We start from the raw sequence: 57,671 nt of genomic DNA on the forward strand, positions 1-57,671 counted from the left end.
ATGCTGTCCCAGGTGGACGCCGCCGCTGTAACGGACGAAGTGTCATTGATCGCGGTACCCGCGAAGATTCCAAAAGCCTCGCCGGAATTCTGGGAGAATCCCAGAAACGCGCCCAGTGTAGGAAATAAGATTGCCGCAAGTACGTTGAAGAAGAAGATAACCGAAATCGCCTGGGCCACTTCCTCATCGTCCGCGTCAATGACAGGCGCCGTAGCCGCAATCGCGGAACCGCCGCATATAGAAGATCCAACTCCCACCAAGGTAGATATTTTACCCGGAATATGCATCACTCTGTGAAGCACATAGGCAATTACCAGGGAAGTGGTAATTGTAGATATAATAATCGGCAGGGACTGCCTGCCCGTCTTAAAGATTACCTCCAGATTCAGCCCGAATCCCAGCAGGACTACGGCGTACTGGAGTATCTTCTTAGAAGTATACTTGATGCCGCTCTCCAATGCGGACTTGTCCTTAATCATCAACGTAATTACCATGCCCGCGATAATCGCGATCACCGGGCCGCCGATAATCGGGAACTTCTTGCCCAGCAGCCAGGAGGGCACAGCAATGCACAGGCATGCCAGCATGCCCTTCCAGTTTTTCTTAATAAAATCCATGTTTATCCTCCACTCTATCTATATTCTCGTTTAAATTCCTAGAAAATAATACCATGCGAATATAATCATGTAAAATTATTATTATTTATTTATTCATAAGAATATGTTATGGTATATAACATAAAGGATTCTACCATTCTATTGAAAGGAGACGTCATGCTAGACAACCGTACCATTACATTTTTAACTGTATGCAAGGAAATGAATTATACCCGGGCTGCCGAGAAGCTTAATATTTCCCAGCCTGCCGTATCCCAGCACATCCAGTATATGGAGGACTATTATGGCGTCAGGCTTTTTCGCTTCATCGGCAAGAAACTGATCCTGACGGATGCAGGAAGACTGCTTCAGCGTTCCCTTACAGCCTTCCACAATAACGAGATCTACCTGAAGGAGCAGCTGTCCTTCATCAACGATAAGAAACAGACGCTGCGGTTCGGCGCTACGCTGACGGTGGGCGATTTTATGATCGCAAGGCCTCTGTCAGACTTTCTCTCCAAACATAAGGGCGCTGATATCTCCGTCACTGTGGCAAACACTAAGGAGCTGCTGCAGAAGTTAGATTCCGGGGAAATCGACTTTGCCATCCTGGAGGGGGATTACCCCAAGACCCTTTATAACCATCAGCCTTATATTATCGATAACTTTATTCCCATTTGCGGAAAAAAATATCCGTTTGCCGCACCGCCTGCCCGGCTGTCCGATCTGATTGGCGAGCGCCTGATCTTGCGCGAATCCGGCTCCGGCACCAGGATGATCCTGGAGCACATGCTGATTGAAAATGGCATTAGCCTGGAGGATTTCTCCAATGTAATTACCATCGGGAATATGAACGCTATCAAGGATATGGTCATTGCCGGCTGCGGCATTACCTTCCTTTATGAAACCGCTGTGCTAAAGGAACTGCGATCAGGAATAATAAAGAAGCTGGACTTGGCTGACTGCCGCATCCAGCATGAGATTTCAATCGTCTGGAAAAGGGACAATCTGTTCGAAGACTCGTTCAAAGAACTTTTTGAAGATTTATTCCAAATTTGTTAACAAATAGTTCTCATTTTCATCACGGTTTTATCACATTTTCCTTCTATACTAATAATTGTTCAGAAGAACAACACTTAAAAATCTTTTTCATAACTTTTTCCTCAGGACTGCACTCCTCCCAAATTGCAGTCCTTTTTAATTGGCAAATACGCCAGGAGCGATGTCTCCTTCCAGCGTTACCTCTTCCGGAGGGATTCTTGCCATAATCCGGAGCCCATATACTCCTATTTATTCTTATAATCAATAAACTCTTGTACATTATCAGCCGTAACAGGGGAGTGAGGCACGCGCACATATTGCCCTTTAAGTTCTGGCACTTCTTGCTTAGGATCTTTTCCTTCGGCACAGGCGCATGCAATTCCCAGGATGCTTTCCGCCTGCCCTCTGGCATCATTCATAACCGTCCCCTCCATCTCTCCTTTGATAATCTTTTCCAGTCCATCCTCCGTCCCGTCTATGCCTACTACGATAGGGCCGTTTCCGCCGGACATCCCATTCTCTACCAGCGCTTCTATGGCTCCCATCGCCATCTCGTCGTTATTGCTTAAGACCACTTCTATCTGGCTTCCATACTGGCCAATCCATTCCTGCATCAATTCATACGCGGGAGACCGCATCCAGTTACCGGTTCCGCTGGCAAGCTTCTCCGTGACGATCCCTTCCTTCAAGATCGTTTTCACAGAATACTCTGTGCGGATCAGGGAATCTTGATGAACCTGCTCGCCTTCCAGCATTACATACTGGAGTTTTCCATCTCCGTTCTTGTCTATCCGGGACTCCTGGCTCTTCCAGGCATCTGCCACGATCTGCCCCTCTAACTCTCCTGCTTCCCTGGCATCCGTCCCCACATAATAGGTCTGATTCCAGATTGCCATATCCTCCTCCACCGGCTCGCGGTTAAAGAAGATAATGGGAATGCCTGCTTCCTTCGCCTTATCCACGATCACTGCCGCTACCGTACGGTCTACCATGTTCACGCAGATCGCGTCATACCCTTTTCTGATAAAGTCGTCCACCTGGTCATTCTGGCTGCTCTGGCTGTTCTTTGCGTCCGCAATATTCACAACCACCTTTTTCCCCAGTTTCTCTTCCTTATCCTTGATTGCATTCTCCAGAGAAGCGCAGAGGGATGAGATGAATGCATCATCCCCTCGGTATATGGCCACTCCGATCTTTATTCCCGTCTTCTCTTCCTTCTTTTCAGTTCCTGCACATCCGGCCATCATAGCCGCCAGACACAGCGCCAGACAGATTCTGGCTATCCTGGATTTCATCTTTTTCATAACATTCCCTCTTTACTGAACAAATGGAAACAACAGCCTCTGGTTCTCTGTGGTGTAGATGCTTTTTCCGTCAATAACGGAAAAGTCTATTTCCCTTTCTCTGCCTACATCCGGCAGATCTATGCCAAGCGCCTTTACCGTGCTTAAATAGCCGGCGCTATATTCACTGGAGACTCCGATCGCGCTGATCTTTCCCTCTTCAAGATAAGAGATAATCTGGTTGGACTTTCCAATCCCATAGACCCTCGTATCACCTAAGGCAAGTCCTTCCTTCTTGATCTTTCCGCACAGTTCCAGTTGAATGGTGCCAAACGTAATGATGGCCGATACGTCCGTCCTTTTCAAGATCTCTGGTACGGTTCCCGCCCATTTCTGCTCAGCCGCTGTCATCGAATATTCTTCTACTATGGCATTCTGATCCTTAAGATAGTCCTTCACTCCCTGACAGGCTTCCTCTATATCCGCATAATTCATATCCGACTTAAGCAGCAGTATCTTCCCGCCGCTTCCCACATCTTTCTGCACCTTGCGGGCAAGTTCCTCTCCCATCTTATGGTAGTCTACATGGACTCTTTCGATATCCTTTGCCGCCTCATCCCGTATCCAGGAATTGATCTGGACTACCGGAACCTTTTTTCCGACCTTCTTAAGTTCCTGCGCTACTTTTTTATCATCCAGCGGCTCGATCAGTATGGCCTCCGCTCCATTCTCCACTTCCTTCTCAATCAGCCTCTTCTGTTCTTTTGCTGTTATGGCTGGATCAAAGGCAGTTGCCGTGATCTCGCACTTATAGTCTTTGGCCGCCTGATCAATCCCCTGCTTGGCCGCCTGCTGAGTTTCATCCACCGAATTGCTTCGATAGAGATAGGATATCTGTCGGATATGCTCTTCCTCCTGCCTGGGCAGCCCGTCCCACCCAAAGATGAACCAGGCGAAGAGTATCGCCCCTGCTGCTATCAGAAGCGCATATTTACGGTTCTTACTCACGCCGGCCACCTCCATCCTGCTCCATCTCCCCGACGGTTCGCGCCGGAATATAGATTCTTATCCTTGTTCCTTCATCCGGCTCGCTCTCCACTTCCATGCCATAATTCTGGCCAAAGTAAAGCCGTATCCGTTCCTGCACGTTGTGGAAGCCTATGCCTGAACCTTTCCCTCTGCCGGATTTCCAAGTTCGTCCACCTGCTCCTGCGTCATTCCCGGTCCATTGTCTTCTATCTCGATATACAGGGTTGCCTCATTTACATAAGCGTGGATAAATATCCTGCCGTCCCCATCCATATATTCCATTCCGTGGTAGATGGAATTTTCCACGAGGGGCTGCACGATCAGCTTGATCGTGGCGCACAGCGCCGCCTCCGGCTCCATCCGGATCTCGTAATCGAATTTGTTTTTATATCGCACCTTCTGAATGATCAGATAATTCTCAGCATGCTGCAGTTCCTGGGCCACGGTTATGATATTCTTGCCTTTGCTCAGGCTGATCCTGAATAGCCTGGCAAGCGCGGTTACCATGTCGATCGCGTCCTCGTACCGCTCGTTTTCAATCATCCATATGATAGAATCCAGCGTATTATAAAGGAAATGCGGATTTATCTGGGACTGAAGGGCAGACATCTCGCTTTTTCGCTTGTCCTCCTGTTCCTTCACTATATCGTCCATCAGTTTCTTCATATTGTCAGCCATGGACTGAAGCGTCTCTCCCAGATGCCGGATCTCATAAGTGCCTCCTATTTTCACCGTCGCGTTCAGGTTGCTTTTTTCCAGCTTCCTCACCGACCGTTCCAACTGCTTGATGGGATCGGCCACCCTGGAAGAGATAAACATATTTACAAAAATCAATATGATAATTCCTATGATTGCCACGATCCAGATAAACTGGCTGTTCTGCATATAAGTCGTCGTAATATCCGAAGTCGGGGATACGCCGATGATTTTCCATCCCGTATATCCCACCGTCTTAACCGTGATCTGCCGTTCTTTTCCTTCAAACCTTTCCACATGGCTGCCTTCCGAATACCTGGCTGCCTTCTTGTTATTCTCCTTAATGATTCCTCCGTATATCAACTGCTGGCGCGGGTGGTAAATCAGTTCCCCATTGCGGTCGATAATATACACGTAACCGGATTCTCCCAAGTCCACGTTCTTGCAGATCTGCTCAATCCCGGTAAAATTCATGTTAACCAGCATCACGCCGTGCACGATCTCTCCATCTTTGGTCATCTCTACAGAACGGCTTAAGGATACGACCCAGTGATAGATATTGTCAGAATTAACGAAAAGATTCTCTACATGAGGCGCTGAAAAATGTACATTCTCAATCTGCTCGTTGGCCTTTGTGAACCAATCTTCAGATACCGGGTCGGCATTCGGCTTTGTCCGGCTTAACGGCTGGGCGGCGATCAAGTCCCCGTCATCGCTGAAAATCGCCACGCTCACCAGGGAGGACACGTTGGCATCATACAGCAGCTTCATCTGGTCGCTGACACTCTCCATGCTGTCCTTTCCAAAGTCCGTATTCTTGATGATACTGTAATACATGGTATTGGAAATGCTCATCATGTTGTGAAGATAGGTGTCCAGATTAAGGTTCATCTGATCCAGGACATTCTTGTTATTGATGATCGCCAATCGTTCCGTTGATTTTACGAACCTCTGGGAAAAGCCTGCCGCCACCCCGATCATGACGGCGACCGAGGCCAACGTAAAAGATAGGGACAGTATGAACTGCAGGCTCCTTTTCCGGTATATATTTTTTACTTTTTCCAGTAAACCGATTACTTTATCCGCCATAGTATTCCTCTGCTATTGTTGATCCCTAAGTCCCTTGCGGTACCTTGAGGGGGATACTCCTACCTGCTTCTTGAATGCATAGCTGAAATAATTCGGCTCCGAATATCCCACCTTTGCCGCAATCATGTATGTTTTCTCGTCCGTCTCGTCCAGGAGGCGCATCGCCTCCTTCATCCGTACATCCGTAAGATAGGAAATGAAATTGATTCCGGCCTCTTTCTTGAAGATCGTCGAGAAATAAGCCGGGCTGATGTGCAGGCTTTCGCACAGCGTCTCCACCGAGAATTCCGCATCCGCGTAATTCTCATCCACGTACTGCCTGGCTTTTTCGACCAGCATTTTTCCGGAAGCCATTCTTTCCTTCTGGATAAGGGTTCCAATCTGCCGGCAGGCCTGGATGAACCAGTCCTTGATCTCTTCCAGGGAATGGAGGCCCAGTACTGCCTCGATATAGTCCGACGCGCCTTTAAATACAACATTCGTATCCAGCTGGTAGACGTTGACTAGTTTCATCAGTACCGTAAAGATCTCCAAAATATACATCTGATACTGGCAGAACGGCAGGCGCGCCTGCTCCAGGCGCTCAAAGAACCGGCTGATCTGCTTCTGTGCCTTTTCCATGTTATTGCTCTTTACGGCATTCATCAAAAGCCTCTCATCCTGCTCTTCCAATTGCAGCCTGGCGGTAGTGTCTTCCGGCTCCATATCCTTAATGTATGCAGCAAGCCTCCCCTCTTTTCTGAGCAGGGTGCTGTATTCCAGCGCATTCTGCGCTTCTTCAAAAGAATATTTTAATTCTTCAAATCGGCCGTAGATTCCTCCGATTCCGGCAGTGACGTCTGCGTCCGTAATCCGGCACGCTGCCTTGCAGGCTTCATTTACCTCCTGGCACAGCAGGGATATCTGGGATTCCCATTCCAAAGCCACGATCAGCACTACATAGTTAAGATATAGGAAACTATACATCTCATGGTACTTTCCTATGATATCTTCTGCCGTTCTTTTTATAGCAATCGGGCTCAGTTCCTCTTCACCCGCAAAGACGTTTTTCCTGACAAAGGAAAGCGAATTCTCATTGGCAGACAGGACTGCTACCGTCTTATGCCTGGCGGAAAGGGACAGCCCATACTGGTTCATCTTAACCTCAATCTGCCTTGGGGTCATGCGCCCTTCGATCATGCTTATGAAAAACTGCTCCCGCAAAATGGGAAAACTCTCTTCATAACTCCTCCTTAAAATTGCGATATCCCTTTTTCTTGCCAGTTCTTCATCCATCTTCTTTTTCAGTTTGATCAGCGACTCTTCCAGCTGTCTGGCAGAGATTGGCTTTAGTATATATTCTTCCACCCCCAGATTGATCGCTTTCTGTGCATATTCAAAATCATCAAAGCCGGAAAACACGATAATCTTTACTGCCGGAAGTCTCTCAATCACCTTTTCGATGAATTCCAGGCCATCCATAAAGGGCATGCGGATATCCGTCATGATGACATCCGGCTGGACCTGGTCAGCCTTTTCAAGAGCCTCCACGCCATTTTCCGCTGCCGCCGCGACATCATAGCCTAACTGGTGCCAGTCCAGTTTCTGGATCATTCCGTCCCGAATTTCCAGTTCATCGTCAACTAATAGTATTTTATAATATTCCATCCCATCCTCCTGACGGTCTTTAAATTCAGATACTCCAAAAACTGCCATAATAAACATAAGCTTATTATAGCAGTTTTTATAAAGCGACTCAACAACGCTTATTTCTTTCTGTATTTCGACATATCAATCGCAACCGCGATAGCAATGATGATACCTTTGATCACCTGCTGCCACATCGGGCTGACCGCGATGAACTGAAGGCCGTACTGGATAACGGTAAAGATCAGCACGCCGCTTACGATACCGCTTACTTTGCCGACGCCTCCATTCAGGGATACGCCGCCTACAACGCAGGCTGCGATGGCATCCAGTTCATAGCCGTTGCCATAGTTATTGGTGGCCCCGGCAGTCCTTGCCGCTTCCAGAACACCGGCAACGCCGTACAGTACGGAAGCCAGAATGAAGATTCCCATAATCGTCTTGAACACGTTGACTCCGGATACGACTGCAGCTTCCCGGTTTCCGCCGATGGCATACACGTTCTTTCCAAATACCGTCTTATTCAGGATGAACCATACCAGAAGGACAAAGCAGATGGCGATAGGCACCAGCACGGATATCCCAGGGAAATCTCCGATTGCCAGCAGCTTCTTCTGTCCCAGCAGCACGAAGTCCGGACGTACGCCGCCGATTGGCTGGGACTTGTTCGGCTCCATATCAAAGTACAGGGAGTTGGCGCCATAGACCATTACCTGTACAGCCAGAGTGGCGATGAATGGGTGCATATCGTACTTTGCTACCAGGAAGCCGTTCAGAATTCCGAACAGGCCGCAGGCAATCACCGCGATTATGATAGGAACGATCAATACCATATGCGGCAGGTTCGGGAAGAACCGGTTGGCATAGTCCGCCGTCTGCAGCATGGATGTAGATACAACCGCCGCCAGGCCGACCATACGTCCTGCTGACAAGTCCGTACCTGCGATCAGAAGCGTAAAACTGATGCCCAGCGCCACGATCATCTTGGTGGATGACTGGGTAAGGATGTCCAAAAGGACCGCCAGCTGCATGAATCTGGGCTGGATGATCATGATGACGATGATCATTACCAGCAGCGCGATCATGATCGCGTTATTCGTCAGGAACTTCTTACCGGTTCCTACGGAAAGTTCCACATCCATGCCTTTATACTGCCTGGCAAAACGCTGCCTCAGGCCGTAGAACAAGGCCGCTGCCCCTGCCATTATGACATAGAGGCCAAGATCATAGAATACGCCGGGATCCAGAAAATAGTACAGGATGAATCCCAGGACCACCGCTGCCGCGCCAATGATTATAAATGTTGCGCCATATTTGTTACGGGCAACTACTTTTCCTTTCTTTTGCATATATGTAATACCTCTCTTTCCTCTAAGTCCTACTGCATGAATTTTGTCGCATAATTCATGACTTGTACGGAATCCGCCTCTCCCGAATCAAGGAACCCGGTTACCCGCCCCTCGCACATTACCATAATCCGGTCTGACATTCCTAATAGTTCCGGCATTTCAGAAGAAATCATGATGATGGATTTCCCTTGTTCCACCAGTTTATGCATAATCATATAGATCTCATATTTCGCGCCAACGTCGATTCCTCTCGTCGGCTCATCCAGGATCAGTATATCCGGATCCGTCAGAAGCCACCTGGCAAGCAGTACCTTCTGCTGGTTTCCGCCAGACAGGTTTTCCATATTCTCATCCATATTTGGCGTCTTCGTACGCAATTCCGCATTGGATTCCTCCGCCGCCTTCAGCCGATCGCCGTCCCGCAGGACGCCCCCATGGGCATACGCCTTCTGGTTTACGATTACCGTATTGTCAAGTACAGACAGAATTCCAAAGATCCCTGTTGCCCTCCGCTCTTCTGTAAGAAGCGCGATGTTCTCCCGGATAGCGTCCCTGGGAGATTTGATCTTCATCGGCTTCCCATCCTTTTCTATAGTGCCTTCCACGATCTCCCTTAGTCCGAATATGGCTTCCACAAGTTCCGTCCTCTGGGCGCCTACCAATCCGCCGATTCCAAGAATTTCTCCTCTTTTGAGTTCGAAACTGACACCCTGGAAGGACTTGGGCAGAGGCGAGCATAATCCTTGAACCTTTAAGACCACATCATCGGATGGCTGGTATTCTTTCGGCGGGAAACGGTTCGTCATATCCCGTCCCACCATCCGGTTGATGATCAGATCCGTCGTAAGTTCCGAGGCATCCCATGTTCCTACATACTGCCCATCCCTCATGATCGTCACTTCATCTGCAATCTTTAATATTTCTTCCATTTTATGGGAAATGTAAATAATCGCGCATCCCTTATCCTGAAGCTTGCGGATGATTTTGAACAGATGCTGCGTTTCATTCTCTGTCAGGGATGAGGTCGGCTCATCCATGATAATAATTTTTGAATTATAGCTAACCGCCTTTGCTATCTCTACAAGCTGTAGATTAGAGGCAGATAATGTTCCTGCTAATACCTCCGGATTAATATCCAGATCTACTTCTTCAAACAATTCTCTGGTCTTTTCAATCATTGCCTTCTTATTGACCGCGATCCCCTTCATCGGGAATCTGCCAAGCCATATATTTTCCATTACCGGCCTGAACCGGATCGGGTGAAGTTCCTGATGAATCATAGAGACGCCCAGGTCCAGCGCCTGTTTTGACGTCATGATCTTTTCCGGCTTTCCGTCCAGGATAATCTCGCCGCCATCCTCATGATAGATTCCGAACAGGCACTTCATCAGCGTTGATTTGCCGGCGCCATTTTCGCCCATCAGCGCATGGACGCTTCCCGGCCTTACTTTCAGGCTGACATTGTCGAGAGCCTTAACGCCTGGAAAAACTTTTGTGATATTGTTCATTTCCAGTATATATTCTCCCATGCCCTCACTCCTCCTTTTAAGCCAAGGGATGGAATCCTCCACCCCCTGGTTATGAATCTGCTGCATTTTCTTTATTTCATATAATCCTGGTAATTATCTTCTGTAACCTTTACATAGTCGATCCAGATATATTTTCCGTCCGTGATCGGATAGCCGACATTCTCTTCGTTGATTTCTTTTCCATTTACTGCCGCAACGGCCACATTAACGGTTGCCTTGCCCTGGTTGTCCGCGTCATTGAGTACGGTTCCAAGCAGGGAGCCTTCTTTCATTGCTTCCAGCGCCGGAGCTGTCGCGTCTACGCCTACTACCGGGATATACTTGGCCAGGTCGCTGCTGTCTTTATTGTACCCTTCTGCTTTCAATGCCTCGATCGCGCCAAGCGCCATATCGTCATTATTGCAGAGAACCGCTTCAATCTTGTCAAGGCTCTGTCCGGTGATGAACGCTTTCATCAGGTCTGTAGCCTTTGCCTTGTCCCACATTGCCGTGTCTGCTGCCAGTTTCTCTGTCTTGAATCCTGCCTCTTCGATTGCTTTTACAGAATATTCCGTACGCAGGGTTGCATCCTGATGTCCCGGCTCTCCCTGAAGCATTACATACTGGATGGTTCCATCCCCATTCTTATCTGCTTCCGGATGTGCTTTAAAGAAGTCGGCGATAATCTCACCGGAAAGAGTCCCTGACTGTTCTGCCTTCGCGCCTACATACCAAACCTTGTCATAACTCTGCATATCTGCTTCTTCTGGCTCGCGGTTCAAAAATACGATTGGAAGATCCTTTGCCTTTGCCTTCTCAATGATCGGGCCTGCCGCCGTACGGTCAACCGGGTTGATCGCCAGCGCGTTCACGCCCTTGGTGATGAAGGTATCCACCTGCTCATTCTGTGTTGCCTGCTTGTTCTGGGAATCCACCAGTTCCAGATCTACCTTGGATTCTTTGGCCTGATCCGTCATGGCTGTACGCACGCCTGTCATGAAAGTATCGTCAAACTTGTAGATTGCAGACCCGATAAGCGCGTCTGATTTTGCGTCCTTCTTATCTCCTCCGTCTGATGATCCGCTGTCGCTCTTCCTGCATCCTGTGGCCATTCCCGCGACCATCATTACCGCAAGCCCTGCTGCCAGTAGCCTAGTTACTTTTTCTTTTTTCATTACGTATCCTCCTCCAAATGATATTGTTTTTGCGAATCTCTTCACATTTACTATGATCCCAGTATAAAAAAATGGAAGTGGAAAATATATACAATATTTTTTTGTGTTATATCGATTTTTTATATGATATGTACACCTTTTACAATCTTCTGTACATATTTTTGGATATTATGCACACCTTATTTCAATTTTGAGCATCCCGGACGCTACATTCATATACGAAAAGGGAGCCGTCGGGTTAAAGGCTATAGGCATCATCTATAAAAACATTATAAATAACGATTGGTTTTTGATGTTATCAGCTGATATACTTGATGAGTAATAGTTTAAGTAGGTGATATAAATTCCATTCAAGATCACATCATTATTTAAAATTGGTTTATCACCGTAGAGAAATTCTTCAGATAAAAAAGGAGGACACGTATGAAAAAAAGATTTTTGAGCATTCTTTTGGCTTCTATTTTGGCAGTAGGCGCATTAACCGGTTGTGGAAATAGCAACGAGAAGAATGACGCCAAAAAGCAGGAAACTGAAAACTCATCAGGAAAGGGCACATTTACGATTGCAATGGGGTATAAACCGAATTCGCTTCAACCGAGCGCGCAAAGCAGCGATGATCTGGTCAGTGCAATCCGGCCTATTTATGAACCTTTATTTGCTGAAACAAAAGAGGGACTTGAGTATTATCTGGCAGATAGTTTAGATATTTCTGATGATGGGTTGACTTATACAATTCATATCAACGATGATGCGAATTGGAGTGATGGAAAACCAATTACCGTTCAGGATATCATGTTCACAATTGATTATGGTGTATTAACATATGGAGGGCCGACCTCATTTACACAAATCAATGGTAAAGAAGTAAAATTTACTAAGAAAGATGATAAAACTTTAGATATTGTCTTGCCGGAAGTTTATGACAACTATGTAAGAACGCTTGCACAGTTTTATCCAATGCCTTCGCACGCATTTGATAATGATCCATCTAAAATAGATAATAGTGACTATTTCAAGAAAACAGATATGGCAACTTCAGGTGCATATACAGTTAGTGAGATCAATGAAGATAGTTTTGTGTTTAAAGCAAGAGATGATTACTATAGAGGAACACCGACTGTCAAAACCGTGATCATGAAGACTATCGGAAGCGGAAGTACAAAACAGATTGAATTTGAAAATGGACAGATTGATTATATGCGAGTGACATCAGCAGAGGATTTGAAAAAATATAAAGAGGCAAGTGATAAATATAACTTGTACAGTGTTTCTGAAGCGCGTCTTAATTATATTCAGCTAAATCCAAATGGTTCGGTTATGTCCACATTATCCGATGATGCAAGAAAAGCAATTTTCATGGCATTGAATAAAGAAGAAATTGTTGATTTCGCATGGGGGTCGGATGAACTTGCCGTCCCGGCAAACAGTTTGCTGACGCCGGATCAATCTCTTTATAATAAAGATTGCAAAGGGTATGATTATAATTTGGAAGAAGCGAAGAAACTGGCTGAATCATCTGGTCTTAAAGGCAAAACATTGACTTATATCTATAATGCCGACAGAGCAAATATGGAAGCAGTGGCAACAGTTGTCCAGCAACAGTTGGCTGCAATCGGAGTAAATGTAGAAATTGAAGGCTGTGATACATCAACGTTTTTCCCGCGGTTCTTTACGAAAGCAGACAGTGAACTGGCACCAACATGGGATATCGGCTCGAATGGCTGGGATTCGCAGAGAGGAACAAACTGTGGTCAGTCGATCAGTTATTTCACAAATCGTCTTGCGGACTGCGGATTTAGTGATGAAGTATCTGGTCTTGCACAGCAGGCATTAGGTACTGTGGATGCAGATGAAAAACAGGAACTTTGGAATGAAATTCAGGATAAAGCATTGGAAGAGTGTTGGGAATATCCATTAACCTATACGAACTATGTTATGGTTTCTCAGAAAAATGTGTCCGGATTAAGTGATTCTACAGTTATCCCGGAATTTATTGATTACTTATCTATTCAGGTAGATTAGCAATTGCATGAATCCTGATAGAGATTTATAATAAGGTGAAAGAATGTGGTGTACTCAGCAATGAGAACCACATTCTTTCTAATTTTCATTTTTATGGAGAAAATTAGTATGTGGAAATTTTGTATGAAAAAGACATTGCGAGTTGTGGTAGTTATGTTTTTGATATCATTTCTTTCCTTTGCAGTTATTTATTTTGCCCCGGGAGATATATCATCTATGTATATTACGCCGGAAATGAGTAAAGAGCAGAAAGCAAATATTATGGCGGAACTCGGGTTGGATAAAAGTATGATTGAACAGTATATGTCTTGGGCAGAACGAGCGATACATGGTGATTTGGGGATGTCGTTATCTAATAAATCATCTGTTTGGCCCCAGATTCAGCAACGTCTTCCTGCAACCATATTATTGATGGGTTGTTCTATGATTTTGTCACTGTTACTTGCAATACCGCTTGGGCTATGGGCAGGTTTAAAAAAGAATACCTGGATTGATAATTTATTCAGTTCCCTCACCTATATGGGAATTTCTATTCCATCTTTCTGGTTTGGAATGCTGTTAATAATATTATTTTCTTCGGTATTAAAACTGCTTCCTTCATCGGGGATGCATACTGTAGGCAATGTATCGGCTTTTGATACATTCAAACATTTGATATTGCCTTGTATTACGCTGAGTATCGGACACCTGGCTATCTATATCCGTTATATTAGGGCAAACGCAATCGGACAGCTTAGTGAGGAATACGTATTGACAGCTGAAGCAAAAGGAGATTCTCAGATGAAAATTCTTTTTAAACATGTGTTGAAAAATACACTTCTTCCAATTATTACTCTAATGGGTATGAATCTGTCCTCACTAGTGTGTGGTTCCTTTATTGTGGAGAGTGTGTTTGGCTGGCCTGGAGTAGGAACACTTGCTATGACTGCAATTAACTCACGGGACTATCCAATTATAATGGCCTATGTTATGTTATCGGGATTTTTACTGGTGTTAGGTAATTTCCTTGCAGATTTATTATATGCATTTGTAGATCCCAGAATTAAACGGGGAGGTGTTGAAAGTGGAAGATAAAAGGGAAATAACAGAAGAGTTATTCGAAAACTATAAAGTCAATACTTCTGTTCAATGTACGGTCAAATATCAGAGCGTATGGCAAAATATTGTTAAAGAACTGCGTTCTAATAAAGTAGCAATGGTCAGTTTAGTATTGTTGCTGTTACTTCTTATTGTTGTATTATTGGCGCCGCTAAGTCCGTATGATCCTTATAAGCTTGGTGTATCACAAAAGCTTCAGGGAATTTCAACAAAGCATTGGTTTGGAACAGATGAATATGGCAGGGACTATTTTACTCGAACATTGTATGGTGGAAGAGTATCGCTTACCGTTGGATTCCTGTCCATGATTATGACTGTTGTTATAGGTACATCCATAGGTGTTTTATCAGGTTATGTTGGTGGAAAGATCGATGCATTTCTTATGAGTTTTACTGATATTTTTCTGGCTCTTCCTAGTATGCTATTAATGGTAATACTTAACACTTTTCTTAAACCTGGACTTGCCACACTTATTGTAGTATTAAGCTTGTTTTCATGGGCATCAGTGGCAAGGATAACAAGAGCAGAAACAATGTCGTTGAAGGAAAGAGATTTTGTAGTTGCTTCAAGAAATCTGGGTGCATCTAACATATATGTAATTATTTACCATATTATTCCCAATATTGTCGGTCCGGTTATTGTAGCTGCTAGTCTCAGTGTAGCAAGTGCAATTCTTACGGAATCGTCTCTGAGTTTTTTAGGGTTAGGCGTGCAGATCCCTCGTGCTTCATGGGGCAGTATGCTGCAAGGAGCCCAGGCACATATTCTGGATTATCCTTTATTAGCTGTATTTCCGGGAGTCATGATTCTGATCACAGTGCTCAGTTTTAATCTTCTTGGAGATATCTTGAGAAATGCATTAGAACCTAAGATAGTAAATTAGATAAGGGCGGGAAAGGAAATGAATAGGTTATTAGAGGTAAGGCATGTTGCTGTTGCTTATCAGACATATAATGGAACAGTACAGTCAGTAAGAGATATTTCTTTTGCAATGGAAAAAGGACAGACCATAGCACTGGTAGGGGAATCCGGGTGCGGAAAATCTGTTACGGCTAAAAGTATTATGGGACTGGTTAAAAAACCTGGAAGAATATTAGAAGGAAGCGAAATATTATTTAATGGAATCGACGTTTTGAAGTTTTCTCCAGAGGAATGGAAGAAGTTTCGAGGAAAAGAATGTTCTATGATTTTCCAGGACGCTTTGGTGTCGCTGAATCCTACAATGAAAATAGGGAAACAGATTATTGAAAGTTTAGATAATCATATGACGGCAGAAACAAAAGAAGACAAGAAAAAAATGGCAGTAGAGATGTTGAAGCAAACAGGAATTCCTGATGCGGAGAGCTGTTTGAAAAAGTACCCGCATGAATTGTCCGGGGGAATGCGTCAGAGAGTTATGATCGCAATGGCACTAATAACGCGGCCGAAGCTATTGATTGCGGATGAACCGACAACATCACTTGATGTGACAATACAGGCACAAATTCTAAAGCAGATGAAGGAACTGCAGAATCAGATGAATATGGCAATATTGTTAATTACGCATGATTTAGGTATTGTGGCTGATGTTACAGATAAAATCATCGTAATGTATGCCGGAAAAATTGTAGAAGAGGGGCTCTGCCGGGAAATCTTTTATAATCCCATACACCCTTATACCAAAGCACTTCTGGAATCTGTACCAAGATTAGACAGAGAAGGAAAACAGACGCTGAGAACCATTGAAGGAAGCATTCCGGATATGACACAACCGCCCAAAGGCTGCGCATTTTGTGATCGATGTAGTTATACTATGAAAGTCTGTGCTGAATATATGCCCGATGAAAAGCAGGTATCAGATTCGCACAAGGCATCATGCTGGTTAATGGATGAGCGTGCAGGAAGGAGGGGTAAGACTAATGGAGAATCGTAGAAAAGTGCTTGAAGTAAAAAATTTGAAAAAGTATTATCCTGCAGGCAATAAATTACAGTTGAAAGCAGTTGATGATGTTTCGTTTGATATATATGAGGGCGAAACTCTGGGTATCGTGGGCGAGTCGGGGTGCGGCAAAACAACATGTGGAAAAACGTGTTTGGGTATGGTAGATAAAAGCGGTGGAGAAGTGTTATTTCACGGGAAAGATGTGCATTCTATGAGTTCAAAAGAGCATTTTGAGTTTACAAAAAAGGTGCAGATGATTTTTCAGGATCCTTATTCATCTTTAGATCCCCACCAGAAGGTATATGATATCATTGCTGAAGGTATCCGGATCCATAGAATTGCGAAAAACAAAAATGTTGAACAGAAAATGGTGGCTGACCTTTTGGAGATGGTAGGACTAAATGCGGAACATGCTTCCCGGAATGTGCATGAATTTTCCGGCGGACAAAGACAAAGAATCGGAATAGCAAGAGCATTGTCGGTAAATCCGGAATTTATCTTTTGTGACGAACCGATTTCGGCTTTGGATGTATCTATTCAGGCACAGATCGTTAATCTTCTGATGAAGTTACAACAGATGCGAGGACTTACGATGCTTTTCATAGCACATGATCTTTCTATAGTGAAACATATTTCTGATCGGATTGGTGTAATGTATCTGGGAAAAATGGTAGAGATTACCGGATCCGATAATCTATATTCTAATCCGAGACATCCATATACACAGGCGCTTTTATCAGCCGTTCCAATAGCGGATCCTGATGTGTCTGCTGAGAGAGATAGAATCATGTTAACCGGGGATGTGCCAAGTCCGGTGAATCCACCGGAAGGTTGCAGGTTTGCAGGAAGATGTAATAAATGTAAAGATGTTTGTAAAAAAGTGGAGCCAAAGATGCTGGAAGTAGCACCGGGGAGTTTTGTGGCTTGTCATTTATATAATTGAGAAAGAAGGAAAGTGATATGAAATACGATTTTACGACTATTATTAATCGACAGGGAAAGGATGCAATGGCAGTGGATGCACCAGGTAAATTTCCGAGTTTTCCTCTTCCGGAGGACGGCTTTGATTTTATTCCTATGTGGGTCGCGGATATGAACTTCGCGACAGCTCCTACAGTACAGTCTTCTATTGCTGAAAGACTGACACATCCACTGTATGGTTATTTTATTACAAGAGACGAGTATTACCAGTCAATCATTAACTGGCACGAAACAAGGCATCAGGTGACTGGACTTAGAAAGGAATGCATAGGATATGAAAATGGCGTTCTGGGCGGCCTGCTCTCTGCTCTCAATGCATTTGCCAGTCCTGGGGATAGCGTTCTTGTGCATAGCCCAACTTACATCGGGTTTACAGGAAGTATTGGCGGTGCCGGTTATAAGATTGTCCACAGTGAACTGAAAAGGGATGAAGAAGGAATCTGGAGAATGGATTATAAAGATATGGATGAAAAAATTAAGAAGCATAAGATTCATGTAGCCGTCTTCTGTAATCCGCATAACCCAACTGGAAGAGTCTGGACGCTTGAAGAACTGGAAAAAGCGATGAAGGTGTATCAGGATAATGATTGTGTTGTTATATCTGATGAAATCTGGTCTGATATCATATTGAATGGAAATCATCATATTCCACTTCAATCTATCAGCGAAGATGCAAGGAAACGAACCATTGCGCTTTATGCACCTAGCAAGACATTTAATCTGGCCGGTTTGATTGGAAGTTATCATATAATTTTCGATTCGTATCTGCGCGATCGTGTTAGAGCCTGCAGCAGTAAATCTCATTATAATTCTATGAACGTGTTGTCTATGTATGCGTTAATGGGAGCATACAAGCCAGAAGGAATGGAGTGGGTTGATGAGTTGTGTGAAGTATTATCAAATAATGTCAATTATGCATATAATTTTATTAACACACATTTTGAAGGGATATCACTTTCTAAGCCACAGGGGACATATATGTTATTCCTTGATTGTACCGACTGGTGTGAAAAAACCGGGAAAACGGTTGACAAGCTATTGAAGGCAGGATACCGTGTGGGTGTTGGCTGGCAGGATGGCAGACCGTTTCATGGGAAAAATGCAATTCGAATGAACCTTGCACTTCCTTTTTCGAAAGTTCAGGAAGCGTTTGACAGATTGGAGCGATACGTTTTTAATAGTGTAATTGAATAGTTATTACTTTTGCGTTCCTTATTGAACTGATTGTAATAATTTACTCCAAGATCCTTGAAAACTACGTAAGCGCCAAATATACCTGCGGATTAGAAAATCCGCAGGTATATTTGGCGCTTACTTTACAATCATGTGTCTGAAACTTTCTAATTGTCTCAGTAATACAATACTATTTATATCTTCTTGGCAAAATATTGAATCAATTCATCCTGTGTCACAATATCTTCTCGTATTCCAAGCTGTTTTGCCAGGCTGCTGATATATGGTTTTTTCAGCATACTTTCTTCCAATAAGCTTTCGTCCTGAAAGATCTCTTTTACCTGCCCTTCCTTCAAAAGATTTTTATGAGCCATTACAAAAACCTTTTCAAAATTATTCACGACAAATTCCATGTCATGCGTGATCGTAACAATCGTCGCTCCTTTTTTACTCAGTTCTTCCAGAATCTCCTCCAAACGCCGGATACCATATAAATCCTGCCCGGCTGTCGGTTCATCCAAAACAAGTATTTTCTCGTCCATAGCGAGTACAGATGCTATTGTAACAAACTTTCTGATTGACAACGGAAGATTATACGGATTTTCTTCCATATGCTCTGACAAACCACAAAGTCTTGCCGCCCATTCTGCCTTTTCCTTTATCTTCACCGCATCAAATCCCAAGACCTCTGGCCCAAACTCAATTTCTGCCCTCACTGTATTATGGAAAATCTGTTCATCTGGATTTTGGAATACATATCCTGTTATCCTGGAAAGCTGCGCTGTCGTATATTCTTTTGTATCCTTTCCATCTATGATGACAGCACCTTCTGTGGGCTTCAAAAGTCCATTCATCATTTTAACCGTCGTCGTCTTTCCGGCTCCATTCTGTCCTACAATCGCAATCCTGGCTCCTAAAGGAATGTCAAATCCTACATGTTCAACGGCAGAAAATCCGTTTGGATATTGAAAACTTACATTTTTAAATTCTATGATCCCCATTGAGACTCTCCTTTTCTGCCTAATTTTCTAAGTCGCTCTGCCATTTCATCTGCAGTAACGATCTTTTCTTTTATAGGAATCCCTTGCCTGCGCATGTTTTCTGCTAAAAGAACCGTCTGCGGAAGCATAATCCCGTGCCCCTGTAATTCTATCTCTGATAAAATCTCGTGTTTTTCTCCCGCGCGGATCAATCTTCCATCGCTTAATATCAATATTTCATCACTGTATTTGGCAACCAATTCCATCTTATGTTCTACCAATATGATCGTCTTTCCCATTTCCTTCATCTTGCTGATGATGTCAAAAACCCTTTCTGTTTCTCTTGGATCCAGCTGGGAAGTCGGTTCATCAATCACAAAAACATCCGGTTCCAAAACCAGTACTGATGCCAGGGCAACTCTTTGCTGTTGCCCTCCAGACAGTTCGAATGGATTCTTTTCCTTTAAATAAGTAATATTAGTCAACTCCATGACATCATCTACACGTTGACGGATCTCGGCTGCCGGAACCCCGAAATTTTCCAGTCCATAAGCAATCTCTCCATAGACAGTATCTCTTGCGCCTGTAATCTGGTTAAACGGATTCTGAAAAACATATCCAATTTTGGAAGCCAATTCTCCCATTTCATATTCATTCAGATTTTTACCGTCAAAAACAACTTCTCCTTCCATCTCTCCTTGGTAGAAGTTTGGTATAAATCCTCTTAAAATATTGCAAAGAGTCGTCTTTCCGCTTCCATTTGCTCCAAGGATCGCATAAAACTTCCCTTTTTCCAACACCGCGCTGATATCCTGAACACTGGGTTCTTGCGCTAAAGGATAGGTGTATGTCACGTTTTTCAGTTCTATATAACCCATAACATGATCCTCCCTGCTATCGCCGCGATAAATAATATGGTAATAAGCACAATTGCTGTTGTATCTGCCGGCGTCTTTTCAATATCTTCCAAATGCGTAGGCTTGATTTTAGAGGAAAACCCTCTGGCTTCCAAGGTCAGCGCCCGTTCCTCTGTCCCTGCTATCGAACTCAATACTAATGGAATAATCGTAGGGATGAACACCTTCGCACGGACAATGATATTTCCTTCTGTTTCCACACCTCTTGCCTTCTGAGCGTTCATGATCGTCTGGGATTTTTTCTTTAAAACCGGAACCATCTGTAAAGTCGACAGCACTACATAAGATGCTTTGGGGCTCATTCCCTGCTTTTCTAATGCCATCACAAAATCTTTTTCTTTTGTAACTGCGAAAAACCAGATCAGGCTGCCGCCTACACACATCAGTGTAAATCCAAGTTTTAAAGCGAATAGCAATCCTTCCCATTTAGCATCAAATATCCAAAAAGAGAACATTACTCTTCCACTTGGATAAAATAATGTCTGTATGATAAGAAGGATAATAAACAGCACCCCTACGGAATTCCGTACTCGCCGTATAAAAACCAGCCACACGCCGCTAACTCCCGCCAAGATATTGATCAGCACAAAACAAATGACTTTGCTGAGGATTCCAGGCATTGCGACAGAAATAATGACCAGAACAACCGACAGATAAAACTTTGTCAGAGGATATAAAGAAACCATTTTATTCTTTTGATTCATGCGTATTCTCCTCGCTATTTTGCTCCTGATTTTTTAATAAATTTCTCCCCGAACCTGTATTTTACCAATGAACGTTCTGGAATTGCTTTTATGATAAGGTATGCCACAAAAACAGAGATTAATTTTCCCACACTTTCTGTAATTATGTATACGGAAAATACAGACTGTAAAATCTCTCTTCCAGTAGCCATCAAGCCCGCTGCTAGCATGGAAGCTCCTCCGCCGGTTGCTCCTCCGAAGAAAAATACGGTTATCGGTGTTGCTGTAATTGTTCCAACCAGTGCTAGTATAATGCCTGAAATAATCAATTTCCAGATCTTTGTCATCATGTTATATTTAGAGAGCAGCCCGGAAGCAACTCCAATAAAGAGTGCACAGAACGCATACGGAATCCAGGTCGGATCAAATATACCATTGATAAGGTTCGTCAAAACTCCTGTCACGGCTGCCGGAATCGGACCTGCCAAGGCTCCTACTAAAATAACGCCTATCATGTCCAGATCTACCGGCAATTTTAATATGGAAGTCATCTGACCGCCAACAATATTAATTGCAATTGCTACAGGTATCAATAAGATCACCATTAACGAAAACTTTTCATTTGCCTTATTCATCTCTTTTTCCTCCTCAAATCAGCGTATTTCTGTGATATCTTCTCCAAAAACAGTTTTAAAAAATAAACGATAAAATTCTTCTACATCCACCTCATAAGCATACAGAGCATTGCAGTCCCCATTGTTCCAATGTCCGTTAATATCTACAATCGACTGCCCTTTTGCAATCCCTTTTGTCACCACATCTATATATGCCGGTTTCAGTTTCAAGATGGAAGGCTCTATGAAATATGCCACTGTCAGCACATCATGCATCGGAGAAACTGCCTTCCTTCGGGATCTCCAGTTATCATCAAGTCCTTCTTTTGTAATGTTATATACAAAAGTAGAAAGCCGGGTATCCAATATCCGTAAAATTTCCCGCATATTGCAATCCATTGCAATCTTATTTGTAACATCCAGTCCGATCATAACGACTTCTTTGATACCGGCCTGCAATACTTCGTGAGCCGCCTGAGAATCTGCCCAAAAATTATATTCTGCCACAGGCGACATATTACCTGTGTATTTGGAACCTCCCATAATAATCAAACGTTTCAAGTTCCCGGCAAATTCCTTGGATCTTCGAATCGCTTTTGCTACATTCGTACATGGTCCAATTGCAAAAAGTGTAATCTCCCCCGGATGGTCATTGACATACTCTACCAGAAAATCTACCGCATGCATGCGTTCTTCTATTTTGTCAGAAAGAATGGTATCTGCATAACCACCCAGCCCATCATCTCCAAATGCGCTGACCGTGTGCGGAATCTTTTCGTCTAACGCTGCCCCTGAACCGCGGTATAAGGGAATGTCCTTTCGTCCGCACAGCGAAAGGATATTACACCCGTTCCTGGTTGTTGTATCCAATGCACCGTTTCCTGTCACAGAGCATACCGCCTTTAGATCAATTTTTTCCGAATGCAGTGCTAAAATAATTGCCAGCGCATCATCACTTCCCGGATCACAATCAATAATGATTTGTTCTTTTTCCATGCTCTTTCTCTCCTTCCTTCTTCCTTTTACCCTCTGTCTGCTTCTGCCCTTGTCGGTATGGAAGTCTGAGCTCCTTTTCTTGTCACCGCGATGGCGGATACCTTTTGTGCAAACTGTATTGCTTCCCGGCTGTTCTTCCCTTCGCTCAAAGCCAGCGCAAACGCTGCCGTAAAACTGTCTCCCGCCGCCGTAGTATCCACTGCCCTGACCTTCTTTGCCGGGAAGAATTCCTCTCCATCTTCCGTTACCAGAAGGCATCCCTTGCTTCCCAGAGTGACAATTACATTTTTAACGCCCCTTTCAAGCATGTTTCTGGCTCCCACAGTAACCTGCTCCTGGGATTGTATCTTGATGCCCGTCAGTATCTCTAGTTCTGTTTCATTCGGTTTCATATAATCCACCCCTTGAAAGAAACTATCCGGCAGATTTGATACAGCAGGCGCCGGATCAATGATGACCAACTTCCCAAGCTTAGATGCCAGATCTTTGACATATTCCACTGTTTCCACAGGAATCTCCATCTGCATGATGATAATGTCGCTTTCCTTAAGCTTTTTTATATGCTTTTGTATCATCTCCTTTGTGACCATGCCGTTTGTCCCTGCAATAATGATGATTGCATTTTCTCCGTTGTCATCCACAGTGATGAATGCCTGTCCAGACATCTCGTTTTCGAGAACTTCGATCCCAGACGTATCCACATGCACGCATTCCAGGTTCTGCTTCAAGGCCCGTCCGCAGGCATCGTTTCCAACCGCCCCGATCATACCAACGTTTCCGCCCAGTTTTCCGGCGGCATAAGCCTGATTCGCACCTTTACCGCCTAGAACATTCGTAATGCTCTTTCCGGTAATCGTCTCGCCTGCTTTCGGCATATGAGGAGTTTCCACAACCAAATCCATATTCAGGCTTCCGATCACAAGAATCTTTTTCTTAAATTCCATTTGCTCCACTTCCTTTTCCTCTTTCCTAAATGTTGTATCCCGAATAGATCTCGTCTTCATAGATATCGACCGCCTTTCGGTCCGGAAGCGCCGGCTGTACTCCGTATCTGGTGACCGTGATGCCGGATGCATAGAGCGCAAACCCGATCGCCTGCATCAGGTTTTTTCCTTCACTTAGATACACTGCAAGAGCACTGATAAAGGAATCTGCACCCCCCGTCGTATCTACAGGCTCAAACCCTGTACCTTTAAAATATTCAGATCGGTCTTTGTTCGACAGATAACAACCATTTGCTCCTAATGTTACAATAATGTTGCCAATCCCCTTCTTTTCAAGAACCGATGCCTTTTCTTCCACGCTCCCCTCCCCGGGTACCAAAACATTCAATTCATTTTCATTTGGCACCATATAAGCAATATCTGCAAATAAATCTTCCTTTATCTTTTTGGATCCTGACGGCTTTAAAATGACCTCCGTGCCGTTGCACCTGCAAATCTTGATCGTATATTCTACAATCTTTTCAGGTATCTCCGTAGAGAGCAGACAATATTTTGCACTCTGGAACAAATATTGGCATTGATTGATCTGATTCACGCTTAAACTCCGATTTGCTCCCGGATATACAACAATAGTACTCTCTCCATTTTGATCCACATTGATATACGCCTTTCCGCTGGGCAGGGAGGTATCAAAGATCACACCATCCATATGCACATGATTCTCCATCAGGCTAGTATAGAGTTGTTTCCCGTCCATGTCATTTCCCAGACATCCAATCATATAGACCTGCCCCCCCAGTTTTCCGGCGCCTACCGCCTGATTCCCACCTTTTCCTCCCGGAAAAGCAAATACCCTCCTAGCAAGCTGCGTCTCTCCGTTGACCGGAATCTTGGATACTTCTATGGTAATATCCATGTTCATACTCCCTACCACGACGATCTTTTCTCCTTGCTTTTCTTGGGGCGGAGGCAGGATGCTATTCCTCTCAATGAGAGATGGGGGAAAACGCCGCATCAATTCAATCTGTTTTTTCTCCCTGACCATTCCAATCAGGCACTCCACTGCAACCCGGCTCATATGCGCCGCCGGAAGTTCGACTGCTGTTATACCACAGCCCAGGATCTCCAGGAGACTGCCGTCTCCAATGACGATCATAGACAAGGAATCCGGGATTACGGCTCTGGTTCGCTCCATGAGTTTCCATACGCAGCAGGCGATCTCCTGCGACCCGCAGATTACCGCCGTGACGCTCCCGTCCAGACACTGGCGGATAGCGTATTTTTCAATCTCCTTCATCGAACTGCCTCGGTAAGTCCATACCGGCTGTATCAGATAATTCTGATTCTGCATTGCCTGCCGATAGCCTTCTAATATAGTCTCGTCCCGCTCATCAATAATACAAGCAATCTTCTGATGCCCTGCTTCCATCAGCCTTTCTGTCGCCATTCTTCCCGCTTCCGATAAACTGTAGTAAAAGGCTGCCTTTTGCTTTTCATCTAACTCTTTCGTCTGGTTCAGATAAATCGATGTAGATTCTAACCTGCCGCAGGAAACCCATCGCTTTGAATCTATCAAAATTCCGGATATCTGCTTTCTTTCTATTTCCTCCACACAGGCAGGGATCTCTTCTTCGTTCTGCGCATAACTGACTACCAGGCTGTATCCTTCTTCCCCAGCAGCCTTTTCTGTACTTAGCACAATGGTCTCTCGTTCTCTATGATCCTTTTTTATCACCAGACCGATCAGATGATTTTTTAGTCCTTCCTTCTCTAGGAATTTGGAATACGGCACATAATGTTCTTCTTCAATAACCTGTAGTACTTTTTTCTTTGTCTTTTCACTAATATCATGGTCTTTGCCATTCATTACTTTGGAAACCGTTGAAGCAGATACACCGGCAAGCCTTGCAATATCTAGTATATTCATTTAGCCTCCCTCCTGAATATTTCATGCACATCTTAGCATTTTATTAATTTGTAATCAATATTTTAAAATTACGAAACTATTTTCCGACATTTTATACAGTTTATACCGTTTACTAAATATATTTCGTATCGTATTTTCTGCAAATTTCTACAAGGATTATTTTACCAGAAACAGAACTCTGCTGTTTTTTCCTTCACATAGATTAGTACTTTCATCAGTAAGCAACCTTTTCTTTCTGTGTGCCGGATCTATCTCTAACTCTTGGAATTTTATTCTTTTTACTGTATTTATAATATGGATATACCTTTTTCTTATACTTATATCGTTTAAAAAAGAACCAAACCATAAGCCTGGGTCTAATGCATAACAAAACGCATCAGACTTAGTTGTATACCATGGTTTCAATCATTGATGAGATTTATATTGAAGATTTTTGAAATCAAATAGAGATGACAAAAACATATTAATTTAAAGATATGCTTTGGCTGTCAGCTGGAGAAGTATGAAAAAAGAATATTTTAAGACGTAGCAAAACTGACGTAAGTTCAAACTTACGCAAATCAGACAAGATGAAGTTCCTGTAACTCATGCAATTTGCTTCAATGTTTTCAGTTTGCGGTAGGACTGACCGGAACGGGTAGCGATTACTGCGACCGCAACTGCCAGCAGGCTGATGTGAGCAAGGGTATTTAAGTTCGTGACAGAGCCTTTGTTGCTTACCCACATTCGTTTCTGTCTGGTATTTTTGAACCGGAAGCTATAACGCTCACATTCCGTTCGAAGTGAATAATTGTTTTTAAAGTATCCAGCCTGCTAAAAAAAGTGCGCACGATGCCTTGACGGGCAAGAACCAGTACTTGAAATTTCATGATATCGGAAAGCAACCCTTTTTTCCATAATAATTTCCCACTAACGTAGTCACGGTTGACAGAGCACCCCGTTCTACTCGCAGTGATGTCCGCATTTGCCATGTCCATGTCCACCGCAGTCTCCATGGCTGTGGTCATGATGCGTGCACATCGTGTCCGGATCATAGTTTAAGGTTCCGGCCAGATAAGACTCTACCTGCGCGTCTGCGTCTCCCTGCGCTCCGGGGAATAGTTTGATGCCTGCCTCTGCCAGCGCATTCCTTGCGCCGCCGCCGATACCGCCGCAGATCAGCACGTCAATATCGCCATTTGCCAGGAATCCGGCTAATGCGCCATGGCCCTGCCCATTGGTATCTACAACTTGGCTTCCCGTAATCTTTCCCGCCTCGACATCATATACCTTAAACTGTTCCGTATGTCCGAAATGCTGAAATACCTGCCCATTTTCATAAGTTACTGCTATCTTCATATGTCTTCTCTCCTTTCCCATACCTGGGGTTTCTGAATGACATGCTGCCAATCCGTTTAAAGAACAGTCAGAAGTCTTTTCTTTCACTGCTGCCCTATGACTTAATTCATAGTCTCCGCCCTCGATCTGAAGACTGATTCCTTCCACAAGGAATCTTGCCAGTTTCTTACGTGCTTCTGCATACAGCATCTGCACCGTCGCTCTGCTTACTTCCATCTGCCTTGCGCACTCTTCCTGAGTATAGGCCATATAGTCAATCAGGCGGATGCATTCGTACTCTTCCACCTTCATATTGATTCCATATTCTGTCTCAGTCCCTCTGGAAATAAAATGGCTGTTCTGCGGCATCTTTAAGACTCGCTTTTTTTTCCCTGTTCTTGGCATTCGCCCTCTCCTTTATTAGCATATGTCAATATAATCATTATATGCATATAATTAGCATATGTCAATAATAAATGTAATGAGAGCAGGAATTAGCGCTTCTTGCTTTCAAAATATATAAACCTCTCGATGGAGTCCAGTATATCCTTGAAATCTTCTCTTGGCGCCAGATCAATATACCTTTTCAGGATCTCTTCTTCATTTCCTTTATATTTTCCATAGAAAATATCATAGAGGTTATGCCCGCGCATATAGATCTTGATTTCTTCCATGTGGCTTTTAATATCCTGTATCGTCAACAGATCCTTTCCAAGAATCTCCAAAAGTTTTTTCCCGCTTTTCATTCTATGCAGATATTCCTTCCATTTTTCAAAGAGAGTCTCATAAAAGGCTTCTTCAGACTTTATGATCCCAAGTTTTTCCATCACCAGCGGGTTCAGGAAATAATTTTCAAAGGAATAATATTTCAGCACCAGCACGTTTCTCCTCGTTACCCGGGGCAGCCGGTCGATATCTTCCGCATTCCTCTCTTCATAATATTTGCACAGCTGATTCTTCAGCATATCGCTGTCCTTGCCATCCCCATCCCGTATCATCAGAAAATTATCCTTCAGATAGATCTGGTTCATATACTTTAAGTTGGCATACGTCTTAATATTCGTGCAGCTGTTGGTGGTAATGATGGCAATCCTTGACAGGTTCCCCTCTTCATCATACGTCTCCGAGTAATATTTCTTGATCAGCAGCGGAAGGCGGCTCTTATCCTGCTTTCCCTCCACGATAAACACAAAGTTTACATTCATCAGGTCGTTGGCCGAATATCCCAGATCATCCAGAACCGCGCTGATATCCGTCTTCTCACAGACCTGGGAATATCCATCCTCGCCAAGTACGACCTGCCGGATCTGGCGGTTATTAAAATTAGCCAGGAGATTGGGGGAATGTGTGGAAAATATTACCTGGCTCCTCCTGGAGAGACGATATAGTATCTCGCCTGAGACTTTCTGAAGCTTGGGATGCAGGAATATCTCCGGATCTTCCGCCATGATCACATCCCCTGCCTGCCCTTTTTGATCCTCGTAGGTCTCCAGAAGAGACAGCATATAGATGCTTCGCATTCCCTTGCCCATACAGTTTACCGGCCTACGCCTGTTCTGCTTCTCATTGTACATTTCCGCCGTAACGGAAAGCATCTTCTCTATATCCCGGTTCATAGAATATAGAATCCTGTCTCTGCCCCCGTTTTTGCGGAAATTCTCATTGACACTCTGGGAAAATGCATCCAGGTTTAACTGATACAGTTTATAATCCAGCAGCTTGGCGGCTTCAAATGCATTCAGTTCCTCTGTCGTCTTCTGATGAATCAGTCCAATGCAGGAAAAGCAATGGTTGCATTCTTTGGCCTCCCATTCCAGACTATTTGTAGGAAACCACCTGGATTCCCATATCTTGCGCCATTTAATTCCTGCCTTATAAACTTTAAAGTTTCCAGAATGTTCTTATCGTCCGTGTTTACTCCATGGATAGCAGGAATTTTAATTACCATTGGTATATGAAGCCCCGCCACACTGGATGCAATGGATATCTTCCACTTCTTCATAATCGAAATAGCCGCAGGTCTCCAGCGCGACTGATATTCCCATGTCATAAAAGGTCCCTTCCAGTTCTCTTAGGAATTCCGTCTGTGCGGCGGCCTCCCCGCCAGAGAATATAACGCCTCCTCCTTCCCAAGTTCTATGATCCTCTGGTTCCGGCTTCCCCGGAAGACCAGCGTCACATCTTTCTCCTCTTCGATAAATTCTCCGTCCACCAGCACATCGATATAAGAAAGCATCTCCTCCGTCACTTCCGTGTACACCTTGCCCCCTTTGGACAGGTCCACGTCATACAGATAGCCTGTGTAGCACCATATATCCTTGTCAGGGTAGGTTTCCCGCACTCTTTTAAGCAGCCCTGCCAGTTCCTCCTGGTTCTCCGGCTCAAATGGCTCCCCGCCAAGAAGCGTAAGCCCCTGAATATAAGAAGGCGCAAGAAGACGGATGATCTCATCTTCCGTCTCCTTCGTATAAGGCTTCCCATAACCAAAGTCCCATGTCTCTTTATTAAAGCATCCCTTGCAATGGTGCCGGCATCCCGACACGAACAGGCTGACCCGGACCCCCGGGCCGTCTGCGATATCGCATTCTTTTATATTTCCATAATTCATATTGATACACCTATTCCCACATAATGATTGCAGCCTGTATCTTTATGCCTATACTTTTTAGGCTTCTTCCTACAGATGGAGCACTCTGTCTTTAATCTCCTGGGTGCGTCCCTGATTCCAGAACTGGGTTCCGATATAGCCGCAGGTCCTGCGGGCTACGAACATCTTATTCTGATCGCGGTTCCCGCAGTTCGGGCACTCCCATACGAGTTTCCCGGACTCTTCCTCCGTAATCTTGATCTCTCCGTCATAGCCGCAGCATTCGCAGTAATCACTCTTCGTATTTAATTCGGCATACATAATATTATTATAAATGAACTGCATCACCGACAGCACGGCAGGAATATTATTCTGCATGTTTGGCACTTCGATATAACTGATAGCGCCTCCTGGAGACAGCTTCTGGAAGTCCGCCTCGAATTTCAGTTTCTTGAACGCGTCAATCTCTTCCGATACATGTACATGATAACTGTTTGTAATATAATTTTTATCGGTGACTCCCTCTATCATCCCGAATCTCTTCTGCAGGCACTTGGAGAACTTGTAGGTGGTAGACTCCATCGGCGTTCCATATACGGAGTAGCTGATATTCTCCGCTTCCTTCCACTCCTTGCATTTATCGTTCAGCCTCTGCATAACCTTCAAGGCAAATGGCCTGGCCTGCGGATCTGTATGAGACTTGCCCACCATGCGCATGCACATCTCATATAGCCCGGCATAGCCCAGGGAAATCGTAGAGTATCCGTTAAACAGCAGCCGGTCGATCTTCTCGCCCTTCTTAAGCCGTGCCAGCGCGCCATTCTGCCACAGGATAGGCGCAACGTCCGATATCGTTCCAAGAAGACGTTCATGCCTGCACCGTAACGCGCGGTGGCAAAGTTCCAGACGCTCGTCCAGAATCTCCCAGAACTTGTCCATATCTCCCTCGGCAGAGCATGCCACATCCACCAGATTGATAGTTACCACGCCCTGATTGAAACGGCCGTAGAACTTATGGCTTCCATCCTCATTTCGCTGGGAATCCTCCACCGTCAGGAAGGATCGGCATCCCATACATGGATATACATCTCCCTGCTTCAGTTCTTTCATGATTTTTGCGGAAATATAATCCGGAACCATTCGTTTTGCCGTACATTTTGCGGCAAGCTCCGTCAGATACCAATATTTGGAATCTTCTGTAATATTATCTTCATCCAATACATAGATCAGTTTCGGGAATGCCGGGGTAATCCACACGCCCTTTTCGTTCTTCACGCCCTGCATTCTCTGAACCATGACTTCTTCTATAATCATAGCCAGGTCTTCCCGGATCTGGCCATCCTCTACCTCATCCAGATACATGAATACAGTCACAAATGGAGCCTGTCCGTTACAGGTCATCAAGGTAATCAATTGATACTGGATGGTCTGGATTCCGCTTCTTACTTCATCCCGAAGCCTTCGCTCCGTCACCTTTGCAATGATCTCCGCATCCAGCGCCTCGCCGCATTCTTTGCGCTCCTCGATTACATTATTGCGGATCTTCTGACGGCTGATGTCTACAAAGGGCGCCAGATGCGCCAAAGTAAATGACTGGCCGCCGTACTGGTTGCTGGCAACCTGTGCCACGATCTGCGTCGTAACGTTGCACGCCGTAAAGAAGCTGTGGGGCTTCTCAATCAGCGTCTCGCTGATGACCGTTCCGTTCTGCAGCATATCCTCCAAGTTGATCAGGTCGCAGTTATGTTCCTTCTGTGCAAAATAATCGGAGTCGTGAAAATGAATGATCCCCTCTTCATGAGCACGGACGATTTCTTCCGGAAGCAGCACGCGTTTGGACAAGTCCTTGCTTACCTCGCCGGCCATATAGTCACGCTGGGTTGAATTAATAACCGGATTCTTATTGGAGTTTTCCTGGTTCACTTCTTCGTTAATATGCTCAAGGAGAGATAATATTCCATTATCCGTGGTATTGGACTTTCTGGTCAATTCCCTTTTATAACGGTAGCGCACGTATTTTTGCGCAACCTCATATCCCCGCATCTCCATGATGCCGGTCTCCACCATATCCTGGATATCCTCTACATTCACCGCATGGGGAATCTCTTCTACCCGGTGTGCAATATTGTCTGCAATCGCGTTTATCTGGTATTCATTCATCTGGTGGAGGCGGTCTACCTCTTTGTTCGCCTTGCGGATAGCGTTAATAATTTTTTCAAGATCAAAGGAAACTTCCTCTCCGCTTCTCTTGATTACGTTAGTCTTTACTTCAATACTCATGATGATTCCTCTCCTATATCCACTAAATGTTGGTTCGCTCTAACTATTCTCATACAATATCTAGCACCATATAATATAATACTGCAAAATCAACATAAAAGAAAGAGGAAATTTTTAATATACAATATTTACTTTATCTTTACCGTTTTGTGCACTATTTCTTTTCATCTATCAGGCCCAGGTGGACAAAGGCTTTCCAAAGGCCATCCTCATCTATGGAATCTGCGATATAATCTGCAGCCTCTCTGGCTTTTGCAGTACCATTTCCCATCGCCACTCCGATGCCTGCATACCGGATCATCTCCAGGTCATTGTCATTGTCGCCTATGGCAATAGAATCTTCTCTTGTATAGTCCCCGGCCAGAAGAATCTGCCGGATGCCCTCCGACTTATTAATATAATCCGGCGTAATCTCGCCGGCCCACTTTTCTTCATATGGCACGCTCAGGTTTACGATATGGAAAGAATACCCCCATTTAGCAAGAATATCCTCTCCGGACATCCGATTGCTGAATACCACCATTTTCTCCACCTCAGGAACATCCAGCACGGAGTCTATCGGCACCGGCGGCTTTACTCCTTTTTTCGCCACCTCCGGGTTCTCATACATCCTCTCCCTGATTGCCAGATATGCTTCCATGTCCTGGCTTAGAACATAACTTTCTCTTCCCGTTTCAATCTCAACCACGCACTGGTGCAGCAGCAAGTCATTCATCAGCTCGATATAGGCTAGCTGGGTAAAGTATCTGTGGCTGATGCATTCCCCTTCATACTCCACATATCCCCCTGAACTTGATATAATCCCGTCAAATCCAATATCCAGGATCTCTTTGTCTATACGCGTATATGTGCGTCCTGTACTAATGCATACCTTGTGTCCATTTTCTCGGGCCATATGAATCGCTTTTATTGCGGAATCGGGAATTATGCCGTCAAAGTCCCTGATCGTCCCGTCAATATTCAGAAATACTATTTTCCCCATAAATACTTTCCTTTCTCAGTTTGGCAACGATTCTTCCTAGTTTTATGCTATTTCTATGTTACCACATATTTTGATTCTGCAATACCAGTAAGTGAGTTTTTACCCAAACTATTTTTAAATAAGTATAATGGGAGACTGCAGATCACGGACGTTGGCTGAATTTTCTGTTATATCTCCATTACTTCTTTTAATCGTTTCAAATCTTTGTCCAAATGCTGATACATGTCCACATAGAATGGATACAGTCTATCGTACGCTTCCACCCATTCATCCACAGGCTGGATGATCTCATTCACCTTTACAATCTGCTCTACTGCCTTGGTCAGATCCGGGAACACTCCAACTTTATGGCCTACGATCAAAGCATCTCCAACCGGAACATCGCCGGATTTTTCATCCAGGAGATAGAACTGCCAACTTTTACAATAATGTACAACTGAGACGTATTTTCCTTCAACTATACTTTTTCCGTTTCGTTCAGGAAAAAAGAAGTTAACTCTCTTTGCCTTCCTATATCTCCCGGGTATATTTCCCCAGCCACTCCTTATCCTTGCTGTTCAGGTAAGGAGATACCTTTTTATATACTGCCTTATGATACTTGTTCAGCATCTTTCTCTCTTCTCTGGACATCAGGTCCGGGTTGATCGCGTCCAGATCTATCGGTACATAGGTAAGCGGTTCAAAATACATGAACTGTCCATATTTATTCTCCTCCCCCTCGCGTACCAGAAGTTCATTTTCAAGCCGGATACCATGCGACCCTTCAATATAGATGCCCGGCTCATCCGTTATGATCATGCCTTCCTCAAAGGGCTGCGTCTCGCCGGCCCGATACTGCCAGCGAAAGCCTGCCGGTCCTTCATGAATATTCAGAAGATATCCAACGCCATGTCCGGTTCCGTGATTGTAATCAAGCCCCCTGTCCCAGAATGGCTTGCGTGCGATCACGTCTAAGTTCATGCCGCTGCATCCCTTCCGGAATCTTACATTTGCCAGCTGTAGATTGCTGATCGCGACTATGGTAAAATGATCCTTCATAATCTGCGGGATCTTGCCAAGGGCATACGTCCTGGTAATGTCCGTAGAGCCTTCATAGAATCCTGCTCCCGTATCCGTCAGGAACAGATAGCCTTTCTTAAGTTCTACATCCGTATCCGGCGATGATGAATAATGTACGATTGCCGCATGCTCTCCAAAGGAACAGATGGGCTCGAAACTTGGCTGGATAAAATTCCCCATCTCTTTGCGGAACTCATCCAATTTTTCCGAGGCGCTCATTTCGGTAATCCTGCTCTTACCCACATTCTCTTTCAGCCATTTCATGAACCGGACATGAGCCACACTGTCCTTGATCTGTGCATGGCGAATATTTTCGATCTCCACCGGATTCTTGACCGCCTTGAACAAGATCTCCGGATTCCTTTCCTCAATCCTCACCACATCCTTAGGGATGCTCCGATACAGCGCATAGTTTAGCCTGTCCGGATCAATCATCAGCCGGTCTTCCGATGACAGGCCGCAGACGTCCATGTATATGGCATTGTAGGAATGCAGGACGACACCATCCTTAGCCAGCCGGTCCTTAATTTCCTCATCTATTTTCTTCTCATCAATATACAGATACATATAATCCATGCTGATAATGGCATAGGACAGAGCCAGGGGAAAGAATTCGATATCATTCCCCCTTATATTAAGCGTCCAGCAGATATCGTCCAGGGTTGTCAGCAGATGCATCGTGGCTCCTTGCTCCTCCATCACCGATCGGATGCGCTTAAGTTTGCTGGCCGTAGATTCCCCCGCATATTTTTCCTCCAGTATGAATACCGGCTCTTCTGAAATCCCCGGCCTGTCCTTCCATATCTTGTCAATCAAATCATATCGGAAGACCACTCTGCCCTTCTTTCTTCTGGCGATTGCTTCATATCGGCATCCTTCCCCCATCGATACCGTCCGCCCGTCAAATCCAATCGCTCCTCCCTCCGGAAGCGCTTCCTCCAGGTATTCTTCTATCGTCGGCGTATCCGGATGTCCCATCTTCATCAGTTCCACATGGCTGTCTGCAAGTTCCCCGGCTGCCTGGATAAAGTACCGCCCATCCGTCCAAAGCCTCGCCTCACGCCTGGTGATAACCGCAGTACCGGCAGAACCCGTAAAGCCCGTAATAAACTTTCTCGCTTTAAAGTATTCTCCTACATACTCGCTTTGATGGAAGTCAGAAGTCGGAACTACATATATGTCAATATCTTTTTCTTCCATGTGGCGCCGCAATTCCAAAATTCTCTCATCTACATTCATATTCGTCCATCCCTTGTTTAATAAGTCACTGCTATTATACGGTATCTAGTATAAACTTTCAACTATCTTATTATACTGTTGCGCTTATTTCTCTTCATCACGACTCTGTATTCTATATAAGTCAGTAGAAATGACGCTGCAGTTGATCGGAGACAAATGGAAGGTCCTGATCATCCAGGACCTGATGTCCGGAACCAAGAGATTCAATGAGTTAATGCGCTCCGTATGCTGCATCACGCAGAAAGTGCTGACCAGCCACTTAAGAGCCATGGAGCGGGATGGACTGGTTACTGGATTCCATGTGTGCCTGGGGAACAGATTATAAGAATACGCTGGAATAAAATAGTTTCAAAACATGTAGCTAGCACAAAAAAACCGCCGTCCCCGGAGTACTAAAATGCTCCAAAAACAGCGATTTTCAAATGCGCGATCAGGGGCTCGAACCCTGGACACCCTGATTAAGAGTCAGGTGCTCTGCCAACTGAGCTAATCGCGCTGGCTTGTTTTGCGTTGTTACTTTTTCTGTAACGCAAGATGTATTATATAATATACTTTTCTAAAATGCAAGTGTTTTTTTATATTTTTTTCATATTTTCTTTACTTCCTTCATATATTAGTGGGGGAGGTATTTATATGAATCACTTGTGGAAGTATATTGAAAAGAAAGACATGCCTTATATCATTGCGGTAGCCGTTCTGGGCGCGCTGAATCATTTCCTATATGAGTTGTCCGGCGGCGCGGCTATCTTTGCCTTGTTCTGCCCAGTTAACGAATCCACTTGGGAGCACCTGAAACTACTTTTCTTTCCCTTTCTCTTTGCGAGCATCTGGCAATATATAAATTCCAGCCCCAGATCTGGGATTATCAGCTTCTTTTATCACAGGCTCCTTGCCGTATTGTGCGGCATGGCTTCTGTTATTACGCTTTTCTATACTTATACCGGAGTAGTTGGGCGCCATTTTCTGATTATGGATATCCTGATCTTCTTATTTGGCATACTGTTCTCCTTTTATGTGGCATCTACATGTTCCAAGAAAAGACCTCGCAGGCCCTCCCAGACTATCGTATTCTCATCTTGGATCATCCTTTCCCTTTGCTTTTTCGCCTTTACCTGCTTTCCACCGAACATTCCTCTTTTCTTTCCCCCGCAATGAAATAATGGATCTATGTCAAAAGGCTGTCATACATCTTAATGCATTTTCCCTTTAATTATAGTATAATCATCTTATCACATTACAGGAAAGGAGCTTCAAAATTATGGCAAATGAACCCATTAACTGCAAGATTGAACATCATGCCATTCTATTTGCATATCTGGCCAAGCGCGCCATAGAAATCTGTGGAGAAGAAGGAAAAGAAGCCATACTTGCCGGCATGACTACATATGGAAATGAAAGAGGCCAGCGAATGGCAGCCAATGCGCTGGCCCATGGCGACGAACTTAGCACGATGACAAACCAGGCATATGGGGAATGGAAGCCGGATTACGATGGACAGATGGAATTCGGCCAGTTGCGTACAGAACCTACCTTGCAGACCTACATTTCCAAATGCGCCTGGTGCGACGCATGGAAAAAACACGGTCTAACAGAATTTGGTAAATTATATTGTGTCAATGTTGACAATGCAGTTTACCAAGGGTTTCGTTCAGACTTTGTATGCACTCCAACCACCACTGCCATGAGCTGGGGCGGGGAACGCTGCGAATTCGACTGGGGCCATCCGCTTTCTCCCGAGGAAGTATCTGCCCTGGCGGAAAAGAAAAAAGAACTGGGAACTTCCTGTATGAAAGATTTCAACTTCCATACAGCACATCTTAAATCCACCATCTGCCAGGTTTTGGTTCAGAGGTTGGGCGAAGATGGAGAAAAAGCGGGGGAACTTGCTCTAAAAGACTATACAGATACATTCGGCCAGGAATATCTGGATGTTCTGGAAGGCATTTTCCCGGAAACCGAATGATCAACCAAGGAGGCATACCATGAACACCTTAGAGAATAAGGGAAATATAATTGCGGCCTGGCTAAAGTCCCACGAGGCGGAACTTATCCAGACTGCCGATTATATCTTCCGCCACCCGGAGCTGGCTTACCAGGAGACGCTGTCTTCCAAATGCCTCGCTGATCTGTTAGAAAAGAACGGATTTAGGATTTCCTGCAAAACAGCCGGAATCAACACAGCCTTTACAGCAGAATGGGGAAGCGGAAAGCCCGTCATCGGCTTCCTGGCGGAATATGACGCTCTGGCAGAATTAGGCCATGCCTGCGGGCATAATCTTCTTGGAACCGGAGCCGCCGCGGCTGCATGCGCATTAAAGGCAGATATGCAGGCCAGCCATACAGCCGGGACTATCCGCGTATATGGATGTCCTGCGGAAGAGATTATGTCCGGAAAGATTATCATGAACAGCCAGGGCACATTCGATGACCTGGACGTTGCTGTCACCTGGCATCCTTTTGACAGCAACCGGGTTAGTAACGACATCTGGCAGTCCCAGGACATCAAGAACTATATCTTCCATGGAGTCAGCGCTCACGCTTCCAAATCCCCTGAAAATGGCAGAAGCGCCTTGGATGCGGCTGAACTTATGAATATTGGCGTCAACTATCTGCGGGAACACGTTGCAGATGATGTTCGCATGCACTATGCCTATATCGATAACGGCCTGCCCGCCAACGTGGTGCCGGATTTTGCAAAGACCAACTACTTTATCCGCTCCAGCAAGCGGGCACGCACGGAAGATGCCAGCAGACGCGTGGATGACTGTGCTCGGGGCGCCGCTATGATGACCGGCACCAGTGTGGAGATCGAGCTGGTTGGCAGCTGTAAGGAAATGAAAGTAAACCGGGTTCTTGCTGAACTTTACTATGATGCCATGACGAGAATCCCCACTCCGCAGTATACGCAGGAAGAACTGGATTTTGCGGCAGACATTACCCGGGAAGCCGGTCTCACCAGCCACGGCTTCTACTTCGCAGGGCTAGAGCCATTAGAAGACAAGCCAGTACCAATCTCTATTGGAACCGATGCTTCCGAAGTCAGCCACACGGTACCGCTGATCACCATCAGCGCCGCCACCATGTGCAAAGGCACGCCCCTTCACCACTGGGCTGCCGCCAAACAGGCCGGCATGAGCATCGGCCAAAAAGGAATGATTTATGCTGCCAGATGCATGGCAGAAGGCACAAAATTATTGCTTGAGAAACCAGAATACTTACACAAGGTGTGGGAATGTCATAAAATTGACACGTAACAATATTCACTTTTACACGTAACATTTTTCAATTTTGCTGCGTGCACTTTTCATTTTTACACGTAGCATTTTTCAATTTTGCTACGTGTCCCGTTAACCATTTAACAAAAGGAGGAAGAAAATGATCACCAAAAAAATCGGAATTATCGGATGTGGCAATATGGGAGGCGCCATTCTCTATGGAGCGCTGGAAAGCGGGGTTCTTCCAAAGGAAAGCGTCTATGTCTATGACATTAACCCTGCCATGATGGAAAAGGCCAAGGGATGGGGCGTAAACCTGGCAAAGGATGATGAGGAAGTATGCAGCAGCGCTGACATTGTGCTTCTGGCAGTAAAGCCGCAGAATGCCGCAGAGGCACTGGCGCAGTGCAAGAAGGCATTGGAGGGCAAGGCCATGATGTCTATCGTTGCTGGAGTTACTGTTGAACGTCTGCAGGACATGATCGACGGTGCTGCCAGAATCCTGCGTATCATGCCTAATACCCCTGCAATGGTATTCGAAGGAGCCTTTGCCCTCTGCTCTGACAATGATTTCAACGCAGACGAACTGGAGGCTGCAAAGGCAATCTATGAGTCCATTGGCATCGTAGAACTTGTGCCGGAACACTTAATCGATGCCGTATGCGGACTTAGCGGCGGAGGACCTGCCTATGCAGCCATGTTCATCGAGGCTATGGCTGACGGCGGCGTAAAGCAGGGGCTCCCCAGGGCTACAGCTTACCGCCTGGCGGCCCAGACCTGCCTTGGAACCGCCAAGATGATTCTGGAAAAAGGCATCCATCCAGGCGAACTGAAGGATATGGTTACTTCTCCTGGCGGCACGACGATCGAAGGCTGCGAAGCCTTGGAAAAGGGCGGTATGAGGGCAGCCGTTATCGAATGCATCAACGCTGGAGCCGAGAAGTCAAGGAAACTGTAGACTAAGAAACTTATGAGTTTACATATATAATTCAGGTCTCATTCTGCCAGTTAGATATCATAAGAAAAACATCATAAGAGAAATATCATAAAAGGAAGCGTTCCCTGGGCGGCGCCGAACCGCCCGCCCACAAACGCTTCCTTTTTGTTTACAGTCTAACTAATACTCATCATCCACCCGCAGCCGTCCTGCAATGATGTGAAATATCACCGCCACGCCAATCAGGCATGCGGCCGCTGCTTTTCCCGACGTGGTTGCCACAGTTGCCAGGATCCTTCCCAGAAATGGAACGGATAACGCTACCTTGCCCAGTAGTTCGTCATAATCGACAGGCATAGGATCCTTCTTTTCATTGGCATCGCCTTTTGTGATAAATTTACCGGATACAGTCTGGTTTTTCACCACCCGGTGGGTGACGATCGCACCGCTATCCGTGCCCCTGTAAAATGCAATGACATCCTCCTTCTTTACCTCTTTTGGAGGAATCTCTTTCGTATAGATCAGGCTTCCTGTGGGGATCGCCGGCTCCATGCTTCCACTGATGACCGTATATATATCATAGCCAAACAGCCTGGGGACTGTAATCGGGATGCATAGTACGATAACCAGGATCAAAAGTACCGTTCCTCCGATACTGAATATCTTCGCCAGAGTGTTTCTATGTTTTCCTGACGCTGCGCGTCTCTTTTTTCGTTTTCCCATTTCCCTTATGAATCTGCCTTATGCTTTTTCTTGAAATATACGTAGGTCCCTATCAAGGCTCCCAGAGCGATCACTGCAACCATGATTCCCAGAACGATCGGTACTGGGCTGGGATTCCTTACAGTATCAGAATCCGAAGCATCAATATTGGCCTTCGGCGTATCTTCGTCATCCAGATCAACCGTCCCCTGCGGTACCTCTTCATCCGTATTCTCTGCCGTCGGCGTTTCAACCGTGCCCGCAGCAGCCGCTGCACCGGCCCCTGCCGTCCCTGCGCCGCCTGCCGTTGTACCAGGCGTAGCCGGCGTTCCAGGCGTTCCAGGCGCGCCCGCATCCGTACCGCCTTCCGTTCCTTCGCCGCCTGCAGCAGGCTGTTGAACGATTGACTGCGTGTACGTAAATGTAAATACATTGTCCGCCTCATTTTTGCCAAGCGTCTTTGTCAGGTTATAGGCATCAGGGCGATATCCTTCAATATATTGATAGGCTATCACCGGCTTGTCGCCCACGGCCCCGTAATAGGTACGGCTGGGGGCAAGTTCATTCCCGCCGCCGTCCTGATAATTGACCGTATAAGATACCATATCGCCTTGGATGCCATAAGCAACCACATATTCTGCATCCTTCGTCACCGTAAATGCAGAGTCCGCAACCGTATTGTTGTCGCGGCCGCTTTCACGGACGCCCTTTATATAGTACTTATCGCCGTTTTTCAGATCAACCATTCCAGCAGTTGCATCCAGCACCACCACATCTCCGGCTCTCAGTCCGGTAATCCTGATGGCATCCCCGCCTGATATCTGGGCTGAGCCGCCGATTACGTGTACGCCGCCGGTTCCATTAAAGGTTCCCTGGTTCCCTGCGGATAGCGTTACCGTATAGGTATATTCCTTCTCATTTCCTCCTTCCGCCGCAAATGCAGTCTGAACGGTCATACACAGCAAAAGTGCCATTATCAGAAGGCCTTTTCGTAATCTCCCGCAAGATCTCATACTTACTCTCATACTTATTCGGCCTCCTTTCCATTCCCATATCCGCCATGTGCTTCTGATGTCTGCTCATCCTTCTGGTCTCTCATTCGCTTGAGTACAAGAAGCAGAATCATCAGTCCCAGCGCAAGCGCTGCCAGAGATATGTAAAGCATTACGCTAGACTCATCGCCAGTCTTCACGGTCTTCGCCTTCTTGCCCGGAGTACCCGTCGCAGGCGGCGCGCCTGCCGCTTTCTCAGCGGCGAATTTCATCTGCAATTTTGCCAATGTATTCTGGTAATCATTTCCGTGCGTCTCTCCCTCCAGAGATACTTTCAGGACAATCTTTGCTGATTTCCCACCTGATATCCGCTCCAGATAGAAGAACTCCTCCAATGAACTCGTTGCCTGATGAAGGCCTTTCCCGCCTTTGCTGTCGCCCTCGCCTCCGATGGAATCGCTGCTGTAAAGTAATGTAGATTCACCTCTCGGATTTACATAGTTAAGGATGTAGGAGTAAGCTCCGCCATTCGCGCTATTGTCGCTGTCTTCCAGGCTTTGCAGCACCTCGTTGGCCATGTACCAGTCTGTATCCGCGTTATAAGTATTCTCCAAAGTCAGAGTAATCTCTATGGAATCTCCTGGCTGCAGTTTATATACCGCCTCATCAATATCAGAACTTTTGAACGTGCTGTCCATCTTGTCTCCGTCAAAACTTACTTTCCATCCATCCTTGCCTTTAAAATTCTCTGCGGATACGCTCATAGGGATGGCAGCAAGCATGACCAGCATCAGAACAAAACGAATGATTTTCTTTCTCATGTCTCTCTCCTCCCTACTGCAGGCTTATAGTCCCGTCAGAAGCCACATTTACGTCAATGCCCCATGCGCTTTTGATAGCATCCTTCGCATTATGCGTCTGAACCGCGTCCACTTCTGCTTCCAGATTGAAATTCACGCCGTCATAGTTAAATGTAGTGGTAATCACCGTGTGACCGTCTTCAATCCGGGTTTCCTCGGTTACTTTATTTGCCACTGCATCGTCAATCCGGATGCTGTCTGCAAATATGGGCGCCATCTCTCCACTCTTTAACACCCTTGGATAATAAAGCATGATGCGTTCTTCCGTGGAATTGTTCTCATCTTTTATCCATCCGTTTCCCGTCAGCCCAAGATCAATTAATTTCGGCGACAGGGATGTTACCTTGTTTCCATCTTTATCCGTCCAACTCTTCACGATGCTTACCCGAACATACTCATCGATTGCACCGCTGTTCTTTACAGTTAGTTTCTCTTCATACTTCTTCCCAAGGGCAACCTTTTCATCTTTCCCAAGCATATCCTTAAGAAGTTCTCCTTGGCTTTCCTTCCACGCATCCCCGCTTCCGGCATAATCCCTGGAACTAATGTTCTTGCCGTTCTCCACCAGCGTTACGCCGATGTGGGATACTTCCAGCTGGGCCGTATAATTTTCGCTGAAATAGGAAAGCGCTGCCCTTGTGCTCCCCAGCGCGCTGGCTGCCAGCAGTATGATTGCCAGCGCCAATAACGCCATCGTCGTCTTATGGTTACTGCGGGAGGTCCTCTTCTTATTGTTCATTCATTATTCCCCCTCTCCGCCAATATCCGTTGTCGTATCGATAATCTTGCTCCAGTCTGCATAAGGGGTGCCATCTTCTTTATAAAGCACCTGCGTGCACTCCTGGATTACTACGACGTTAAAACTATCCTTCAGGTCTTCCGGTATTGTAATCTCTGCCAGAAGTTCCTTTGTCATCTCTCCTGCCGGAAGAACGTCGTTATAGTACCAATAGCCGTCGCCGTCTCTTTCTTCCCATGCTCCGGCCTCTCCGGAGAACTGAACCGTAAACTGGCTACCGCAGAATACCTTTACACGCACAAAGCATTCATTTTCTCCCGTATTCTGTATCTGAATATGCTTGGTCCAGTTGTCAAATTCCTCCACAATCTCCGTCTTCGACCCGATGGATATGGGATGGGATCCGCTAGCCGTCGCATAAGTTGTAAAATATGCGATGGCACTGTGTATCGTCATGCTTCCGGCCAAAGCAACTGCTACGACGGTCAGCCAGACGGTTTTCTTTTTTAAGAATCTTCTCATTGCTTCCAGCCTCCCTTACTTCTGCGACCAATTCCAGTCATCGCCTTCTTCCTGTGGCGGTTCAAAATGATTCACCACTCCTGTGCCTGGAATCAGCCTATCGTCATATTTATTATTAAATGATACGGTTGCTGCCACTGCCTGACCTGCATCCACCAACTGCTGGGCTACGATAGTCGCTTTCTGGACTACCTCCCCTTCCGGCGTATAGCTCGCCCCGCTGTATACCTCTGTAACCGTAACTTGTGCGCCTACCGGAATCCGGTCAACAACTACGGATTGTGTTCCCGCCCCATTGAACCGGATACGTTCCACCGTGCTTCGCACCGCCTCTCCATTCTTGTCTGCCTCCACCTGGAACACAAAATCAACGCTACCCAGAGACTCATTATAACTGCTTAAGGTCTTTTCAATGATCAGGCTTCCATACTGCTCTTCACGCTCTGCTTTCAGCCCGATAACCGGGTCATAGAGCCATTCGTCAGTGCCTCCCTGGGCATACAAGTTGCCGGGCAGCGCCGTCAGATACGGCGTAAATGTATACTTATAAGAATAGTCCTGGTTAAACGTTTCCCCGGGCACCACCAGATACATTCCAGTTGCAAGATTTCCGGCGCTCCCTGTCCCGCCAGCAACGAATATCTCTTCCGTCTTTTGCGTTTCATCGGTAATCTTCCCATATGCCGCCTCTGCCATGTCAAGCCACTTTTGCGCAGTCGTGGAAGCGCTGATGCCATCAAGCCCCAGGCCCTGGAATCCTTCCAGTTCCGTATATCTTCCGGATGCATCCACATCAGCCACCTTATAGAGCGCTACCGGAATCGTCATCTGCCCAAGGTCTTCTTTGAAATCCCCTGTGGTAGACTCTGTATCCACCTTTACTGTCAGGCTGCACAGTCTGCCCGTATCAATCCTGTCCGCTGCCTGTGTATTCACCAAGGTCAATACCGGAAGGGCCAATGCACAGATGAGCGCGACTGCGCTTCCCTTTTTCATAATCTTTCCTAGTTTCACTTCTTACCCTCCTCCGAATCTTTTCTAGCCTGCTTTCTATGAGGCTTGAACAGATGTTTCATTAGTATGATCATGATCGCAGTCACTGCCAAGCCAAGTAACAAGAATAACATATAGTAATTCTGAATCGCCTGCACCATGGAGTCTGTCAGGCTGCTTTCCAGTTCTTCCCCATCGTAAGGAATCCTGTGGCCTCTCACTAGAAGCCGGTGCGTGTTCACGCCGTACGGCGTGCAGGTAAATAAAGTTACATAATCCTGGCCCTCTTCAATCTGAAGGGCTTGCTCCAGCGCCTCGTGGTCATCCTTATCAACCATTGAAAGAATCTGGTCTACTTCATATGCAAAATTCTTATCCAGAATATGAAGATAGAATCTGTCTCCCTTCTTCATCTGGTCGATATCTGTAAATAGTTTTGCCGATGGAAGCCCTCTGTGAGCAGAGAGGACGCTATGCGTACTCTTGCCGCCCATCGGAAGTTTTGTTCCGTTCAGGTGTCCGACGCCTGTCTGTAATACCTCGTCGGAGGTTCCATGGTAAATAGAAAGCTCTACATTAATCTTGGGAATCGTCAGATATCCCATAATTCCATTACCGCCTACATTCAAAACTTTCCAGTATTCTGTGTCTTTGATGTCATTCAGATCGGACTGCGTGCTGAAGACATCGCCAAAGATATTATTAAGGTCGAACGAATTGTTAAAATTCTCGGCGGCCTTCCACGCCTTATCAAAATCTTCCGGCGTCATATTGCTGACCGCTTTATCATAGTTTGAGATCAGCTGTTGCTGCCTGTAAGTATTCCATTGATTAGAGACAGTCGGATATATGAGAACTGCGAATCCGATTAGGAACAATAATCCAAATATAAATGTCGTTATCTTACGCTTCATGCTTCTTTTTACGCTCCCTCACATACATTCCTCCTATCAATGCTGCCGTAAGCAGCAATCCTATAACTACCCAGAGAATGTAATTCGTTTCCAGGCTGATAGAAGAATCTTTCTCACTACTATAAGCCTCTTTATACGGGACCCTGTGACCTCTTACCAAAAGCCTCTCTGTGTTGACTCCATACGGCGTGCAGGTCAAAAGCGTCATCAGGTCCTTGCCTTTTTCTACATTCAGATCCGACGTATCCTCCGGCTTCACGATACTGATCCTGTCAACTTCATAACAGAGGATGTCATCCAGAACATGAATCATAAAGTGATCGCCCTTCTTCATCTTATCCAGATCTGTAAATAGTATTGCGCTGGGAAGGCCTCTATGTGCGGAGATCACGCTGTGGGTGCTCTTCCCACCTACCGGAAGAGAACTTCCTTCCAGATGCCCCGCCGCATTCTTAAGCACCTCCTCGGTAGTATAATGGTAGATTGGCAGTTCCACATCAATCTTTGGAATCTCCACCATCCCCATTATGCCATCGCCTGTAATATTCAGACACGACTCATAGAATCTATCCTTTTCTTCCTTTGCGTCAGCAATGGCAAAAGAATCGGGCAGAATCATTGGAACCAGCGCGCTGTTATAATCCCGCGCGTTCTTCCACTCTTTTTCATAATCAATCTTTCCGGCTTTCTTAAGTTCTTCCACTTTGGCGTCATAATTGCTGATAAGTTTTGACTGCCTGTATGTATTCCATTTGTTCGCTATAGTTGGATACAGCAGCAAGGACAGCCCTATGATAAAAACAGCCACGATTATAATGTTAGAATATTTCTTCTTCATATGAGTTCTCCTTGATGCTGTATATATAAAATGCAGGGCGGACGCTTCTCCGCCCTGCAGCCAAATAAACTATTTGTTTTCTTTGCGGCGTGATGCAAAGAACAGTGCTGCTGCGATAATCATGATCAGGCAGCCGCCAATTGTGAAGATTGTCGTACCGATACCACCAGTTCCCGGCAAGGCGTTAAGTTTCGTATCCGCCATGGAAGCTGTTGCCTCTACAATTGCTGTAGCCGGTTTTCCATCTTTTAACTCTAATTTAGCATCAGAATCCGTCGTATTTACACTGTATCCATCCGGAGCCTTTGTCTCTTTGAAGTAGTAGGTTCCTAAATCCAGGCCCTGAACTTTAACGGTTCCATCCTCGCCTGTAACAATGACCGTTGCTGCATCTTCCGTTCCCCAGCCTGACAGTTTGTTATCCTTGTCAAACTGCGCGAATAGAATTTCTTCTTTCCCCGCATCATTCTTTACTTTCTTATATACTTTGAACTGTGCATCTTTAAGTTTTTTCCCACCGTCTCCGGTCTTGGTTAATATAATCTGGCCTGTATAAACATCCTCATGATCGGATCCATACTTATCGTTCGGATTATTTTTGTCATTACCTACTTGAATATCGTTTCCAACTTTCGTATCTGTCACTGTAACATCATAAGAGATTACGATGCTCTGATTTGCATAGTCATTATTCTGAACTAAATCTGATAAATCTAATACAAATGAAGACGTGTCATCAGCATTTTCTGTTACATCGGCAGAGTAAGATACCGGCTCTCTTGTTCCAACCTTTACATCCACTGGTAATTTTCCATTAACTACATTATAAGTCGCGCCGCTCAATGTATCCGCGAATACATAGGTCTTGTTCGTATCTGTCTCAGGAATATAAGGTATCGTTGATTTTGCAGTATATGTAACAGTCTTATTGATCTCTGTCACTTTCTCTATATCTTCTGCAGTCTTATCAACCTTATTTGGCGCTTTTTTGGCATTGATCTGTGTTGTGTCTTCCTTGCCAAATCCTACATAAACTGCCATTGGACTATATACGTAACCTTCTTCTGTTGCCCTGATCGCATAAACGCCGGCGGAAGTAACTGCACTGCCATTTACGAAAGGCGTAAACATATCGTTGCTAAGCCCTTTTAATGCTGCCGCAATCTTATCTGCGTCCGCAGAGATTATGTTATCCTTGATGGAATCATCAATTACAGCGTCTGCGTCAACATACTTTATCAGACCGGCAATAATTCTCTGATCATCATCTCCATTTTCCGCGCCGCCAAATGCAGTTCTATATGCCGCTGCCGCGCCATCCGTAAATTTCCATCCTGTTACCGCCGTATTGTCCGTCTCAATTACCTGCGCAATCGTTAACGTAGCATTGTCTGCGTTTTGAACAGTAACCTTACTGTTCGCATTGCCCGGTGCCGCGAAGGTAGTGATCCCCATTCCCAGCACCATAGCGAATATTAAAAACATTGCTAGAGCCTTTTTGATCTTACTCATAATCTTTTCTCCCTTTCTCCATTGGATTTTTAATTTCGAAGCACAGCCTCGTTTTTCTTGTTTTTATATAGAGCCAGCATGCCTGCTAATATCATCAGCAGCGTGCCGCCAGCAGTATACCAGAATATTCCCGGGCCGCCGGCCTTCGGAAGGGCGTATACCGGATCATTCTCAAACTGGAAGAATATGGTTGTCGTTCCTTCTTCCCTGTTGCCTTCTATTACTTTGCCATCAGACGTAATGGTCTTTAATGCGCCATTCTTTGTAACTTCTACCATCCAGATGTCCGTGCTTACGGCATAGCCGTCAGGCGCTTTCATCTCCGATAATTGATACGTATCTGCAGCAATCTTGCCTGCCAATGCCTGCGTGCAGTCCTCATTGGCGTACCACTTCACAATGCCATTTTCATCAGACTTGCCATAGTAAGCCGTGCTGCCAGTAGTCGATTGCAGCTTAAACTGTGCGTTGGCCAAAACCAGTTTTGGATCGCTGGAACTTACCTTCTTTATATTCCAGTCTCTTATTACCTTCTCGTTTGTATAGATTGCCTGCCCTAAAATGCCACTCTCATAGTCGGCTTCAGCAATCACATCTTTCCCTGCTTTGTTCAGGCCCATCGTAAACGTTGCGGTTTCCTCTGACTCATTCCTGCTACTCTTGCAGTTTGTTCCCTCGCCTATCGAGAATTCCTTTACCGCATACCCATCAGAAAGCGTCTCGGTAACCAGATATTCACCACGCGCAAGGTCGCTTAGATCCTCTCCTGTATAAGTGGCTTGCGTGGCATTCGCAGGCACGGTCAAAGTAACTGTCTTATATATCAATCCATCCTTTTTTATCGTAAATATAAATGTCTGGTCTTTATCGGATGTTTCAGTCAGCTTCTTTGTTATCTGCAATTCTCCGGCAATTACATTTACCACATATTCGCCCTGTGCAATCAGCCGATCCGGATCCGGATTGAGTTCTGTTCCACCGGTCTGCGTTGGCGGAAGGACTCCTTCAAGTTCTGGCATCGCTTCTCGCTCGCTCGTAGCATATGGTATAAACTGAACGTTCAGTTCATAGACTTCTACTCTATCTCCTGCTGTATCAACTACATGTTCCGCCATATTGCCGCCAGGATTCTCGGACAGTTTATAGGTATGTACAAAGTATCCAACCGCTTCATCTGTATTTGGATAAACATATTCGACAGACTGATCCTCGCCTAAAGTAATGGTTCCTTTTTCTTGCAGTTCTGCTTTTTGAGACTCTGTCAGTTCCGGATAACTTGGCTTTCCCGTATCTGTAACGGTCTTTTGATCAAGTTCTAGAATCTTGAGCGTATCTGCCAGTTCGTCAGCAAATCCTTCTGGTTTAATGGAGTCTCCTTTATATACTGTAATCTCCTTATCTTCCATATCCAAGGAAAGAAGTCGTACATTGACGGATGGCTGCGGGAACAATTTTGTCGAATCCTCGCTTATATAGATTCCGGATGCTGCACCATTCGTAGGTACCATATTGCCGCCAATAAAGTCATCCTTTGCCTTCACCTGAAAACTAGCGCTCCATGGCTGATTGTCAGGATCTGTTGACTCCGCATTTCCGATCACGGCTGCATCCTTTGTCCAGGTGATGGTAGTCATGCCATCTTGATTCACTTCCACCGTCACGCCGTCCATTGCTTCCAGTTTCTTCTTGGACTCCTCCGTCAATTCGAAGCGCGCATCGATCACGTCAACGATCTTTTCCGGATTGATCTTATATAAATCTCCAATCTGGCCGGCAATATCTTCAAATATCTTCGTCAGGCCATCGGTGTTATCCGTCGTATAAGCGTAGGTTCTGTCACCCTCAGGGCTCGATGCCAGGTAATTCTTAAGAAAGTCCGCAGCCTTCGTCTCGGTCTTGTGGCTTCCGTGATTATTAGTACTATCCTGGCTATGACCTTCTTCCCACTTAAAACTGCCGCTTAATTTGTATCCAATCGTATATAATTTGGCATATTCCTTGATTTCCTTAGCCTCATTGTTGGCATGATTCGCCACCATGCAGTTGAAACTATTGTTGCTGGAATTATATCCTGGCATTCCATCCGTAAAAAGGAGTGCATACTTGCTGGAATTCGGACGTCCGCTTAATATAGAATTGGCTTCTTCTAACGCGTCGCCCATAGGTGTTCCGCCAGACGCGTTCTTGTTGCTGATGAAGCGATTGATGGCGTCCACGTTATCACTTGTATCCAGCGTATAAAATCCACTGTCCGTAATCGTCGAAGATGATCCCTCTGATCCCTGATACCATATCACGGCAATCTCGCTGATGGGAGATTTCTCTTTCGTCGTGTTCACAAAGGCTTTTGCTGCATCCTGTATGTCCTTCAGTTTCTTGCCATTCTCCTGCATAGAGGCACTTGCGTCCAGCACGAGCACGATGCTCGCCGCCTGCGCTGCGATTCCCTCATCCCTGCCTTTAGTAGATGCGGACAGTTCAATCTGGAAGACTCGATCCGCTTCATTAACCACGCTGGCGGTTTTATCGCTCTCCAAATTCTTGACTGCTTCTTCCTTCTCCGTGTAGTTGACGATTTTTTGCCCTTCCGTCAGAGTTGTTCCATCAGACTGGTATAGGGCTGCCGCAATACTGCCGTCTTTGCCCCTTTCAACTTTTACCTTCCATTCTGCCGTTTCTCTGACATACCCCTTTGCTGCTGCCGTTTCCGTCAAAGTATACTCGCCAACCCGCAGATTCTTAAAGGTAACTTTTCCGTCGCTTTCCGAAACCGCTACATAAGTTATGGAAGGATCCTTATCATTCTTTAGCAGGAATTTTGCGCCAGCTACCGGGTTGTCTTTTGAATTCACTTTATCAAAACTAAAATCACAGAATGCCTTTTCCACCTGTACGACCGGCATTGCATATGCTGCCGTCTGCTGCAAGGATTCCTTATTTTCCTTATATTTAACCGTTGCAGTACTGTTTGAGTAGAATCCTTCTTTGCCGGAACTGGTGTAATTTCCATCGGCATCCGTACCCTCATCTCCAATATGTGGATATTCTCCATGTTCTATAAAGTAATTCGTTGCAGCATCGGTCGGCTCCACATCAAAACTGATGCTGTATGTCGCCCCTTCTTCCAATGCCTCTCCATGTAGAAGGCTGACGGATATCTTCTTTGTCAAGGAATTATAGTTCAGAGTGTAATCACTCTGGCTAAGCGTTGTCGTCCCTCCATCAGCCGTGGTCTTCTTTACCGTTATTACCGGTTTCCTTTCCTGGTCAAAATCATGAAACTGAACGTATTCGCTCAGAGTATCCTCAATAACCACGTTCTGATACGCCGGTGCGACAATTTGATTGATAATCTCCTGAAGCGCGCTTGCCATATTCGTTCCATCTTTGGCGTGGGCATTAATGTTCTTGGCTGTAAGTTTATTTGCAAACTCAGTCATTCTTGTGCTGGTCTGACTTGTCAGATATACCGAATAGATCTCGGCATCCTTTAAATAGTCAGAACCTGCAACTTCATCCACGGCATTCGTAAGATTAGCGCTGCTATAACTCTGGCCGCCCCCTGTCTCATATTCCTCGTATGGATAATAGGAACGTTTCTCATATCGATACGTAGGCTCGCCATCGGACAAGAACACTACGACTTTCTTATTCTGACTTTCAGCTCTTGGCTTCAACTTCTTATCCGCATTGCGCATTGCCAACTGCCAGTTGGTTCCTCCCTTTGTTCCCAGGCCTTCTATTTTCCGATTAAATCCACTCTTCCCATTATAGTCAACCCAGTCAGTACTAATATCGTTCCCTGTATAATCATCACTGCTAAAACTGATCGCTGCCACCCGGTTAACAGAATCCGAATCCGGCAATATCGTATCGACAAGAGTCGGAACCGTTTTCTTAAGTGTCGGCATCAGGTTGAAATAATTAGAGTCCGTCCGGCCGTTATCATTTAAGCCCATGCTTCCAGACTTATCAATTACAAGCAGTACATCTACGCCAGCCTTTTTTCCTCTCTTCCCGGTAACATCCAGTGTCAGCGTATAATCCTTATCTTTCTCATTATATTTGATACGCTTATTGTGCTCCGGCGCTCCCAAACTGTTATCGCTAGTTCTCACAGAGCCGTTGGCATAATCTGTAAGTAATGGCTCATATTCCTGCCATGCAAGTGTAAACGTAGAAAAACTATCTGTAACAAATTCTGCCTTTTTCACCTTGCCGTTGTCTGTTGTTTCCACAGATGCTTTTGATCCATCATCCGCAACCATGTCGACAACCTTCTTTACCTGGCCCTTCTCATTTTCTTCCAGATGCATCACCGTTACGCCCAGGTCTTTCTCTGTTACTTCCACCTCTTTTGGAATTACATCTTTCTTGTATTCCATCGTGACTTTCACATTGCCGTCTGGCTCGACTTCTTTTCCATCTTCATCAACAAAACTGATATCATAAGCCAGGAATCCTGCAATGCTGTAATTTTCGTTCTTCGCCTTGTCCTTCAGTTTATCTTCTACTTCTTTATACTGATCTTTGGTTTTCTTATCATCAGGAAGGACGGGAATGACCTTAAGTTTTGAATCCGCAGGTATGATGCCTTCTTTATTCGCGCTAACCGTTACCGATACATTCGCATCCTCATACTGTAATGTTCTTGATTCCTCTATGGAAGCCGCCGTACCTGATATATCCGATTTGCCTTCTGTCTCTTCTTCCTTAGTCTCTCCTTCTGTAGAAGCGCCGCCATTCATCGTTCCATCCTCCGGCTTTGGCTCTTTAAGATAGCATCCATAGATTGTGGAACGTCTGCCTTCCATCTGGATCTTATCTGCCGAGCCATCATCTCTCAAAGCGATCTCGGCCAGATCATAATCGTCGATGTGCTCTGTGCTCTGTCCGGCGTTCTGCAATTCTGCGATCTTATCTGCCTTCTGTGTAATCTCTATGATTTCTGCCTGTTGATTTCCTGCGATAGAATTCGCTTCATTATAATAGAAGGTTCTTGCTTTCTTTACATCTGCAATCTGGTAATCTTTTGGCTCAAATGTGATCTTGACTTCACGACCCGGCTCTGTTGGTACGCCATTTATTTTGAAGATAATATGATAGAAGAAATATTTTCCCAGCATCTGCCCCTCGTCTATGGTCGTTTCCATCAATGCCTTTACTTCTTCAGAAATATTGGGTTCCACCGCTGCAACTTCCATTGAAACTTCGGAGGTGTCTGCTTCGAATGTCCCATCTTGAACATTCGCAGTTACGGTGCAGATAACTTTGCCGTTCTCATCTTTCACTTCCTGCTTCAGTTCCAGTGCATCCTGATATACTGCTGTTCCATTATCTATGTTTTCTGTCGATGCAGCTGGCTGGCTTTCGCCTGCCTGTGTATCCGGCTCTATCTCCTGTACGGTCGCCCCGTTCATATCGCCGTTGCTCTCTGAATTGCTGTTGTCCGCGGCTTCTGGCTCTTCGCTTCCTTGCTGTTCCATTGCGGGTCCTGCTGCCGCCCCTTCCGTCGTATTTCCTTCGTCTATCTGACTCGCAGCAATTGGGCTACGTCCGTTAAACGCCACTCCTATAAGCAATACCACTACCACGAAAAACGCGAGCCATCTTTTTAACATTTTCATAACGCGTATTCCTCCAATTCCATCATAATTGCACGTTTTCTCAACTCTTTACAAATGTCTCGTTACCCGACTCGTCGTCTTTATCATTCAACGCTTCGTCTATCAGCTTAATCAGTTCCAGTGCTGACCGGAACGCAACCGTCTTGTCCTCATCGACCCAGGTAATTAGTCCCTGCCAGCTACTATGCTGCCTATGCTGTACGCGGATAATAAAAGTGCCGGCATCTCCGTGATTCTCTAATATGTCCTCTTCTCGCATAACCTTTATCATCCTTTCTTCTCGTTCTGTCTTTTTTCCCGATATACGGAATGTCTTTTCATCTGTCCCAGGAAACGGGAATCCCAATCTGTCAAAGAAGCCTTCCAAATAGACGATCATCTCTTCCATGCCTGAGATGTGTATTGCCTCTTTGCTGTATGCATGATAAATCCGGCCAATCGTCTCTCCATTCAGCCGCTTATCCACGCAGAGAATAACTCCGTTCGGAGAACCGATGTAGTATGTTCTTTTCCCCACCGTTGTTTCTTCTTTCTATTATTTATTAAGGTGTTCCCAACCAGGCATTTCGTAAAATTTATCTCCGGCCGCTATGCGCTTTTACCTTTCGTCTATCTTAGCAGACGCACAGACAAAAGAACCGACAAAATTACATGTGAAAAAAGGATTTTTGTATAATATTCATTGACTTTAATATAGCAAGCTGATAAATGGTTTCGGAATGCTCGATCTATCCCCGCTCATTAGAGGAGAAGTTCTTCCGGTGATGGCTGGTTCCGGAAGAACCTCAGACGAGTTGCTAAAACCCCAGGTACAGGCCGGGATCGATTGCCACCCCATCTTCTTCCACCTGGAAGTGTAGATGGTTGCCTGTAGAATTGCCTGTCGTGCCGGACAGCCCTATCTGCTGCCCTTTCTCTACTTTCTGTCCTTCTTCAACATATATTTTGTCATGGTGCATGTACTTGGTGACCAGCCCATCTCCATGGTCAATTTCAACCATAATCCCGGCCGTCCCCATCTCTCCGGCTAATGTTACTGTTCCTGACGCTGCTGCATAGGTTGGGATGTTATAGGTACCTGTTCCCATATCAATGCCTTTATGATATGTGCTTGCGCCTGCCTTTGGCATGCTTCTTGGTCCGAAGCCGCTAGTCAAGGTCGAGCCGGGACACGGATTTACAAACGTCCCCAAAAGCCCGTCAAACTCATCCAGCGTCATGCGGTCGAGCCTGTATAGATCATATCTCTCCATCTGCCCGATCAGGCTCTGACTATACTGAATATCGGTTGCCCAACGGCTGCCCACCTTTATGGCAAATGTATTGGCATCTTCGACACCAAAAGTCAGATCCTTATATACCTCTTTTAATAGTTCCGTTCTGTCTTCTATACATTCCGTGTAAGTGTTATACACACGGAAACCGGAAGTAATCATATAAGCGGATCCGTCACTGGCCTGCTCGCAGGTACGCATGCCTACGCTGCCCGCAGGTCCTGTTCCTTTGATTCCAAACAGATTATTATACTGGTATGCCAGATAGGATAAGCCTTTCCCTTCTTCCCCTCCCGGTCCGTACTTGCCGAATCCGGATTCCTGAATAATCTGGGCAATCGTCACAGATGCGGGATAACCTGTCTCATCCTGGCACTTTAATGCTCCGATTATCATCTCCTGGGTAATGAAGGATGGGAGATTATCTAGCGGAATCTCCACGTTATACTTTATCTTCTCCCGGTCGTCCGAGAACTTCGCGGAAGGCCTGTAGTTTGCTATGCCCTTTCCTCCCCCGTTTATCCTTGGCTGTACTTTTATATTTCCACTTCCAGAAGGGGCTTGCCCGGGCACTTCTGTTCCTGCCCCGCCCCCTGGCTCTACTCCTGCATCCGGCTTTTCTGGTCTCGTATCCTGGCCAGGTATCTCCCCCGTCCCGGCGCCGCTTCCTTCATTTTCTTCCGTCCCGGAGTCGTTTCCTTCATTTCCTTCCGTCCCGGTGCCGCTCCCTTCATTTCCTTCCACCCCGGAGCCGCTCCCTTCATTTCCTTCCACCCCGGAGTCGCTTCCTTCATTTCCTTCCGTCTGCCCGCTTGTCGTCTTCCCTGCCGTGCTTCCTTCATCAGGCCACACTGGCATATCTTGCGATTCATCCAGCACGCCCGAGTCTCCTTGGCTTATGCCTTCTGGCTCTTCTTGTGCTGCCTGCGCCACATTCGCAGCATAATTGCCGGGAATCTGGGTTCCAATCAGGCAGACGGTAAGGCCTAGAATGGCTGACACCTTCTGTAATTTCATATATTCTTCATCTCCTCGCCGCTTTGTCTTTCAGCATTATCCCATATAAATCTTGATTCTAATGCCATCATAGCAAAGCGTTAATCAAAGGAAGAATCAAAAATCAACCGTTTTAAAGGAGATTTTGACTTTTTTTATTGATTTCACTTTTCAGGCAGAAAAAAAGCCCCGGCTTCTCGTAATAACGAGGAGCGGAGCATTAAGAATGCGCCTTGCACATATATTATTCAATTTCACAAGTCACGCTGCTTACATAGTATTGAACCCCAGTACGCTGCCTCCCAATCAGAAAATTATTATTGATCCGCTTCTGAACCACGGCACAGTTCTCAAGCGTCGTATTAACCAGCAGCACCAAGTACTGGCCTTTTCCATACCGGTTGACCGCGTCTCCGTGGCGGATAGATGTGCAGATCGCATCACCCAGACGGCGGGATAACTCTTCCAACTGTTCTCCGTCCTTCATTGGGTTTCCTTTGCTGTCAATAATCGTGCATAGCATCAGGTAGATGGACTGGCCTCCCCGATCCATCATCCGGGTCACCATGCGGTATATTCCCTGGAATATAGGATAGGAACACAGATATCCACCGTATATATCCGCTCTGGATTCGGCAAGTTCTGTCTGTATCTTGTCAAGCATTCCATAGGGATGCAGCATCTGTTCTCCTAATTGATCCAGCGAATCCATTAACTTCTGCGATGGGCGGATGCCTCTTTCTTTAAAGTAACGGTCAACGGTCTCTGCATATAAACTGCCTGCTTCCTCATATCTGCCCATTCCGATCAGCGCCTCCATAGTAAGACTCTCCCAGTCGGAAAACGGCACAATACCGGACGCATATGTACCTAACTGCTCTAGTTGCAGGTAGTCCTGCCTGTTCCGGAGTATCTCTGCTGCCTCCTCCACGCATTGGCAGAACTGCTTTCTGTATCTCCTTGCTTCTGCGGCAGCCCACATGACACCGGCGTACATAGATAGGAATTCCCCTGTGTAACAATGGCATGCCTCAAGTAGAATTTGAAGTTTGGCATTTATGTCCTTTTCTTGCTGCGCTTCCTTGTACAGGCGGTCGAACTCTGCAGCATCTTCAACAACCAGTATATTATCGGTCCAATAGAACACGCCCTTTTCCATCCGAATATAATTTGCTGTTGGAAGACCGGCTTTTCTCAGTTTATTCTTAGCATTATAGATAACACTCTGCATTGTGTGATGGACATTCTTGATATCTCGGTCTCCAAACAACATCTCTTCCAAACTTTCCCTGCTGACTCCATTTTTCCGGTTATGCAATAGAATCTGCATCATATACGTAAATTGCGTCTCGCTTACCTTATTTCCCAATACAGATTCCCCAGCATAAATCATGGAAAAACTGCCAAACATCTTTACGTATAATACATTGTCTTTACTTTTTTTCTGTTCCATTGGCACATCCCTTTTCAACTATTTTCCAATTGAGGCATCATTTTAGTATACTTTCCTAATGAATAGTATCATTATAACTAATTTACGGGAACGTTGCAATAAGTTGCGTACACCTATATCCATATAGTCAATGATTATCTATCAAATGACGAAATTATTACTTTTTTTGTTTACCATTCCTGTCATTTGGTGCATATTCCTGATGCAGAGTCAAAAAAGAGACGGCCTTTTGTCCATAGACCGTCTCTTTCATCAATGTGCTTCTTATTTGCCCTGCATTTTCTTTATAACCTTCAGCCGCGTGAATTCTTCCCTTTCCTTTTCTTCCAGCGCGTTATTGATCGTATATACCAGATTGCTGTACATAGGAATAGTAATATTTTTAAGCGCATTGGCACGCTTCTGGGTCTTCTTGATATTCGTCGCCAGCCGGTATGCCGCGTTCTCGACCATCGACAGCTTGATGGTCAGATCCTTTACCTCCCGGAACGCCTCACGGACAATATCAATAGACTCATGCGTCGTACTGAATGCATAGGTCAGGTCATTCTGCTTCGCGTCATACTTCACATATGGTATCTCCGTCCCCATGATGCTGCGGGTCTGGATCCGGATTGAATCCTCGATGGGGACGGTAAATGCCAGTTCCTGAACCTTGCTGATTCCATGCTCTATATTGGCTCTCTGCAGGCATGCATAGGCCTTAGTAAAGGTAGTATCGATCTGTTCCTGTATATCTTTGGCCTCATCTATCAGGCTCATCAACTCTTTCAGCAGAATGTTGCGCTTCTTATCCATCAGGTCATATCCCTGGTGGGCAAGGGCAAGCGAATTCTTCGCAAGCATTAAGTTTCCTTTGGTTGGAAATTCCCGGGGATCCATATACCGACTTCCTTTCTGTCAAAATATCGCTTTATCCTTAAGCCTCCTGCGCCTCTTTTGGATAATATTTGTCTATCAGTTTTGTATCGATACGATCCAGTTC

50 protein-coding genes, 1 tRNA gene and 2 pseudogenes (2 of these 53 only partly in view) are annotated in these 57,671 nt (G+C 45.4%); 12 read left to right on the forward strand and 41 right to left on the reverse strand.

Features of this window, described 5'->3' with window-relative positions; translation table 11 throughout:
* Positions 1–617, reverse strand: partial view of a YeiH family protein gene (locus HDCHBGLK_RS04645; protein ID WP_004606548.1) — the 5' portion only. Its footprint begins 415 nt before the window's first position; only the first 617 of its 1,032 coding nucleotides appear in the window; it begins with the start codon at positions 615–617; the stop codon falls past the left edge of the window.
* Between the two features lie 156 nt (positions 618–773).
* Here HDCHBGLK_RS04645 and HDCHBGLK_RS04650 point away from each other — a divergent pair, with 156 nt between their 5' ends.
* The gene (locus HDCHBGLK_RS04650; RefSeq protein ID WP_009248326.1) at positions 774–1,658 is read left to right on the forward strand and encodes a LysR family transcriptional regulator; all 885 of its coding nucleotides are present in this window, start codon (positions 774–776) and stop codon (positions 1,656–1,658) included.
* A 224-nt stretch (positions 1,659–1,882) separates the two neighbouring features.
* Here HDCHBGLK_RS04650 and HDCHBGLK_RS04655 read toward each other — a convergent pair whose 3' ends face one another.
* From HDCHBGLK_RS04655 to HDCHBGLK_RS04685, 8 genes are all read right to left on the reverse strand, one after another.
* A complete protein-coding gene (locus HDCHBGLK_RS04655; RefSeq protein WP_004606550.1) occupies positions 1,883–2,941 on the reverse strand; it encodes a galactose ABC transporter substrate-binding protein in 1,059 nt (352 codons plus the stop codon).
* Positions 2,942–2,953: 12 nt separating this feature from the next.
* Positions 2,954–3,928, reverse strand: coding sequence for a substrate-binding domain-containing protein (locus HDCHBGLK_RS04660; RefSeq protein WP_233440737.1), 975 nt, complete (start codon positions 3,926–3,928; stop codon positions 2,954–2,956).
* Entirely contained in the window at positions 3,921–4,067 is a 147-nt protein-coding gene (locus HDCHBGLK_RS19665; protein WP_004606552.1) for a sensor histidine kinase, read from the reverse strand. Before HDCHBGLK_RS19665 ends, HDCHBGLK_RS04660 begins: the two co-directional genes overlap by 8 nt.
* 11 nt (positions 4,068–4,078) lie before the next feature.
* Positions 4,079–5,734 carry a sensor histidine kinase gene (locus HDCHBGLK_RS04665; protein WP_004606553.1) on the reverse strand — a complete coding sequence of 552 codons (1,656 nt, stop codon included), beginning with the start codon at positions 5,732–5,734 and terminating at the stop codon, positions 4,079–4,081.
* Positions 5,735–5,746: 12 nt separating this feature from the next.
* On the reverse strand, positions 5,747–7,381 hold the full coding sequence (locus tag HDCHBGLK_RS04670; protein WP_039909631.1) for a response regulator: 1,635 nt from the start codon (positions 7,379–7,381) through the stop codon (positions 5,747–5,749).
* 98 nt (positions 7,382–7,479) lie between these two features.
* A complete protein-coding gene (mglC, locus tag HDCHBGLK_RS04675; RefSeq protein WP_004606555.1) occupies positions 7,480–8,709 on the reverse strand; it encodes a galactose/methyl galactoside ABC transporter permease MglC in 1,230 nt (409 codons plus the stop codon).
* A 29-nt stretch (positions 8,710–8,738) separates the two neighbouring features.
* Positions 8,739–10,238 carry a sugar ABC transporter ATP-binding protein gene (locus HDCHBGLK_RS04680; RefSeq protein WP_009248332.1) on the reverse strand — a complete coding sequence of 500 codons (1,500 nt, stop codon included), beginning with the start codon at positions 10,236–10,238 and terminating at the stop codon, positions 8,739–8,741.
* A gap of 71 nt (positions 10,239–10,309) precedes the next feature.
* A complete protein-coding gene (locus tag HDCHBGLK_RS04685) occupies positions 10,310–11,392 on the reverse strand; it encodes a galactose ABC transporter substrate-binding protein (protein ID WP_004606557.1) in 1,083 nt (360 codons plus the stop codon).
* 423 nt (positions 11,393–11,815) lie between these two features.
* Here HDCHBGLK_RS04685 and HDCHBGLK_RS04690 point away from each other — a divergent pair, with 423 nt between their 5' ends.
* The 6 genes from HDCHBGLK_RS04690 (at position 11,816) to HDCHBGLK_RS04715 (ending at position 18,608) form a co-directional block, all read left to right on the forward strand.
* Positions 11,816–13,414 carry an ABC transporter substrate-binding protein gene (locus HDCHBGLK_RS04690; protein ID WP_004606560.1) on the forward strand — a complete coding sequence of 533 codons (1,599 nt, stop codon included), beginning with the start codon at positions 11,816–11,818 and terminating at the stop codon, positions 13,412–13,414.
* A gap of 108 nt (positions 13,415–13,522) precedes the next feature.
* Entirely contained in the window at positions 13,523–14,488 is a 966-nt protein-coding gene (locus HDCHBGLK_RS04695; RefSeq protein ID WP_039909632.1) for an ABC transporter permease, read from the forward strand.
* Positions 14,478–15,395, forward strand: a complete 918-nt coding sequence (locus HDCHBGLK_RS04700) for an ABC transporter permease (protein WP_009248336.1) — start codon at positions 14,478–14,480, stop codon at positions 15,393–15,395. The genes HDCHBGLK_RS04695 and HDCHBGLK_RS04700 overlap by 11 nt, the downstream gene beginning before the upstream one ends.
* An 18-nt stretch (positions 15,396–15,413) precedes the next feature.
* Positions 15,414–16,424 carry an ABC transporter ATP-binding protein gene (locus tag HDCHBGLK_RS04705; protein WP_004606563.1) on the forward strand — a complete coding sequence of 337 codons (1,011 nt, stop codon included), beginning with the start codon at positions 15,414–15,416 and terminating at the stop codon, positions 16,422–16,424.
* Entirely contained in the window at positions 16,411–17,376 is a 966-nt protein-coding gene (locus tag HDCHBGLK_RS04710) for an ABC transporter ATP-binding protein (RefSeq protein WP_004606564.1), read from the forward strand. Before HDCHBGLK_RS04705 ends, HDCHBGLK_RS04710 begins: the two co-directional genes overlap by 14 nt.
* Before the next feature lie 17 nt (positions 17,377–17,393).
* Positions 17,394–18,608 (forward strand): MalY/PatB family protein, encoded by a 1,215-nt coding sequence (locus tag HDCHBGLK_RS04715; protein ID WP_039909633.1) that lies wholly within the window; start codon positions 17,394–17,396, stop codon positions 18,606–18,608.
* Positions 18,609–18,781: 173 nt separating this feature from the next.
* Here HDCHBGLK_RS04715 and HDCHBGLK_RS04720 read toward each other — a convergent pair whose 3' ends face one another.
* The 16 genes and pseudogenes from HDCHBGLK_RS04720 to HDCHBGLK_RS04795 all read right to left on the reverse strand — a co-directional run bounded on the left by HDCHBGLK_RS04720 (position 18,782) and on the right by HDCHBGLK_RS04795 (position 35,112).
* Complete coding sequence (locus tag HDCHBGLK_RS04720; protein ID WP_004606566.1) at positions 18,782–19,588, reverse strand: energy-coupling factor ABC transporter ATP-binding protein; 807 nt, start codon at positions 19,586–19,588, stop codon at positions 18,782–18,784.
* Positions 19,576–20,445, reverse strand: a complete 870-nt coding sequence (locus HDCHBGLK_RS04725; RefSeq protein ID WP_004606567.1) for an energy-coupling factor ABC transporter ATP-binding protein — start codon at positions 20,443–20,445, stop codon at positions 19,576–19,578. The genes HDCHBGLK_RS04720 and HDCHBGLK_RS04725 overlap by 13 nt, the downstream gene beginning before the upstream one ends.
* Complete coding sequence (locus tag HDCHBGLK_RS04730) at positions 20,433–21,188, reverse strand: energy-coupling factor transporter transmembrane component T (RefSeq protein ID WP_004606568.1); 756 nt, start codon at positions 21,186–21,188, stop codon at positions 20,433–20,435. The genes HDCHBGLK_RS04725 and HDCHBGLK_RS04730 overlap by 13 nt, the downstream gene beginning before the upstream one ends.
* A 14-nt stretch (positions 21,189–21,202) precedes the next feature.
* Entirely contained in the window at positions 21,203–21,802 is a 600-nt protein-coding gene (locus HDCHBGLK_RS04735) for an ECF transporter S component (RefSeq protein ID WP_004606569.1), read from the reverse strand.
* An 18-nt stretch (positions 21,803–21,820) separates the two neighbouring features.
* On the reverse strand, positions 21,821–22,777 hold the full coding sequence (locus HDCHBGLK_RS04740) for a nucleoside hydrolase (RefSeq protein ID WP_004606570.1): 957 nt from the start codon (positions 22,775–22,777) through the stop codon (positions 21,821–21,823).
* Between the two features lie 26 nt (positions 22,778–22,803).
* Positions 22,804–23,781, reverse strand: coding sequence for a ribokinase (rbsK, locus tag HDCHBGLK_RS04745; RefSeq protein WP_004606571.1), 978 nt, complete (start codon positions 23,779–23,781; stop codon positions 22,804–22,806).
* Positions 23,747–25,648 (reverse strand): PfkB family carbohydrate kinase, encoded by a 1,902-nt coding sequence (locus HDCHBGLK_RS04750; protein WP_004606572.1) that lies wholly within the window; start codon positions 25,646–25,648, stop codon positions 23,747–23,749. The genes rbsK and HDCHBGLK_RS04750 overlap by 35 nt, the downstream gene beginning before the upstream one ends.
* A gap of 585 nt (positions 25,649–26,233) precedes the next feature.
* Positions 26,234–26,374 carry a hypothetical protein gene (locus HDCHBGLK_RS19250; RefSeq protein WP_004606574.1) on the reverse strand — a complete coding sequence of 47 codons (141 nt, stop codon included), beginning with the start codon at positions 26,372–26,374 and terminating at the stop codon, positions 26,234–26,236.
* 216 nt (positions 26,375–26,590) lie between these two features.
* On the reverse strand, positions 26,591–27,370 hold the full coding sequence (locus tag HDCHBGLK_RS04760) for a NifB/NifX family molybdenum-iron cluster-binding protein (protein WP_004606575.1): 780 nt from the start codon (positions 27,368–27,370) through the stop codon (positions 26,591–26,593).
* A gap of 89 nt (positions 27,371–27,459) precedes the next feature.
* Positions 27,460–28,770, reverse strand: a pseudogene (locus tag HDCHBGLK_RS04765) (ATP-dependent nuclease); the annotation flags it as partial.
* Positions 28,731–29,015: a hypothetical protein gene (locus HDCHBGLK_RS04770; RefSeq protein WP_004606577.1), complete on the reverse strand. Its 285-nt coding sequence runs from the start codon at positions 29,013–29,015 to the stop codon at positions 28,731–28,733. The pseudogene HDCHBGLK_RS04765 and the gene HDCHBGLK_RS04770, both read right to left, overlap by 40 nt.
* 21 nt (positions 29,016–29,036) lie before the next feature.
* Positions 29,037–29,573: an anaerobic ribonucleoside-triphosphate reductase activating protein gene (nrdG, locus tag HDCHBGLK_RS04775; RefSeq protein WP_004606578.1), complete on the reverse strand. Its 537-nt coding sequence runs from the start codon at positions 29,571–29,573 to the stop codon at positions 29,037–29,039.
* Positions 29,574–29,642: 69 nt separating this feature from the next.
* Complete coding sequence (gene nrdD / locus HDCHBGLK_RS04780) at positions 29,643–31,832, reverse strand: anaerobic ribonucleoside-triphosphate reductase (RefSeq protein WP_004606579.1); 2,190 nt, start codon at positions 31,830–31,832, stop codon at positions 29,643–29,645.
* 154 nt (positions 31,833–31,986) lie between these two features.
* Complete coding sequence (locus HDCHBGLK_RS04785; RefSeq protein ID WP_004606580.1) at positions 31,987–32,814, reverse strand: Cof-type HAD-IIB family hydrolase; 828 nt, start codon at positions 32,812–32,814, stop codon at positions 31,987–31,989.
* A 167-nt stretch (positions 32,815–32,981) separates the two neighbouring features.
* The gene (locus tag HDCHBGLK_RS04790; RefSeq protein ID WP_004606581.1) at positions 32,982–33,176 is read right to left on the reverse strand and encodes a hypothetical protein; all 195 of its coding nucleotides are present in this window, start codon (positions 33,174–33,176) and stop codon (positions 32,982–32,984) included.
* A gap of 148 nt (positions 33,177–33,324) precedes the next feature.
* Positions 33,325–35,112 (reverse strand): aminopeptidase P family N-terminal domain-containing protein, encoded by a 1,788-nt coding sequence (locus HDCHBGLK_RS04795; protein WP_004606582.1) that lies wholly within the window; start codon positions 35,110–35,112, stop codon positions 33,325–33,327.
* Positions 35,113–35,242: 130 nt separating this feature from the next.
* Between HDCHBGLK_RS04795 and HDCHBGLK_RS04800 the strand changes: the two are divergent.
* A pseudogene (locus tag HDCHBGLK_RS04800) lies at positions 35,243–35,404 on the forward strand (winged helix-turn-helix transcriptional regulator); the annotation flags it as partial.
* Positions 35,405–35,535: 131 nt separating this feature from the next.
* On the opposite strand, the gene HDCHBGLK_RS04805 reads toward HDCHBGLK_RS04800, so the two are convergent.
* Positions 35,536–35,608: transfer RNA gene (locus HDCHBGLK_RS04805), tRNA-Lys, on the reverse strand.
* Between the two features lie 137 nt (positions 35,609–35,745).
* On the opposite strand from HDCHBGLK_RS04805, the gene HDCHBGLK_RS04810 reads away from it, so the two are divergent.
* The 4 genes from HDCHBGLK_RS04810 (at position 35,746) to proC (ending at position 39,285) form a co-directional block, all read left to right on the forward strand.
* Entirely contained in the window at positions 35,746–36,267 is a 522-nt protein-coding gene (locus HDCHBGLK_RS04810) for a DUF6512 family protein (RefSeq protein ID WP_009248352.1), read from the forward strand.
* A gap of 103 nt (positions 36,268–36,370) precedes the next feature.
* Complete coding sequence (locus HDCHBGLK_RS04815) at positions 36,371–37,075, forward strand: L-2-amino-thiazoline-4-carboxylic acid hydrolase (RefSeq protein ID WP_004606585.1); 705 nt, start codon at positions 36,371–36,373, stop codon at positions 37,073–37,075.
* Positions 37,076–37,094: 19 nt separating this feature from the next.
* Positions 37,095–38,366, forward strand: a complete 1,272-nt coding sequence (locus HDCHBGLK_RS04820; RefSeq protein WP_004606586.1) for an amidohydrolase — start codon at positions 37,095–37,097, stop codon at positions 38,364–38,366.
* A gap of 121 nt (positions 38,367–38,487) precedes the next feature.
* Positions 38,488–39,285: a pyrroline-5-carboxylate reductase gene (gene proC, locus HDCHBGLK_RS04825; protein ID WP_004606587.1), complete on the forward strand. Its 798-nt coding sequence runs from the start codon at positions 38,488–38,490 to the stop codon at positions 39,283–39,285.
* 159 nt (positions 39,286–39,444) lie between these two features.
* On the opposite strand, the gene HDCHBGLK_RS04830 is transcribed toward proC, so the two are convergent.
* From HDCHBGLK_RS04830 to HDCHBGLK_RS04900, 15 genes are all read right to left on the reverse strand, one after another.
* Complete coding sequence (locus HDCHBGLK_RS04830) at positions 39,445–39,987, reverse strand: signal peptidase I (protein WP_004606588.1); 543 nt, start codon at positions 39,985–39,987, stop codon at positions 39,445–39,447.
* A gap of 5 nt (positions 39,988–39,992) precedes the next feature.
* Positions 39,993–40,991: a MucBP domain-containing protein gene (locus HDCHBGLK_RS18765; RefSeq protein ID WP_050755136.1), complete on the reverse strand. Its 999-nt coding sequence runs from the start codon at positions 40,989–40,991 to the stop codon at positions 39,993–39,995.
* Positions 40,992–40,993: 2 nt separating this feature from the next.
* Positions 40,994–41,779 carry a hypothetical protein gene (locus HDCHBGLK_RS04840; protein WP_004606590.1) on the reverse strand — a complete coding sequence of 262 codons (786 nt, stop codon included), beginning with the start codon at positions 41,777–41,779 and terminating at the stop codon, positions 40,994–40,996.
* 13 nt (positions 41,780–41,792) lie between these two features.
* Positions 41,793–42,557 (reverse strand): hypothetical protein, encoded by a 765-nt coding sequence (locus HDCHBGLK_RS04845; RefSeq protein WP_004606591.1) that lies wholly within the window; start codon positions 42,555–42,557, stop codon positions 41,793–41,795.
* A gap of 3 nt (positions 42,558–42,560) precedes the next feature.
* Positions 42,561–43,079 carry a hypothetical protein gene (locus HDCHBGLK_RS04850; RefSeq protein WP_004606592.1) on the reverse strand — a complete coding sequence of 173 codons (519 nt, stop codon included), beginning with the start codon at positions 43,077–43,079 and terminating at the stop codon, positions 42,561–42,563.
* Between the two features lie 15 nt (positions 43,080–43,094).
* Positions 43,095–44,093, reverse strand: coding sequence for a DUF5979 domain-containing protein (locus HDCHBGLK_RS04855; protein ID WP_004606593.1), 999 nt, complete (start codon positions 44,091–44,093; stop codon positions 43,095–43,097).
* Positions 44,090–44,986 carry a class C sortase gene (locus tag HDCHBGLK_RS04860; RefSeq protein WP_004606594.1) on the reverse strand — a complete coding sequence of 299 codons (897 nt, stop codon included), beginning with the start codon at positions 44,984–44,986 and terminating at the stop codon, positions 44,090–44,092. The genes HDCHBGLK_RS04855 and HDCHBGLK_RS04860 overlap by 4 nt, the downstream gene beginning before the upstream one ends.
* Entirely contained in the window at positions 44,976–45,824 is an 849-nt protein-coding gene (locus tag HDCHBGLK_RS04865; protein ID WP_004606595.1) for a class C sortase, read from the reverse strand. Before HDCHBGLK_RS04865 ends, HDCHBGLK_RS04860 begins: the two co-directional genes overlap by 11 nt.
* 69 nt (positions 45,825–45,893) lie before the next feature.
* On the reverse strand, positions 45,894–47,336 hold the full coding sequence (locus tag HDCHBGLK_RS04870) for a SpaA isopeptide-forming pilin-related protein (RefSeq protein ID WP_004606596.1): 1,443 nt from the start codon (positions 47,334–47,336) through the stop codon (positions 45,894–45,896).
* 29 nt (positions 47,337–47,365) lie between these two features.
* Complete coding sequence (locus tag HDCHBGLK_RS04875) at positions 47,366–52,963, reverse strand: DUF7604 domain-containing protein (RefSeq protein ID WP_004606597.1); 5,598 nt, start codon at positions 52,961–52,963, stop codon at positions 47,366–47,368.
* A gap of 40 nt (positions 52,964–53,003) precedes the next feature.
* Complete coding sequence (locus HDCHBGLK_RS04880; RefSeq protein ID WP_227035916.1) at positions 53,004–53,480, reverse strand: hypothetical protein; 477 nt, start codon at positions 53,478–53,480, stop codon at positions 53,004–53,006.
* Between the two features lie 280 nt (positions 53,481–53,760).
* On the reverse strand, positions 53,761–55,254 hold the full coding sequence (locus tag HDCHBGLK_RS04885) for a peptidoglycan DD-metalloendopeptidase family protein (protein WP_004606600.1): 1,494 nt from the start codon (positions 55,252–55,254) through the stop codon (positions 53,761–53,763).
* Between the two features lie 223 nt (positions 55,255–55,477).
* On the reverse strand, positions 55,478–56,686 hold the full coding sequence (locus HDCHBGLK_RS04890; protein WP_004606601.1) for a BTAD domain-containing putative transcriptional regulator: 1,209 nt from the start codon (positions 56,684–56,686) through the stop codon (positions 55,478–55,480).
* A gap of 264 nt (positions 56,687–56,950) precedes the next feature.
* Positions 56,951–57,568, reverse strand: a complete 618-nt coding sequence (locus HDCHBGLK_RS04895; RefSeq protein WP_004606602.1) for a V-type ATP synthase subunit D — start codon at positions 57,566–57,568, stop codon at positions 56,951–56,953.
* A 37-nt stretch (positions 57,569–57,605) separates the two neighbouring features.
* Positions 57,606–57,671 carry the final stretch of a V-type ATP synthase subunit B gene (locus HDCHBGLK_RS04900; protein ID WP_004606603.1) on the reverse strand. It continues 1,323 nt past the right edge of the window, so only the last 66 of its 1,389 coding nucleotides appear in the window; its start codon lies beyond the right edge, outside the window; its stop codon occupies positions 57,606–57,608.

It is taken from the genome of [Clostridium] scindens ATCC 35704 (assembly GCF_004295125.1).
Taxonomy (GTDB): Bacteria; Bacillota; Clostridia; order Lachnospirales; family Lachnospiraceae; genus Clostridium_AP; species Clostridium_AP scindens.

Excerpts from the sequence above, each read along its gene's own strand:
- HDCHBGLK_RS04650 (WP_009248326.1), top strand. The coding sequence starts at position 774 with ATGCTAGACAACCGTACCATTACATTTTTAACTGTATGCAAGGAAATG.
- HDCHBGLK_RS04655 (WP_004606550.1), bottom strand. The coding sequence starts at position 2,941 with ATGAAAAAGATGAAATCCAGGATAGCCAGAATCTGTCTGGCGCTGTGT.
- HDCHBGLK_RS04665 (WP_004606553.1), bottom strand. The coding sequence starts at position 5,734 with ATGGCGGATAAAGTAATCGGTTTACTGGAAAAAGTAAAAAATATATAC.
- HDCHBGLK_RS04670 (WP_039909631.1), bottom strand. The coding sequence starts at position 7,381 with ATGGAATATTATAAAATACTATTAGTTGACGATGAACTGGAAATTCGG.
- mglC (WP_004606555.1), bottom strand. The coding sequence starts at position 8,709 with ATGCAAAAGAAAGGAAAAGTAGTTGCCCGTAACAAATATGGCGCAACA.
- HDCHBGLK_RS04680 (WP_009248332.1), bottom strand. The coding sequence starts at position 10,238 with ATGGGAGAATATATACTGGAAATGAACAATATCACAAAAGTTTTTCCA.
- HDCHBGLK_RS04685 (WP_004606557.1), bottom strand. The coding sequence starts at position 11,392 with ATGAAAAAAGAAAAAGTAACTAGGCTACTGGCAGCAGGGCTTGCGGTA.
- HDCHBGLK_RS04690 (WP_004606560.1), top strand. The coding sequence starts at position 11,816 with ATGAAAAAAAGATTTTTGAGCATTCTTTTGGCTTCTATTTTGGCAGTA.
- HDCHBGLK_RS04695 (WP_039909632.1), top strand. The coding sequence starts at position 13,523 with ATGTGGAAATTTTGTATGAAAAAGACATTGCGAGTTGTGGTAGTTATG.
- HDCHBGLK_RS04705 (WP_004606563.1), top strand. The coding sequence starts at position 15,414 with ATGAATAGGTTATTAGAGGTAAGGCATGTTGCTGTTGCTTATCAGACA.
- HDCHBGLK_RS04710 (WP_004606564.1), top strand. The coding sequence starts at position 16,411 with ATGGAGAATCGTAGAAAAGTGCTTGAAGTAAAAAATTTGAAAAAGTAT.
- HDCHBGLK_RS04715 (WP_039909633.1), top strand. The coding sequence starts at position 17,394 with ATGAAATACGATTTTACGACTATTATTAATCGACAGGGAAAGGATGCA.
- HDCHBGLK_RS04720 (WP_004606566.1), bottom strand. The coding sequence starts at position 19,588 with ATGGGGATCATAGAATTTAAAAATGTAAGTTTTCAATATCCAAACGGA.
- HDCHBGLK_RS04725 (WP_004606567.1), bottom strand. The coding sequence starts at position 20,445 with ATGGGTTATATAGAACTGAAAAACGTGACATACACCTATCCTTTAGCG.
- HDCHBGLK_RS04730 (WP_004606568.1), bottom strand. The coding sequence starts at position 21,188 with ATGAATCAAAAGAATAAAATGGTTTCTTTATATCCTCTGACAAAGTTT.
- HDCHBGLK_RS04735 (WP_004606569.1), bottom strand. The coding sequence starts at position 21,802 with ATGAATAAGGCAAATGAAAAGTTTTCGTTAATGGTGATCTTATTGATA.
- HDCHBGLK_RS04740 (WP_004606570.1), bottom strand. The coding sequence starts at position 22,777 with ATGGAAAAAGAACAAATCATTATTGATTGTGATCCGGGAAGTGATGAT.
- rbsK (WP_004606571.1), bottom strand. The coding sequence starts at position 23,781 with ATGAAGACGAGATCTATTCGGGATACAACATTTAGGAAAGAGGAAAAG.
- HDCHBGLK_RS04750 (WP_004606572.1), bottom strand. The coding sequence starts at position 25,648 with ATGAATATACTAGATATTGCAAGGCTTGCCGGTGTATCTGCTTCAACG.
- HDCHBGLK_RS19250 (WP_004606574.1), bottom strand. The coding sequence starts at position 26,374 with ATGTGGGTAAGCAACAAAGGCTCTGTCACGAACTTAAATACCCTTGCT.
- HDCHBGLK_RS04760 (WP_004606575.1), bottom strand. The coding sequence starts at position 27,370 with ATGCCAAGAACAGGGAAAAAAAAGCGAGTCTTAAAGATGCCGCAGAAC.
- HDCHBGLK_RS04770 (WP_004606577.1), bottom strand. The coding sequence starts at position 29,015 with ATGACATGGGAATATCAGTCGCGCTGGAGACCTGCGGCTATTTCGATT.
- nrdG (WP_004606578.1), bottom strand. The coding sequence starts at position 29,573 with ATGAATTATGGAAATATAAAAGAATGCGATATCGCAGACGGCCCGGGG.
- nrdD (WP_004606579.1), bottom strand. The coding sequence starts at position 31,832 with ATGAGTATTGAAGTAAAGACTAACGTAATCAAGAGAAGCGGAGAGGAA.
- HDCHBGLK_RS04785 (WP_004606580.1), bottom strand. The coding sequence starts at position 32,814 with ATGGGGAAAATAGTATTTCTGAATATTGACGGGACGATCAGGGACTTT.
- HDCHBGLK_RS04795 (WP_004606582.1), bottom strand. The coding sequence starts at position 35,112 with ATGAATGTAGATGAGAGAATTTTGGAATTGCGGCGCCACATGGAAGAA.
- HDCHBGLK_RS04810 (WP_009248352.1), top strand. The coding sequence starts at position 35,746 with ATGAATCACTTGTGGAAGTATATTGAAAAGAAAGACATGCCTTATATC.
- HDCHBGLK_RS04815 (WP_004606585.1), top strand. The coding sequence starts at position 36,371 with ATGGCAAATGAACCCATTAACTGCAAGATTGAACATCATGCCATTCTA.
- HDCHBGLK_RS04820 (WP_004606586.1), top strand. The coding sequence starts at position 37,095 with ATGAACACCTTAGAGAATAAGGGAAATATAATTGCGGCCTGGCTAAAG.
- proC (WP_004606587.1), top strand. The coding sequence starts at position 38,488 with ATGATCACCAAAAAAATCGGAATTATCGGATGTGGCAATATGGGAGGC.
- HDCHBGLK_RS04830 (WP_004606588.1), bottom strand. The coding sequence starts at position 39,987 with ATGGGAAAACGAAAAAAGAGACGCGCAGCGTCAGGAAAACATAGAAAC.
- HDCHBGLK_RS18765 (WP_050755136.1), bottom strand. The coding sequence starts at position 40,991 with ATGAGAGTAAGTATGAGATCTTGCGGGAGATTACGAAAAGGCCTTCTG.
- HDCHBGLK_RS04840 (WP_004606590.1), bottom strand. The coding sequence starts at position 41,779 with ATGAGAAAGAAAATCATTCGTTTTGTTCTGATGCTGGTCATGCTTGCT.
- HDCHBGLK_RS04845 (WP_004606591.1), bottom strand. The coding sequence starts at position 42,557 with ATGAACAATAAGAAGAGGACCTCCCGCAGTAACCATAAGACGACGATG.
- HDCHBGLK_RS04850 (WP_004606592.1), bottom strand. The coding sequence starts at position 43,079 with ATGAGAAGATTCTTAAAAAAGAAAACCGTCTGGCTGACCGTCGTAGCA.
- HDCHBGLK_RS04860 (WP_004606594.1), bottom strand. The coding sequence starts at position 44,986 with ATGAAGCGTAAGATAACGACATTTATATTTGGATTATTGTTCCTAATC.
- HDCHBGLK_RS04865 (WP_004606595.1), bottom strand. The coding sequence starts at position 45,824 with ATGAAGAAGAAATATTCTAACATTATAATCGTGGCTGTTTTTATCATA.
- HDCHBGLK_RS04870 (WP_004606596.1), bottom strand. The coding sequence starts at position 47,336 with ATGAGTAAGATCAAAAAGGCTCTAGCAATGTTTTTAATATTCGCTATG.
- HDCHBGLK_RS04875 (WP_004606597.1), bottom strand. The coding sequence starts at position 52,963 with ATGAAAATGTTAAAAAGATGGCTCGCGTTTTTCGTGGTAGTGGTATTG.
- HDCHBGLK_RS04885 (WP_004606600.1), bottom strand. The coding sequence starts at position 55,254 with ATGAAATTACAGAAGGTGTCAGCCATTCTAGGCCTTACCGTCTGCCTG.
- HDCHBGLK_RS04890 (WP_004606601.1), bottom strand. The coding sequence starts at position 56,686 with ATGGAACAGAAAAAAAGTAAAGACAATGTATTATACGTAAAGATGTTT.
- HDCHBGLK_RS04895 (WP_004606602.1), bottom strand. The coding sequence starts at position 57,568 with ATGGATCCCCGGGAATTTCCAACCAAAGGAAACTTAATGCTTGCGAAG.